The 44,597-nt window shown below is 69.3% G+C and carries 45 protein-coding genes and 1 riboswitch; of the genes, 32 read left to right on the top strand and 13 right to left on the bottom strand.

Going from position 1 to position 44,597, the window contains the following annotated elements; translation table 11 throughout:
• Positions 1 to 36 precede the first annotated feature (36 nt).
• Positions 37 to 843 (bottom strand): winged helix-turn-helix transcriptional regulator, encoded by an 807-nt coding sequence (locus ABF401_RS10510; RefSeq protein ID WP_353509508.1) that lies wholly within the window; start codon positions 841 to 843, stop codon positions 37 to 39.
• Between the two features lie 44 nt (positions 844 to 887).
• Here ABF401_RS10510 and ABF401_RS10515 point away from each other — a divergent pair, with 44 nt between their 5' ends.
• Both ABF401_RS10515 and ABF401_RS10520 read left to right on the top strand, forming a co-directional pair.
• Complete coding sequence (locus ABF401_RS10515; protein WP_353509509.1) at positions 888 to 1,190, top strand: MoaD/ThiS family protein; 303 nt, start codon at positions 888 to 890, stop codon at positions 1,188 to 1,190.
• A gap of 153 nt (positions 1,191 to 1,343) precedes the next feature.
• Positions 1,344 to 2,057 carry a hypothetical protein gene (locus tag ABF401_RS10520; protein WP_353509510.1) on the top strand — a complete coding sequence of 238 codons (714 nt, stop codon included), beginning with the start codon at positions 1,344 to 1,346 and terminating at the stop codon, positions 2,055 to 2,057.
• A 20-nt stretch (positions 2,058 to 2,077) separates the two neighbouring features.
• Here the strand turns inward: ABF401_RS10520 and ABF401_RS10525 are convergent, their stop codons facing one another.
• A complete protein-coding gene (locus ABF401_RS10525; RefSeq protein WP_353509511.1) occupies positions 2,078 to 2,449 on the bottom strand; it encodes a DsrE family protein in 372 nt (123 codons plus the stop codon).
• 23 nt (positions 2,450 to 2,472) lie between these two features.
• Between ABF401_RS10525 and ABF401_RS10530 the strand changes: the two genes are divergently transcribed.
• The 13 genes from ABF401_RS10530 (at position 2,473) to ABF401_RS10590 (ending at position 13,681) form a co-directional block, all read left to right on the top strand.
• Positions 2,473 to 2,970, top strand: a complete 498-nt coding sequence (locus ABF401_RS10530; protein ID WP_353509513.1) for a heme-binding beta-barrel domain-containing protein — start codon at positions 2,473 to 2,475, stop codon at positions 2,968 to 2,970.
• A 55-nt stretch (positions 2,971 to 3,025) separates the two neighbouring features.
• Entirely contained in the window at positions 3,026 to 4,057 is a 1,032-nt protein-coding gene (gene ygfZ, locus ABF401_RS10535) for a CAF17-like 4Fe-4S cluster assembly/insertion protein YgfZ (protein ID WP_353509514.1), read from the top strand.
• A 36-nt stretch (positions 4,058 to 4,093) separates the two neighbouring features.
• On the top strand, positions 4,094 to 4,954 hold the full coding sequence (locus tag ABF401_RS10540) for a beta-keto acid cleavage family enzyme (RefSeq protein WP_353509515.1): 861 nt from the start codon (positions 4,094 to 4,096) through the stop codon (positions 4,952 to 4,954).
• Between the two features lie 193 nt (positions 4,955 to 5,147).
• Entirely contained in the window at positions 5,148 to 6,161 is a 1,014-nt protein-coding gene (locus ABF401_RS10545; protein ID WP_353509516.1) for a BMP family protein, read from the top strand.
• A gap of 33 nt (positions 6,162 to 6,194) precedes the next feature.
• Positions 6,195 to 7,766, top strand: a complete 1,572-nt coding sequence (locus ABF401_RS10550) for an ABC transporter ATP-binding protein (protein WP_353509517.1) — start codon at positions 6,195 to 6,197, stop codon at positions 7,764 to 7,766.
• Positions 7,763 to 8,809 carry an ABC transporter permease gene (locus ABF401_RS10555; RefSeq protein ID WP_353509518.1) on the top strand — a complete coding sequence of 349 codons (1,047 nt, stop codon included), beginning with the start codon at positions 7,763 to 7,765 and terminating at the stop codon, positions 8,807 to 8,809. The genes ABF401_RS10550 and ABF401_RS10555 overlap by 4 nt, the downstream gene beginning before the upstream one ends.
• Entirely contained in the window at positions 8,809 to 9,684 is an 876-nt protein-coding gene (locus tag ABF401_RS10560; protein ID WP_353509519.1) for an ABC transporter permease, read from the top strand. Before ABF401_RS10555 ends, ABF401_RS10560 begins: the two co-directional genes overlap by 1 nt.
• Before the next feature lie 232 nt (positions 9,685 to 9,916).
• Positions 9,917 to 10,333, top strand: a complete 417-nt coding sequence (locus ABF401_RS10565; RefSeq protein ID WP_353509520.1) for a helix-turn-helix domain-containing protein — start codon at positions 9,917 to 9,919, stop codon at positions 10,331 to 10,333.
• A 1-nt stretch (position 10,334) separates the two neighbouring features.
• Entirely contained in the window at positions 10,335 to 11,261 is a 927-nt protein-coding gene (locus ABF401_RS10570; protein ID WP_353509522.1) for a hypothetical protein, read from the top strand.
• A gap of 75 nt (positions 11,262 to 11,336) precedes the next feature.
• Positions 11,337 to 12,341, top strand: a complete 1,005-nt coding sequence (locus ABF401_RS10575; RefSeq protein WP_353509523.1) for an asparaginase — start codon at positions 11,337 to 11,339, stop codon at positions 12,339 to 12,341.
• Between the two features lie 7 nt (positions 12,342 to 12,348).
• The gene (gene dtd, locus ABF401_RS10580; RefSeq protein WP_353509524.1) at positions 12,349 to 12,774 is read left to right on the top strand and encodes a D-aminoacyl-tRNA deacylase; all 426 of its coding nucleotides are present in this window, start codon (positions 12,349 to 12,351) and stop codon (positions 12,772 to 12,774) included.
• A gap of 58 nt (positions 12,775 to 12,832) precedes the next feature.
• Entirely contained in the window at positions 12,833 to 13,144 is a 312-nt protein-coding gene (locus tag ABF401_RS10585) for a DUF2516 family protein (protein WP_353509526.1), read from the top strand.
• A 72-nt stretch (positions 13,145 to 13,216) separates the two neighbouring features.
• Complete coding sequence (locus ABF401_RS10590) at positions 13,217 to 13,681, top strand: phosphomannose isomerase type II C-terminal cupin domain (protein ID WP_353509527.1); 465 nt, start codon at positions 13,217 to 13,219, stop codon at positions 13,679 to 13,681.
• Positions 13,682 to 13,696: 15 nt separating this feature from the next.
• Here ABF401_RS10590 and ABF401_RS10595 read toward each other — a convergent pair whose 3' ends face one another.
• A complete protein-coding gene (locus ABF401_RS10595) occupies positions 13,697 to 14,506 on the bottom strand; it encodes a class I SAM-dependent methyltransferase (RefSeq protein ID WP_353509551.1) in 810 nt (269 codons plus the stop codon).
• 111 nt (positions 14,507 to 14,617) lie between these two features.
• Here ABF401_RS10595 and mshA point away from each other — a divergent pair, with 111 nt between their 5' ends.
• From mshA to ABF401_RS10610, 3 genes are read left to right on the top strand one after another with little or no spacing between them, the layout of a single operon-like run.
• Entirely contained in the window at positions 14,618 to 15,919 is a 1,302-nt protein-coding gene (gene mshA / locus ABF401_RS10600; RefSeq protein WP_353509528.1) for a D-inositol-3-phosphate glycosyltransferase, read from the top strand.
• Between the two features lie 57 nt (positions 15,920 to 15,976).
• Positions 15,977 to 16,510, top strand: coding sequence for a YbjN domain-containing protein (locus tag ABF401_RS10605; protein ID WP_502908221.1), 534 nt, complete (start codon positions 15,977 to 15,979; stop codon positions 16,508 to 16,510).
• 23 nt (positions 16,511 to 16,533) lie between these two features.
• Positions 16,534 to 17,277 carry a phosphoglyceromutase gene (locus ABF401_RS10610; protein WP_353509529.1) on the top strand — a complete coding sequence of 248 codons (744 nt, stop codon included), beginning with the start codon at positions 16,534 to 16,536 and terminating at the stop codon, positions 17,275 to 17,277.
• A gap of 429 nt (positions 17,278 to 17,706) precedes the next feature.
• On the opposite strand, the gene phoU is transcribed toward ABF401_RS10610, so the two are convergent.
• A complete protein-coding gene (gene phoU / locus ABF401_RS10615; RefSeq protein ID WP_353509553.1) occupies positions 17,707 to 18,417 on the bottom strand; it encodes a phosphate signaling complex protein PhoU in 711 nt (236 codons plus the stop codon).
• 160 nt (positions 18,418 to 18,577) lie between these two features.
• Here phoU and ABF401_RS10620 point away from each other — a divergent pair, with 160 nt between their 5' ends.
• Entirely contained in the window at positions 18,578 to 19,831 is a 1,254-nt protein-coding gene (locus ABF401_RS10620) for a sensor histidine kinase (protein ID WP_353509530.1), read from the top strand.
• Positions 19,828 to 20,511, top strand: coding sequence for a winged helix-turn-helix domain-containing protein (locus tag ABF401_RS10625; RefSeq protein WP_353509531.1), 684 nt, complete (start codon positions 19,828 to 19,830; stop codon positions 20,509 to 20,511). The genes ABF401_RS10620 and ABF401_RS10625 overlap by 4 nt, the downstream gene beginning before the upstream one ends.
• Before the next feature lie 53 nt (positions 20,512 to 20,564).
• Here the strand turns inward: ABF401_RS10625 and ABF401_RS10630 are convergent, their stop codons facing one another.
• Complete coding sequence (locus ABF401_RS10630) at positions 20,565 to 21,206, bottom strand: hypothetical protein (RefSeq protein WP_353509554.1); 642 nt, start codon at positions 21,204 to 21,206, stop codon at positions 20,565 to 20,567.
• A 267-nt stretch (positions 21,207 to 21,473) separates the two neighbouring features.
• On the opposite strand from ABF401_RS10630, the gene ABF401_RS10635 reads away from it, so the two are divergent.
• From ABF401_RS10635 to ispF, 4 genes are read left to right on the top strand one after another with little or no spacing between them, the layout of a single operon-like run.
• Complete coding sequence (locus ABF401_RS10635; protein ID WP_076261794.1) at positions 21,474 to 21,956, top strand: CarD family transcriptional regulator; 483 nt, start codon at positions 21,474 to 21,476, stop codon at positions 21,954 to 21,956.
• Positions 21,956 to 22,663 carry a 2-C-methyl-D-erythritol 4-phosphate cytidylyltransferase gene (gene ispD / locus ABF401_RS10640; protein WP_353509532.1) on the top strand — a complete coding sequence of 236 codons (708 nt, stop codon included), beginning with the start codon at positions 21,956 to 21,958 and terminating at the stop codon, positions 22,661 to 22,663. The genes ABF401_RS10635 and ispD overlap by 1 nt, the downstream gene beginning before the upstream one ends.
• Positions 22,660 to 23,454 carry an SDR family NAD(P)-dependent oxidoreductase gene (locus ABF401_RS10645; RefSeq protein ID WP_353509533.1) on the top strand — a complete coding sequence of 265 codons (795 nt, stop codon included), beginning with the start codon at positions 22,660 to 22,662 and terminating at the stop codon, positions 23,452 to 23,454. Before ispD ends, ABF401_RS10645 begins: the two co-directional genes overlap by 4 nt.
• A gap of 1 nt (position 23,455) precedes the next feature.
• Entirely contained in the window at positions 23,456 to 23,944 is a 489-nt protein-coding gene (gene ispF / locus ABF401_RS10650) for a 2-C-methyl-D-erythritol 2,4-cyclodiphosphate synthase (protein ID WP_353509534.1), read from the top strand.
• Between the two features lie 172 nt (positions 23,945 to 24,116).
• Here ispF and ABF401_RS10655 read toward each other — a convergent pair whose 3' ends face one another.
• Positions 24,117 to 26,957, bottom strand: a complete 2,841-nt coding sequence (locus tag ABF401_RS10655; protein ID WP_353509535.1) for an immune inhibitor A domain-containing protein — start codon at positions 26,955 to 26,957, stop codon at positions 24,117 to 24,119.
• 253 nt (positions 26,958 to 27,210) lie between these two features.
• Here ABF401_RS10655 and cysS point away from each other — a divergent pair, with 253 nt between their 5' ends.
• The 4 genes from cysS to ABF401_RS10675 all read left to right on the top strand — a co-directional run bounded on the left by cysS (position 27,211) and on the right by ABF401_RS10675 (position 31,199).
• Positions 27,211 to 28,692 (top strand): cysteine--tRNA ligase, encoded by a 1,482-nt coding sequence (gene cysS, locus ABF401_RS10660; RefSeq protein ID WP_353509536.1) that lies wholly within the window; start codon positions 27,211 to 27,213, stop codon positions 28,690 to 28,692.
• 1 nt (position 28,693) lies between these two features.
• The gene (gene rlmB, locus ABF401_RS10665) at positions 28,694 to 29,662 is read left to right on the top strand and encodes a 23S rRNA (guanosine(2251)-2'-O)-methyltransferase RlmB (RefSeq protein ID WP_353509537.1); all 969 of its coding nucleotides are present in this window, start codon (positions 28,694 to 28,696) and stop codon (positions 29,660 to 29,662) included.
• A gap of 164 nt (positions 29,663 to 29,826) precedes the next feature.
• Positions 29,827 to 30,690, top strand: a complete 864-nt coding sequence (locus tag ABF401_RS10670; protein WP_353509538.1) for a DUF929 family protein — start codon at positions 29,827 to 29,829, stop codon at positions 30,688 to 30,690.
• A complete protein-coding gene (locus ABF401_RS10675; RefSeq protein WP_353509539.1) occupies positions 30,687 to 31,199 on the top strand; it encodes a vitamin K epoxide reductase family protein in 513 nt (170 codons plus the stop codon). Before ABF401_RS10670 ends, ABF401_RS10675 begins: the two co-directional genes overlap by 4 nt.
• On the opposite strand, the gene ABF401_RS10680 is transcribed toward ABF401_RS10675, so the two are convergent.
• From ABF401_RS10680 to ABF401_RS10700, 5 genes are all read right to left on the bottom strand, one after another.
• Positions 31,180 to 32,424, bottom strand: coding sequence for a DUF4032 domain-containing protein (locus ABF401_RS10680; protein ID WP_353509540.1), 1,245 nt, complete (start codon positions 32,422 to 32,424; stop codon positions 31,180 to 31,182). The two genes, ABF401_RS10675 and ABF401_RS10680, sit on opposite strands and share 20 nt — an antisense overlap.
• Before the next feature lie 316 nt (positions 32,425 to 32,740).
• The gene (locus tag ABF401_RS10685; RefSeq protein ID WP_353509541.1) at positions 32,741 to 33,844 is read right to left on the bottom strand and encodes an ABC transporter ATP-binding protein; all 1,104 of its coding nucleotides are present in this window, start codon (positions 33,842 to 33,844) and stop codon (positions 32,741 to 32,743) included.
• Positions 33,845 to 33,991: 147 nt separating this feature from the next.
• Positions 33,992 to 34,840 carry a sugar ABC transporter permease gene (locus ABF401_RS10690; RefSeq protein WP_353509542.1) on the bottom strand — a complete coding sequence of 283 codons (849 nt, stop codon included), beginning with the start codon at positions 34,838 to 34,840 and terminating at the stop codon, positions 33,992 to 33,994.
• Between the two features lie 2 nt (positions 34,841 to 34,842).
• Entirely contained in the window at positions 34,843 to 35,799 is a 957-nt protein-coding gene (locus ABF401_RS10695) for a carbohydrate ABC transporter permease (protein WP_353509543.1), read from the bottom strand.
• A gap of 99 nt (positions 35,800 to 35,898) precedes the next feature.
• Positions 35,899 to 37,206 (bottom strand): extracellular solute-binding protein, encoded by a 1,308-nt coding sequence (locus ABF401_RS10700; protein WP_353509544.1) that lies wholly within the window; start codon positions 37,204 to 37,206, stop codon positions 35,899 to 35,901.
• Between the two features lie 178 nt (positions 37,207 to 37,384).
• On the opposite strand from ABF401_RS10700, the gene ABF401_RS10705 reads away from it, so the two are divergent.
• Positions 37,385 to 38,395 carry a LacI family DNA-binding transcriptional regulator gene (locus ABF401_RS10705; protein WP_353509545.1) on the top strand — a complete coding sequence of 337 codons (1,011 nt, stop codon included), beginning with the start codon at positions 37,385 to 37,387 and terminating at the stop codon, positions 38,393 to 38,395.
• A gap of 97 nt (positions 38,396 to 38,492) precedes the next feature.
• Here the strand turns inward: ABF401_RS10705 and otsB are convergent, their stop codons facing one another.
• Together otsB and ABF401_RS10715 are read right to left on the bottom strand one after the other, a co-directional pair.
• The gene (gene otsB / locus ABF401_RS10710) at positions 38,493 to 39,329 is read right to left on the bottom strand and encodes a trehalose-phosphatase (protein WP_353509546.1); all 837 of its coding nucleotides are present in this window, start codon (positions 39,327 to 39,329) and stop codon (positions 38,493 to 38,495) included.
• The gene (locus tag ABF401_RS10715) at positions 39,326 to 40,870 is read right to left on the bottom strand and encodes an alpha,alpha-trehalose-phosphate synthase (UDP-forming) (RefSeq protein WP_353509547.1); all 1,545 of its coding nucleotides are present in this window, start codon (positions 40,868 to 40,870) and stop codon (positions 39,326 to 39,328) included. Before ABF401_RS10715 ends, otsB begins: the two co-directional genes overlap by 4 nt.
• Before the next feature lie 191 nt (positions 40,871 to 41,061).
• On the opposite strand from ABF401_RS10715, the gene ABF401_RS10720 reads away from it, so the two are divergent.
• The 3 genes from ABF401_RS10720 to ABF401_RS10730 all read left to right on the top strand — a co-directional run bounded on the left by ABF401_RS10720 (position 41,062) and on the right by ABF401_RS10730 (position 44,498).
• Positions 41,062 to 41,493 (top strand): CBS domain-containing protein, encoded by a 432-nt coding sequence (locus ABF401_RS10720; RefSeq protein ID WP_353509548.1) that lies wholly within the window; start codon positions 41,062 to 41,064, stop codon positions 41,491 to 41,493.
• Between the two features lie 83 nt (positions 41,494 to 41,576).
• Entirely contained in the window at positions 41,577 to 43,424 is a 1,848-nt protein-coding gene (locus ABF401_RS10725; RefSeq protein WP_353509549.1) for a protein kinase domain-containing protein, read from the top strand.
• Positions 43,425 to 43,670: 246 nt separating this feature from the next.
• Positions 43,671 to 43,818, top strand: a riboswitch (cyclic di-AMP (ydaO/yuaA leader).
• Between the two features lie 5 nt (positions 43,819 to 43,823).
• Complete coding sequence (locus ABF401_RS10730) at positions 43,824 to 44,498, top strand: transglycosylase family protein (protein ID WP_353509550.1); 675 nt, start codon at positions 43,824 to 43,826, stop codon at positions 44,496 to 44,498.
• The last annotated feature ends 99 nt before the right edge of the window (positions 44,499 to 44,597 follow it).

Below are 44,597 nucleotides of genomic sequence, written 5' to 3' on the forward strand. Positions count from 1 at the left end.
CGCGGGCGAGATCGGCGTCCTGGAGCAGTACGACGTTCAGCGCCGACGCTCCGTGGTCTCGACAGGCTCGACCGACGGAGACCGCTCGACCGACGGGGACCGCCCGTCCGACGGAGACGGGGACCGGTGGGCCGACGGAGAGGGGGGCGCTTCGGTCGGCGCGGTGGGCTCCTTGGCCGGCAGCACGAAGCGGTAGCCGACGTTGCGCACGGTGCCGATCAGCGTCTCGTGCTCGGGCCCGAGCTTGGCCCGGAGGCGGCGTACGTGGACGTCGACCGTGCGCGTGCCGCCGAAGTAGTCGTAGCCCCAGACCTCCTGGAGCAGCTGGTCGCGGGTGAAGACACGGCCGGGGTGCTGGGCGAGGTACTTGAGCAGCTCGAACTCCTTGTAGGTCAGGTCCAGCGGCTGGCCGCGGAACCGCGCCGAGTAGCTCCCCTCGTCGATGACGAGGTCACCCGAGGTGATCGGTGCGTCCAGGTCGCCCTCCGCGCCCTGCCCTCGCGTCATGGCCAGGCGAAGGCGCGCGTCGACCTCCGCCGGACCAGCCGTGTCGAGCAGGACGTCGTCCAGCCCCCACTCGCCCGTCAGAGCAGCAAGGCCGCCCTCGGTGAGGACGGCCAGCAGAGGAGTCGCGATCCCGGTGGTGCGCAGCACCCGGCACAGGGACTTGGCGCTCGCGAGCTCTCGCCGCGCATCGACGATGACGACGTCGCAGTCCGGCGAGTCGACGAGAGCGGTGGCCTCGGCCGGCAGGACGCGGACCGGATGGGTGAGCAATCCGAGCGCGGGCAGCACCTCGGCACTCGGGGCGAGTGCATTCGTCAGGAGGAGCAGCCGGGCCATCCCCTGCAGGATAGGCGACACTGGACCTGCGCCAGAGGGACTGGATGCACGACGAGACGCGAGGAGACGGGAGCGAGATGGGCGAGGTCGGCTCGGCCGAGCAGACGGTGACGGTGCGCTACTGGGCCGCGGCGCGTGAGGCTGCCGGCGTGGACAGCGAGCCGCTCGCCCTCGGCGCTGACGCCACAGTGTCCGACGCGGTGACGGCAGCGGTGTCGGCGCACCCAGACCTCGCGCGCGTCGCGAGCGTGGCGACGTTCCTCATCGACGGGCGGGCAGCGGGCCGGGACGCCGTGCTGGCGTCCGGTGCGACGCTCGAGGTCCTGCCGCCGTTCGCGGGTGGGTAATGCACAATGACGACCGTGCCCGACGCCACCGATGTCCCTGATGCGAGCGGCCCGCCCGTCGGAGGCACCGATTCCGCCAGGGATTCCGAAGCGTTCCAAGGCGGTTCGCTCCGTCTCCCGCTCTCTCCAACGGGTGCTGACCACGTGCGCCCGGTGACGATCGGCTCCGTCGTCATCTCGGCGGGGGCGTTGGCGGTGGCGACGGCAGGGGGATTCTCCCTCGTCCTCGTTGCGGCGCTGGTCCTGGCTCTCGTGCTGGCCTGGTCGTGGCCGGTCCTGGGCGGCTCACACACCGCGCAGACGACGTCGATCGTCCTGCTTGTCGCGGCACCGGCGATCGTGTTCACCGCGCTGAGCGATGACCTCCGGTGGACGGCCGCCGCGGTCGCACTCGGCATCGTCCTGTCCTTCATGGGCCAGCTCATCCGCAGGACGGGACGGGAGGGGCTCGTCCTCACGCTGCTCGCCTCCTTCGGGGGCCTGGTCCCGATGGCCTCGGCCACCCTGGCCGTCGGGTCGGCAGACGTGGCGCGCGGTCGCGCCTATCTCGTCGTCACGATGTCCGCTGCCATCGCCGCTGTGGTCGCCGACCTGCTGGTCCGGAAGCGGCGCCTCGCTCCGTTCCTCGGCCTCGTCGCCCTGGTCGCCGCAATCGTCGGCGCGGCGATCGCCGGGTTGTTCTTCGACGAGGTCGGCGGCTGGGCGGCGGTCGGGGTGGCCGCTGGTGCGGGCTCGTTGTCATGGTCCTGGCGGCGGATCTTCGCCCTCCAGCCGGCGATGCTCGGGGTGCGTGGTCAGGTCGCCGCGGGGGTCGGTTCCGTGCTGATGCTCGGCGTCCTCGTGCACGTCTTCACCATCGTCTCCTGACCAGGGACCCGCCGCGCCCGTCAGTACACGAGGGCCTGGGCGCCCGGGGCCATGACCTCCTCGACGAAGGCCGCCGCCCCGCGGATCGTCGCCCCCGCCACCAGCGCGTCCTCGGTGAGGTCCCGCCGCGCCGCGCACTGCGTGCAGACGGTGAGCCGGCCACCCGCGATCACGGCGTCGCGCAGGGAAGCGAGGTCAGCGGCATACGGCAGCTCGAACTCCTCGGCCCGCCCGGGAACGGCCATCCATGTCGCCTCCCCGGTGAGCCACAGGCTCACACTGACCCCGCTCGCCACGGCGGTGGACGCCACGGTGAAGGCCTGCGACAGGCGCTCCGGCGCCTCGACGCCCGAGGTCAGCTTGACGATGAGGGACCGTTCGGGTGCGTCCATGCGCTCAGGTTACGATCACGAGCATGTTCCACCTCGATGCGGACCTCGCCGAGCCGGTGCGACCCCTCGCCTGGCTCATCGGTCGCTGGGAGGGGGCCGGCGTGCTCGGCTACCCGACGATCGAGTCGGCCCACTTCGGTCAGGAGGTCGAGGTGACCCATGACGGACGGCCCTTCCTGAAGTGGGAGAGCCGGTCCTGGATCCTCGACTCGGAGACCGGGGCGCGGGTGCGCCCCGCCGCGATGGAGTCCGGCTTCTGGCGACCTCTGCCGGATGGGGAGGTTGAGCTGCTCCTCGTGCACCCTTCGGGGATCCTCGAGCTGTACTACGGCACGATGGAACCGGCGCGCATCCAGCTCAAGACCGATGGGGTCATGCGATCCCCCCGTGCCAAGGAGTACAACGCGGCGACGCGGATGTACGGCCTCGTCGAGTCGCAGCTGATGTGGGCGATGGACATGGCCGCGGTTGGCCAGGAGCTCCAGAGCCACCTGTCGGCGACCCTCAAGCGGGTCGGCTGACGAGAGGTGCCGGGATGACCGTGGGTGAGAAGGGCGTTGCACGAGGGTGACCGACATGACTGAGCTTCCCGTCCTCCACCGCAGCGCGCTGCTCGACCGACCCGGAGCGGTGGCGGGCGAGGGCGATGCTGCGGGCGTCGCGATCCACTACGGCGACCCGATGCGGGAGCAGCGGGTCCTCGAGGAGGGGCTGGCCGTCGTCGACCTGTCGCACCGGTCGGTCCTCACGGTCAGCGGTCCCGACCGCCTGTCGTGGCTGCACTCCCTGACGACCCAGCACCTCGTTGACCTCGGAGTGCGGAAGTCGCGCGAGGCACTGGTCCTCACCCCCAAGGGGCACGTCGAGCACTCGCTCCACCTCGTCGACGACGGCGAGACCACGTGGATCACGACGGAGCCGGGCGCGGGCCATGCGCTGCGTGAGTGGCTCGAGAGGATGCGCTTCATGCTGCGCGTCGAGGTCGCCGACGTGACGGCGGACTGGGCGGTCCTCGGTGAGCCCCACGGGGTCGAGTCCGCCGCCGGCGAGCCGCTGGCCTGGCGTGACCCGTGGCCCGAGCTGGTCGGGGACACGACCGCGTACGGTCCGGTCGAGGACCACCCCGGCACGAGGTGGTCCTGGCGCGAGGTCATCGTGCCGCGGGCATCCCTTGAAGTGGCCGTCGGTGACCGCCCACTGGCTGGTCTCTGGGCCGCCGAGGCCCTCCGGATCGCTGCCTGGCGGCCGCGGCTCGGCGCGGAGACCGACCACCGCACGATCGTGCACGAGGTCGACTGGCTGCGCACCGCGGTGCACCTGCACAAGGGCTGCTACCGCGGGCAGGAGACCGTCGCCCGAGTGCACAACCTCGGCCGCCCACCGCGGCGTCTCGTCTTCCTCCACGTCGACGGCTCCGGTCACGTCCTCCCGTCAGCGGGCGCCGAGGTCCGCGCGGGCGAGCGTGTCGTCGGCCACGTCACCTCGATTGCCCGGCACCACACCGACGGTCCGATTGCGCTTGCCGTCGTCAAGCGCAACACCGATCCCGAGCTGGTGCTGGACGTCGAGGGCGTCAGTGCAGCCCAGACGGTGATCGTCTCGCCCTGACCGCCTCCGGGTACGGGCCGCTGGCAGGATGGCGCCATGACGACCGCTCCCGCACGCAGTGCCGCGCGCACCCTGATCACCGTCGCCCCGACCGGGGCCGAGACCGCCAAGGCCGACGTCCCGGCCCTCCCCACGACCCCGGAGGAGCTCGTCGAGACAGCCGTCGCCTGCGAAGCGGCAGGGGCAGCCCTGATCCACGTCCACGTCCGCGACTCCGACCACCGTCCGACGCTCGACCCGGTCCTGCTCAAGGAGGCGGTCGTCGCCGTCCGTGAGGCCACCGACCTCGTCGTCCAGCTCTCGACGGGAGGGGCGGTCACCGACCCCCTCGAGAAGCGCCTCACCGTCCTCGATGCGGATCCGGACTCGTGCTCGCTCACCTGCGGCACGACGAACTTCGGGGACGACGTCTTCCTCAACCCGTGGGGCTTCATGGTCGACCTCTACCGCCAGGCGCAGGAACGCGAGGTCGTGCCGGAGTTCGAGCTCTTCGAGCTGGGGCACGTGCACGCGTTGCGCCGCCTCATCGACGAGTGCGGGCTGCCCTATGGCGGCAGGGTGCACGTCGACTTCGTCCTGGGCGTGCCGGGAGCGATGCCCGGCACACCGCAGACGCTGCTGGCCGGGCTGGCGTTGCTGCCTGCCGAGGTGACGTCGTGGTCGGCGACGGGGATCGGCCGCACCCATCTCCCGATCGCCGCAACCGCGCTGTCGGCCGGCGGCCACCTGCGGGTCGGCATGGAGGACAACCTCGTCTTCGCCAAGGGTCGGCCGGTCACGCACAACAAGGAGCTCGTCGCTCGCGCCGCGGAGCTCGCCACCATCCTGCAACGCCCCCCGATGTCCACGCAGGAGGCGCGTCAGCTGCTCGCGGTCAAGGACCGTCGCGCTTCCTGACACCCACAAGTCCTCGTGGCGTTCCAAGGTTCCTGCGCACGGGCGAAGATGTGACAAGCGACGCGTGGTTTCTGGGCAGGGTATGCCAGTGAGCGCGTTCGTGGACGGACGTCACACTCGTGCGAAACACCGGACCCGAAGTCGCGTACGTCACACCGGTCGTAGCGTCAGAGGGCTCCCGAGAGGACCTGCCATGACCCGTCTCCGCCACTCCTTTGCCCTTGCAGCTCTCATTGCGGGCTCCATGGGACTTGCCGCCTGCGGCAGCGGGGGCGAGCCCAGCGGCGGCGAGGCAACTGGCGGCGACCTCAAGATTGCTGCGATCTTTTCGGGGCCGACCAACGACGCGGATTACAACGCGATCGGCCTCGCTGCCCTGAACGCCGCAAAGGAGGGCGGTGCTGAGGTCAGCTTCAGCGAGAAGGTCGCCGTTCCAGACGTCGAGGCGAGACTCAACGAGGCGGTCGGTGACGGCAACACGGTGATCTGGACGCACGGTTCGCAGTTCGCCGACGCAACGGTCAAGGTCGCCAAGGACAACCCCGACGTCAACTTCATCGCCGAGTACGACGGTGAGTACAAGGACCTGCCGGCCAACGTCTGGACCATCGACCGCCAGTTCCACCTCGGCTTCTACGGCATGGGGATCTTCGCCGCGAAGCTGTCGAAGACGGGGACCGTCGGCTACGTCGGCGGCCTGTCGCTCCCGTTCTCCTTCGCTGAGGTGCACGCCATGGAGCAGGCGTTCGAGGAAAGCGGTTCCAGCGTCACTCTCAAGCCCGTGTGGACGGGTGACTTCAACGACGCTGCTAAGGCGCAGCAGTTCACCACACAGCTGCTCGACAGCGGAGCGGACGTCATCGTGGGGTCCCTGAACCAAGGTGCGACAGGTACGTTCCAGGCTTTCGAGGGCAAGCCCGCGGGTGCCGGCTGGGTCACGGCGAAGTACACGGACAAGTCGGCCGCCGCAGGAGAGCACTACGCCGGCTCGCTCGAGTACGACTTCACCAAGCCGCTTGGCGAGGTCCTCGACAAAATCCAGGCCGGCACGACTACCGGTCGCTACCCGCTGGGTTTTGAGACCGGGGTCACGATCAAGGTGAGCGACAACGTGCCGCCAGAGGTGAAGAGTGCCGTCGATGAGGCAATGGCCAAGGTCAAGGACGGCACCATCACCGTCAAGCTCGACACCAGCAAGGTCGGCTGACCCAGGTGCCGCTCAGCCTCGGAGACGCGTGACGTGACAGCAGTTCAACCGGCGGCGGAGGGCGCCGTCCCGCCATCCGTGCGCATGAGCGGCATACGCAAGACGTTCGGTTCCGTCACCGCGCTCGATGGAGTCGAGTTCGAGGTGGGACATCGGCAGGTTCACGGTCTGCTCGGCGGAAACGGCGCCGGCAAGACGACCCTGATGAACGTCCTCTACGGCCTTTACGCACCTGACAGTGGGTCCATCGAGATCGACGGGCGAGGTGTGACCATCGCCTCTCCCCGCGACGCGATCTCGGCCGGAATCGGGATGGTTCACCAGACCTTCCTGCAGGTCGACGTGTTCACCGTGACCGAGAACGTCGTCCTCGGGACCGATACCAAGAGTGTCGACGCCAAGGGCCGCATTGCGGAGCTGTCCGAGCGGTTTGGTCTCGCCGTCGACCCGACCGCCAGGGTCGCGGACCTACCTGTCGGCGTTCGTCAGCGCGTAGAGATCCTCAAGGCCCTGTACCGCGGTGCGAAGGTGCTGGTCCTCGACGAACCCACGACCAACCTCACCCCTCAGGAGGTGGATGCGCTCTTCGGCTCGATGCGAGCCATCGTTGACGAAGGCATGTCGGTGGTTCTCATCACGCACAAGATTCGCGAGACCATGGCGGTCTGCGACGAGCTGACGATCATGCGCGACGGCGCCGTTGTCGGGACGGTCGCCAAGACGGAGACGACCGCTGATGAGCTGGCCGCCCGCATGGTCGGCGACGTTGACGCAGTGTCCGAGTCCGCAGCCGTTGCGCTCGGCGAGACGAAGTTGGGCCAAGCGAGGATCGAGCTGCCCGATGTCGAGGTCACCGAGCAGCCAGTACGAGTCAGCGTCCGAGAGCTCACGGTCCTTGGGCCTGGAGATGCTCCGAGACTCGTCGATGCGGTCGCCTTCGAGCTGCGCCAGGGCGAGGTGATGGGCATTGCCGGTGTGGCAGGCAACGGCCAGGTCGAGCTCGCGGAGGCGCTCACCGGCTGTCGTCCCACGACCGGGTCGTTCATCCTGGACAGCACGGAGCTCGTCGGGCGTCCCACAGCGCACTGGCTCGAGTCCGGCGTCGTCTACGTCCCGGAGGACCGTCAGCGAGACGGAATCCTGCCGGGAGGGGACATCACCGAGAACCTGGTCCTCGGTTCGCATCGCTCGCGTGCCCGCCGCGGTCTCATCCCTTGGGGAGACGCCCGTGAGCAGACGACAGCTGCCATAAGGGAGTTTCGAGTGAAGACTCCCAGTGCCTCGACGCCATGCGGTCAGCTGTCAGGAGGCAACATCCAGCGGGTCATCCTCGCCCGGGCCTTCGCACGCGATCCGAAGGTCCTTGTCCTCCACAACCCGACTCGCGGCCTGGACATCGCGTCGACGCAGTTCGTCTACGAGCGGATCCGGCGGGCGGCCGCGACCGGCGCAGCCGTCATCGTCATCTCGGAGGACCTCGACGAGGTCATCGCCCTCGCGGACCGCGTCCGCGTCATCTACTCGGGTCGACTCGTCGGAGACATTCCGCGCGGCGAGACCGACCCGTACGAACTCGGACGGCTGATGACGGGAGTCGGCGCATGAGTGTCGCCATTGTCGTGCGCCGAGCGGTCCCCTATGTCCTCGCGGTGCTCGCTGCATTTGCCGTCACTGCCGTGATCATCGCGCTCCTGGGGCATGATCCACTCGAGGCATTCCGCGCCGTCCTGACGAACTCGTTCAGGAACACCTTCGGCATGGTGCAAACCCTGCACAAGTGGACGGCACTGACCCTCCTCGCGCTTGCCTTCGCGATCCCGCTGGCGGCCGGCCGCTTCAACATTGGCGGCGAAGGCCAGCTGATCCTCGGCGCAGTCGGCGCAGTCGCCGTTGGCATTACCTTCAGCGAGCTCCCTCTTCCGGTGTTGCTCCCGCTGCTTCTCGTGTCCGCCGTGCTGGCTGGAGCCGTGTGGGCGTGGATTGCGGCATGGCTCATGGACCGCTTTCGGGTCAACGAGATCCTGTCGACGGTGCTGCTGAACTTCGTCTCGTTCGAGATCCTCGACTACCTCGCCTCGCACACCTGGCCCGACGTGGGAGCAGGCGGGGCGGTCACCCTGCCGATCGGTACAGGGGGTGAGCTACCCACCATTGGAAGACCGCCCATGCACGCCGGCGTCGTCCTGGTGGTGATCCTCGTGGTCGCCCTCGCGTTCCTCGCCAGACGCAGCGTTCCCGGCTTCGAGCTGCGCGCAGTTGGTCTGAACGAGCGGGCTGCCGCACTCCACGGCATCCGCACGAGAGGGGTCGCGGTCGGGTCGATGGTCGTCGGCGGCGCGCTCGCCGGCCTGGCTGGTGGCATCGAGGTCGCTGGAGTCCACCACCGGATGCTCGAGGGCATCCAGTCCAACTACCTCCTGCTCGGGATCATCATCGGCCTCATCGCCCGTGGGTCGCTCGTCGCACTTCCGTTCGTTGCGTTCGGCATTGCCGTGCTCGAGGTCGGCGCCGGCTCGATGCAGCGCGTCTCCGGCGCCCCGGCCGAGCTGGTTCTGATCCTGGAGGGCCTGATCCTGCTCTTTATCCTCATGTCGGACGTCGTCGTGGGGCGGGTGTCCGCACGACGCGCGAGAGTGGCGGTGACCTGATGGAGTTCCTTGCACTCGTGATCACGGCGATGGTCCCGTTCCTATTCGTGGCCCAGGGCACGATGCTGTCTGGGCGGGCCGGCATCTTCAACGTGTCACAGGAGGGCCTCATGCTGCTGGGAGCAGCCGTGGGCTACCTGGTCTCGCTCGAGTTCGGCTCCAACGCATTGGGCCTGGTCGTCGCAGCGCTCGCCGGCGCCCTGTTCGGTGCCCTGCTCGCCTGGGCGACCACCTATCTGCGGATGGACCAGTTCGTCGTCGGCTTGGCGCTGTTCTTCTTGTCGGGGGGCCTGGCCTCGCTGCTGTACCGAGTGGTCATCGGCCAGAATCAACCACCGCGAATCAAGCCGCTCCCGGATGTCATCTTCGGCCAGGACGTCCTGGTGATCATCGCGATCGCCCTGTCCATCGCACTCTGGTGGTGGCTGTATCGGACGGACTCGGGAACCCGGCTGCGATCGGTCGGTGAGAATCCCAAGGCGGCCGATTCGTTGGGCATCGACGTCACGCGCACTCGTATGCTCGCCGGGACAATCGGTGCGGCCCTCATGGCCATCGGTGGCGCGTACCTGCCCATGGCCTTCTCGGGCGTCTACGCCGATGGGATCGTGGCAGGCCGCGGCTGGCTCGCGATCGCTCTCGCCTTCTTCGGCGGCTGGCGGCCGCAGTTCATCCTTGCCGGCTCGGCCTTCTTCGCCGCCATGGACGTTCTCGCACAGCGCGCCCAGGTCGTCGGCATCGGGATCCCGCACCAGTTCGTGTCGATGTTGCCGTACGTCGCGACGTTGCTCGTCATGGTCTTCGCCTTCCGGTGGGCGCAGGCGCCCATGTTTCTCGGCAAGAACTATGACCGGGAGTCCCGAATCGTCGGTTGACGGGTCTGATCGTCCTTCGATGCCGTATGCCGCTGGGCTCGCTCTGCACTCACGCGGCCGGAGCGTTGGGCTGGGACGCAGCCCAGCGGCATACGGCAACACGCCCGACACCGTTGAACGCACCCTGTTGCAGCGCTGGTGAATTGGGAGATACCGGGCGTGTTGCGAATGTGGTCGGGCTCACGCTGTCTGGAGTTTGCATTCTGCTTGCTCTAGTTAGCATAATGGAGTTGTGAGCAAGCTTCCCGATCTCGGCGCCTACTTGCGTGAGCAGCGCGAGAGTGCCCAGCTGTCCCTGCGGCAGCTCGCCGAGATGGCCGGAATCTCGAATCCCTACCTGTCGCAGATCGAGCGGGGCCTGAAGAAGCCCAGCGCCGAGATCCTGCAGCAGATCGCAAAGGGGCTCGAGGTGTCCGCGGAGTCGCTCTACGTCCGGGCGGGAATTCTCGACGAGCGGGTCCTCACCAACGGGAACCCGGCCACCGTCCCGGGCGTTCTCGAAGCCATCGCGGCCGACTCGGTCCTCACCGATCGGCAGCGCGCGGTGCTTGTCGAGATCTACGAGTCGTTCGTCGGCCCGAAGTCGCGCCGGAGCGGGACGGCACCCAAGACCCATGGGAAGCGCAAGGCAACCCAGAAGGAGAACTGAGATGGCTCTCAACCAGAAGAAGATCAGCAAGGCCGTCAAGGATGCCCAGAAGCAGGCGGAGGCGGCAGTCAAGGACATGCGCAGCCAGATCGACGACCGCCTCCCCGACCTGACCGTCGACCCGACACCGTTCTTCGCGGTCGTCGGTGCCGCGACCATCGCGGTCGACACGGTCCGGCACGCCCGTGACGAGCTCCAGGTCGCTGCCCGGGAGGCCCGGACGGCGGACGTTCGCAAGGGTGCCAAGAAGGAGGCGAAGCAGCTGCAGAAGGACCTCCAGAAGCGGCTCGACGAGCTCCAGGCACGCACCGCGGAGCTCCAGAAGATGGCGACGGAGTACGCCGACCGCTTCATCAAGGAGGCGCAGGAGCTCCCCGCCCAGGTGCTCAACCAGGGTCTCGTCCTCGCGAGCAACGCCAAGGACCAGTACGACGCCGCGGCAGCGCGCGGTGAGCGGGTCGTCGCCGACCTGCGCACCGAGGGCACCAAGGCAGCCGTCGGGCTGGCCGAGCGGTCCGAGTCCGTCATGGCTCGTGGGCGCAAGGTCGCCAAGACGGCGCGGACCGAGAGCGAGAAGGTCGCCAGGACGATCGCCGACACGGTGTCCCACGACGCCGGGAAGGTCGCGGCCCAGGTCGAGTCCTCGGTCCAGGCCGTCGAGGAGGCCGCAGAGCCGGTCCCGGTGAAGCGCACGCCGGCTCGCAGCTCCGCCGTTCGCTCGGCAGCGGCTCGACAGGGTGCGGCGACCCGCAAGGCCGCCCACGTGGAGGGCACGACGACCCGCAAGGTCGCCGCGCGCAGCGCCGCCGCCAAGAAGTCCACGGGGACGACCACGGGGACGACCACGGCCAAGAAGGCTCCGGCCAGGAAGACCCCCGCGAAGAAGTCCACTGCCAAGCAGACCGCGGCCAAGAAGTCCGCGGAGTGACCTTCAGGGCACACGATCGGGCCGTCACCCCACGGGGTGGCGGCCCGACTGCCGTCCTGCGGCATACTTCGGGGCGTGCCCGCCGACGCCCACTCGTCCCTGCCCGTTGACGCGAGGTTTGCCTCGTCGGCCCTGACCAACGCGCCCGTCGTGGCGCACGTGGTCAGGGCTGGCTTCGTCGAGTCGGTGCATCACGGCTTGGCCGTGGTCACGGCGCCGGACGGAAGTATCGAGCTCGAGGTGGGTGAGTCGGCAGGCCCGGTGTTCCCTCGCTCGTCGAGCAAGCCCATCCAGGCCTTGGCCATGGTGCGCCACGGACTCGACTCGGAGGGTGCGCTTCTCGCACTGGCCTGCTCGAGCCACTCGGGCGAGCAGTTCCACGTCGACGCTGCTCGGGAGATCCTCGCGCGGGCGGGCCTCTCCGAGGCGGACCTGCAGAACACTCCCGACTATCCCCTGGACGACGGCGCTCGGACCGCGTGGATCGCCGCCGGGCTGCCCAAGCAGTCCATCGTGCAGAACTGCTCCGGCAAGCACGCGTCGATGCTGGCCACCTGCGTCGCCAACGGCTGGGACACCGCGACGTACCGCGAACCCGGCCACCCGCTCCAGGTGGCCGTCTCCGAGACGGTCGCCGAGCTGGCCGGGGCGGTGCCGTCGGCAGTCGCCGTCGACGGGTGCGGGGCACCGATCCATGCCATCCCCCTCGCCGGGCTCGCGCGATCGTTCGGCCGGCTGGCCGCGGCGCAGGCGGGTCCGGAGGCGCGGGTGGCGCAGGCGATGCGGGACTTCCCCGAGTACGTCGGCGGCACGCGACGTGACGTGACCACCCTGATGCAGCGCATCCCGGGTCTCGTCGCCAAGGACGGCGCGGAGGCCGTATATGCCGTCGGGCTGGCCGACGGCCGCGGCATCGCCGTCAAGATCACCGATGGCGGGTCGCGGGCGCGCGGGGTCGTCGTCGGGGCCGTCCTCCGCAGGCTGGGTGTCGACGACGCCGAGGCACTCACCGCCCTCGAGCATCAGCCCGTGCTGGGCCACGGCCAGCCGGTCGGCGCGGTCGTCGCAGTCGAGATCTGAGACCGCCATGCGCGCGGTGCTCCAGCGGGTCACCTCGGCGAGGGTCGAGGTCGACGGCGAGGTCGTCGGAGAGGTCTCCCGGCCGGGACTCGTCGCCTTCGTCGGCATCACGCACGACGACGGGCCGGAGCAGGTCGAGCGGCTGGCGCGCAAGATCGCCGAGCTGCGCATCCTCCGAGACGAGCAGAGCCTCGTGGACGCTGCCGCACCTGTCCTCGTCGTGAGCCAGTTCACTCTCTACGCCGACACGCGCAAGGGTCGGCGGCCCTCCTGGTCGGCGGCGGCGCCCGGGCCGGTGGCGGAGCCACTCGTCGACGCCGTGGTGGCTGCCCTTCGCGGTCGAGGGCTCGAGGTGGCCACCGGCCGCTTCGGCGCGATGATGGCCGTGTCGCTGACGAATGACGGACCGGTCACCCTCGTCGTGGACGCGTGACACCCGATCGTCACGGCGGCGTGGTGGTTCCGGCCGCGCAGGCGGTTACGCTTTGCGCATGCAGCTGTTCTACGGCTTCCAGAGCGCCGTCCAACTCATCATCGGGATCGTCGCCTTCGTGGCGGAGGTCTTTGCGTTCGTGGATGCCCTGCGCCACCCCGAGCGGGCCTACCTCGCGGCCGGGAAGCGCACGCGCACCTTCTGGCTCGTGCTCCTCGGAGTGGCGGTTGCGATCGGCTTCGTGACCATGTTCAACCCGCTCTCCATCTTCGGACTGCTCGCGATCGTTGGTGCGGCCGTCTATCTCGCCGACGTGCGTCCCGCCCTGCGCCAGGTGCGCGGGATCGGCGGGTCGCGCGGCCAGTGGTGACCGTCGCGAGAAGTGCGCCCGAGCACGGCTGGGATGCGGCACACTGGGCAGTCACGAGCCAAAGGGGAGGGCATGAGCAACAACGAGGCCGCCGGGTCGACCGCGACGGAGCTGCCGGACGTGGATGACGGTGCTGGCCAGCCGCTGTCGTCCTACACCCCCGACGACTACGTGCTGGGCGACCGTGATCCGACCGACGACATCTTCGTCGCCGAGCGTCCATGGGGCGCGTTCCAGCAGTTCGTGTCGAACGAGCAGGTGACCGTCAAGATCATCACGGTCGAGCCCGGCCATCGGCTCTCGCTCCAGCGGCACAACCACCGGGGAGAGATGTGGCAGGTGCTCGACGTGCCCATCGACATCAGCGTCGACGACCGGGCGTGGACGGCCGAGGCCGGCGAGACCGTCTGGGTGCCGCGCGGCTCGACACATCGCATGGGCAACTCGGGGTCGCGGCCCGGACGCCTGCTCGAGGTGGCGTTCGGCCACTTCGACGAGGGTGACATCGAGCGACTTCAGGACGACTACGCCCGCTGAGGGCGCTCCGCCGCGTCAGTGACGCGGCGCCACGGCCTCCCACGCGACCGTGATCTCCCCCAGACGCCACCGCGCCGGGCCGTCGAGCAGGGGCCAGCGCTCACCGACGTCGGCTGCCGAGGCGAGGAACCGCTGGCGCGCACCCCACGACGAGTGCGGCGCGCTCCGTGCCCACGCCTCGTCCAGCTCGGCCAAGAAGGCATGGATCCGCTCACCGGCGACGTTGCGGTGGATCAGTGCCTTGGGCAGTCGCTCGGCGACGTCTGAGGGCCGCGCCAGTCCTCCGAGTCGTAGCGAGAGGGTGAGGGACACCGGCCCGGTCGCGTCCACGGCGACCCACGTTGCCCGCCTGCCGATCTCGTCGCACGTGCCATCGACGAGGAGTCCACCCGGTGCGAGCCGCTCCTGGACCCGCGCCCAGGCAGCCGGCACCTCGGCCTCTCCGTACTGTCTCAGCACGTTGAAGGCGCGGACGACAGTGGGACGAGCCCCGTCGCGGAGCGGTATCTCGAAGCCACCGCGTCGGAAGGCCAGACCGTCGCGCTCCAACGGCTTGGCCACCGCGACGCGATCGGGATCGATCTCGAGGCCGACCACGTGGACGTCGTGCCGCACGCGGCGCATCCGGCCGTGCAGCTCGACGGCGGTGACCGGTGATGATCCGTAGCCGAGGTCGACGACGATGGGTCGGGTCGGACTGCGCCGCAGCCGCCAGGCCTGCGGTCCGGCAAGCCAGCGGTCACATCGACGGAGCCGGTTCGGGTTCGTCGTGCCCCGGGTAATCGTCCCGACGGGGCGAGCTCGGCCGGACACGGCGCGCAGCATAACCTCCGGGGGCGACGAGTCGTCGCCGGTGACCACGGCACGAACGGCGGAATACATCAATTCGACGGTGTGGTTGTGTCAGGAGAGACAGGGGCGAGGAGAAGGACGCAGATGTCGGACGACCCCAAGCGCGTGGCGATGATCAGCGTCCACACGTCCCCGCTGGAGCAGCCGGGCACCGGCGATGCGGGCGGCCTCAATGTCTACGTGGCCGAGACGGCGAAGGAGCTGGCCCGTCGCGGGATCGAGGTCGACATCTTCACGCGGCGCACGACGGGGGAGACGCCGATCATCGGCGGACTCGTGCCCGGCGTCCGGGTGCTGCACGTGACCGCCGGTCCCTACGAGGGCCTGCCCAAGGAGGAGCTGCCGGGGCAGCTGTGCGCGTTCTCCGCCGGGATCATGCAGGCCGGCCTGTCCGTGCCCGAGGACCACTACGACCTCGTCCACTCGCATTACTGGCTCTCGGGCCAGGTGGGCTGGCTGGCCGCCGACCGGTGGGGTGTCGCCCTCGTCCACACCATGCACACCATGGCTCGCGTCAAGAACCTGCACCTCGCCGACGGCGATCGGCCCGAGCCACGGGGGCGGGAGATCGGCGAAGCACAGGTCGTCGACGCCGCCGATCGGCTCATCGCGAACACCGACGGTGAGGCACGCGACCTCATCGATCTCTATGACGCGCCCGGCGCCAAGGTGTCCGTCGTGCCTCCGGGGGTGGACCTGACGACCTTCACCCCGGGCGACAAGCACGGGGCGCGGGCTGAGCTGGGGCTGCCCGCGGATGTCGACCTGCTCCTCTTCGTCGGGCGCATCCAGCCCCTCAAGGCGCCCGACCTGCTCCTGCGCGTGGCCGCGGAGCTGCTGCGGCGTGACCCGGGTCGGCGGTCGACGCTCACTGTTGCGGTCCTCGGGGGCCCGAGCGGGACCGGCCTCGCCAGGCCCCACGAGCTCGAGGACCTCGCCGAGCAGCTCGGCATCGCGGACGTCGTCCGTTTCGTGCAGCCGGTCGAGCGTCCGGTCCTCGCCCAGTGGTACCGGGCAGCGGACCTCGTGCTCGTCCCGAGCCACAGCGAGTCCTTCGGCCTCGTCGCCATCGAGGCACAGGCCTGCGGCACGCCGGTCGTCGCAGCTGACGTCGGCGGCCTGCCCACCGCCGTCGGGGACGCGGGCGTGCTGGTGGGGGGCCATGACGTCGGCGTCTGGACCGACGCCGTCCACGGGCTGCTCGACGACGCTGAGCGCCGCGCCGAGCTTGGGCGACGGGCCATCGAGCACGCGTCGGCCTTCGGGTGGGAGGAGACGACCGATCGCCTGTTGGCCGTCTACCGGCAGGCAATCCACGACCGGACCCACTCTCCGATCGAAGAGGGTCAGGGGCTGGCAGGAGTCCCGCGCGCGGTCATCCCCTGAGCCCGCACGGCTCGGCACCGGAGGTCAGGCCCCACCGAGGGTTGGCACAATGGCGGCGTGAGCGAGCCTGAGACCCAGCCAGCGACGGACCCGGTGACGGCGGCGGGGGAGCGGCTCGCGGCCTACCTCCGATCGGTCGACCTCGAATGGGAGCTCGGTGGGCGGGAGGGGGAGTACGTCGTGACCCTCCCTGGGGAGAAGAAGCTCCGGACGGTCGTGTCGCTCCTCCTCCGGCCCCGGACCACGAGTGTGTCGGCCTTCGTCGTCCGCAACCCCGACGAGAATCACGAGGAGTTCTACCGGACGCTGCTGCGCAGGAACCTTCGCCTCACCGGCATCGCCTATGCCATCGACGCGGACGGCGACGTCTACGTCCGCGGGGAGGTTCCGACCAGTGCCCTAGGGGCCGAGTACCTCGACCAGCTCTTCGGTGTCGTCCTCGCCGCGAGCGACGAGGCCTTCAACGAGCTGCTCGCACTCGGCTTCCTCGGCTCGATGAAGAAGGAGTGGGCCTGGCGCATCTCTCGAGGAGAGTCGACCCGCAACCTGGAAGCGTTCCGTCACCTGTTGGAGGAGCGGGCCGACGGCTGAGCGGGCGTCGCTAGGCTGGCGCCATGACCTACACCCTTGTCCTCGTCCGCCACGGGGAGAGCGACTGGAACGCCAAGAACCTGTTCACCGGCTGGGTCGACGTCGACCTGACGGAGAAGGGGCGGGCCGAGGCCATCCGCTCCGGTCAGCAGCTCAAGGAGGCGGGCATCCTGCCGGACATCGTCCACACCTCCGTGCAGCGGCGCGCCATCACGACGGCGAACCTCGCGCTCGACGAGGCCGACCGCCACTGGATCCCGGTGAAGCGAAGCTGGCGGCTCAACGAGCGTCACTACGGCGCACTCCAGGGCAAGAATAAGAAGGAGATCCTCGAGCAGTTCGGCGAAGAGCAGTTCATGCAGTGGCGGCGCTCCTACGACGTGCCGCCCCCGCCCATCGACCCCGACGACGAGTTCGCCCAGACGGGGGACCCGCGGTATGCCGGCCTCGGCGCCGCCATGCCCCGCACGGAGTGCCTCAAGGACGTCGTGGCGCGGATGCTGCCGTACTGGGAGCAGGAGATCAAGCAGGACCTTGCCGACGGCCTGACCGTCATGCTCGCCGCGCACGGCAACTCCCTCCGGGCGCTGGTCAAGACGCTCGACGAGATCAGTGATGAGGACATCTCGGGTCTGAACATCCCGACGGGCATGCCGCTCATCTACGAGCTCGACGACTCCTTCGCGCCGCTCTCCCGCGGGGGTCGCTACCTCGACCCCGAGGCCGCCCGGGCTGCCGCGGACGCCGTGGCCAAGCAGGGACGCTGATCCGCTCGTCCGCATGATCGAAAGAACACTTTTAGGGGGGTCCAGACCCCGCAAGGTGTTCTTTCGATCGTCTACGCCGGTGTCGTATGCCGCTGAGCCGGCTTCCCGGGGAACCCGGGCTCCCTGAGCGGCCAGGGTCCGTGCGCCAGACCTCTTGCTCGAGTGTGCAGTTCGCGCCACACCCTCTTGGTCGAGTGTGCAGTTCGCGCCGCGGGGTCGACCAAGGCTCAGCGGGGCCGCGAACCGCACACTCGACCGAGGCTCAGCCGGGCGCGAAGTGCACACTCGACCGAGGCTCAGCCGGGCGCGAACTGCACATTCGACGAGATGCGAGCCCCGGCGGCATACGTGCGCGTCGTTCCCCAGCCCAACCGAAAGAACAGCCCTGGGGACCCTCCCCGGCCCGAAGTCGTTCTTTCGATCCGGGAATCAGCCGTTGCGCTCGATCTCCGCGATGACGTCGGCGTCCTCGGCCTCCTCGTGGTCGTAGCTGACCTCGGAGTCGTACTCGCCGGTGACCAGGTAGATGACGCGCCGGGCCACCGACACGGCATGGTCCGCGAACCGCTCGTAGTAGCGACCGATGAGGGCCAGATCGAGCACGGTCGCTCGCGGCAGGGCGCTGTCCTCGTCGAGGAGCACCGCGAAGAGATCGCGGTGCAGGTCGTCCATCGCGTCGTCGTCCTTGTCCAGCGCCGCCGCCGCCTCGATGTCCTTGCTCGCGATGATCGACCCGCACTTCGCCACGATGGCCTCGGCGACCTGCCCCATCTCGAGGACGTGCGACCGCAGCGCCGCGGGCACGGCCGAGTCGGGGTGACGCAGCCGGGCCACCTTGGCCACGTGGCGAGCCAGGTCGCCCATCCGCTCGAGGTCCGAGCTCATGTGCATCGACGTGACGACGATCCGCAGGTCGGTCGCGACGGGCTGCTGCTGGGCGAGCAGGTTGACCGACAGGTTGTCGAGGTCGATCCGGATCTCGTCGAGCTTCTTGTCGGCCTCGATCACCGACTCGGCGAGGTGCACATCGGCGTCGAGCAGGGCAGTCGTGGCACGAGAAATGGCGGATCGTGCGAGCCGGGTCAGCTCGACGAGCTGGTCAGTGATCCGGTCGAGGTCTTCGTGGAACTGGTCGCGCAATGTCATTCCTCGTCTCGTGCGGGCGTGCGGAGGTTCAGGGGCCGAGGGTGCCAGTCGCGCGTAAATGGAACGCGGCCGGCAGGTGAACTCTCGGTTCTGGCCATGCGTGGCAGGGCGGCGCCTGGTCAAGAGCCTGCCACAGGGTGCGTAACCTGAGGTTGTGGATCCGACGACCGCGGCAACCTTGGGCGGCATCGCCGGTTTGGCCCTCGGCGGCGTCGCGGTGGTCGCCGTCCACCTCTCGGATCGAGACCGGCGAAACGAGGTCGTCATCGCCCCGACGCCGGCCCTGCCCCCCGGTGTCGCGGAGGTGCTCGCGGTCCTCCGCTCGAGCGGCATCGTCGTCGACACGTCGGACCGCGTCGTCAACAACTCGCCCGCTGCCGTGGCGCGGGGCCTCGTGCGCGGCCAGGAGCTCGTCCACCCGGAGCTGCTCCAGCTCGCCCGGGCGGTCCGCCGCGACGGGGAGATCCGCGAGGTGGAGCTGGACCTGCGCAAGGGCATCGGTGAGGCGCGGGTCGTCGTCGCGGCCCGGGTCGCCCCCCTCGGCGCCGACCACGTGCTCCTGCTCGTCGAGGACATCTCACAGGCTCGCCTCGTCGAGGAGGTTCGGCGCGACTTCCTGGCCAACGTCAGCCACGAGCTCAAGACTCCAGTCGGCGGGATCTCCCTGCTCGCCGAGGCCCTGCTCGACGCCGCCGACGACCCCGAGGCCGTCCAGCGCTTCGCGACCCGCATCGGCATCGAGTCGCGGCGCCTGACCAATCTCGTCAAGGAGATCGTCGAGCTGTCGCGCCTGCAGGGCACCGATGTCGTGACCGACCCGGCCCTCGTCGACGTCGGCAAGTGTGCCGAGGACGCGGTGGAGCGAAACCACCTCGTCGCCGAGGAGAGCGGTATCGACGTGGCCATCCACACGGAGCCCGACTGCCAGGTGTGGGGTGACGGCGAGCTCGTCACGACCGCGATCGCCAACCTCATCGGCAACGCCATCTCCTACTCGGACTCGGGCACCCGGGTGGGGGTGTCGACCCGTCGGCGAGACGGAGGCCTCGTCGAGGTGGCGGTGACGGACCAGGGTCTCGGGATCTCGCCGGACGAGCAGAAGCGGATCTTCGAGCGCTTCTACCGGGTGGACGCCGCCCGGTCGCGGGCGACCGGGGGCACGGGTCTCGGACTCGCCATCGTCAAGCACGTCGTCGAGAACCACGGGGGAGCCGTCACCGTGTGGTCGCAAGTGGGGCGTGGGTCCACCTTCACCATCTCCCTGCCGGCGGCACCTCCCGACCGTGCGAAGTCCGCCTCTGCCCCCCAGCCCGGACAGGTGGACCCATTTCCGGAGGGGGCCGTCGGCCATGCTCCAATTGAGCCACATCCGGCTACTGCAGCCAGAGCCACGAGAGGTCAGTCTTGAGTCGCATCCTGATCGTCGAGGACGAGGAGTCGTTCTCCGACCCGTTGTCCTACCTGCTCCGCAAGGAGGGCTACGACGTCGCCGTGTCGGAGACTGGTCCGGACGGGCTGGCGGAGTTCGACAAGAACGGCGCCGACCTCGTCCTCCTCGACCTCATGCTGCCCGGCCTGTCTGGCATCGACGTGTGCCGGACCCTGCGCCAGCGGTCCTCCGTCCCCGTCATCATGCTGACCGCCAAGGACAGCGAGATCGACAAGGTCGTCGGGCTCGAGATCGGTGCCGACGACTACGTCACCAAGCCGTACTCGAGCCGTGAGCTGCTCGCCCGGGTCAAGGCCGTCCTGCGCCGGCTCGCCGAGCCGGAGGACCTCCTCCCGTCGACGATCGAGGCCGGCCCGGTCCGGATGGATGTCGAGCGGCACACGGTCACGGTGAACGGGAAGCCCACGGCCCTGCCGCTCAAGGAGTTCGAGCTGCTCGAGATGCTGCTGCGCAACGCCGGCAGGGTGCTGACCCGCATGCAGCTGATCGACCGGGTCTGGGGCAGCGACTACGTCGGTGACACCAAGACCCTTGATGTCCACATCAAGCGGCTTCGCGCGAAGATCGAGCCCGATCCGGCGCAGCCCGTGCACATCGTCACCGTTCGGGGCCTCGGCTACAAGTTCGAGACGCGCTGATCCGCCCCTGCCGGGGCGACGGCTCGGGTTCGCCCGAGGCCAGGCAGGTCGGCTCAGCTCGTCGTGGGCGACGAGGTCGGCGTCTCCGTCGGTGTGCCCGTGGGCGTGGCAGTGCCAGTCGCCGTGGCAGTGGCCGTCGCCGTGGCAGTGGGCTCGGGCGTGGCTGTGGAGGTGGCCGTCGCAGTCGCTGCGGCCGGAGCCGGGGTCAGCGTCGCGTACGGGCCCTGAGCGGCGAGAACGGGGACGTCGACGATCGTGGTCCCACCCGGCTGCGCCATCACGGCGACGGGGACGAGCGTGCCCGGCTTCGCCGTGACTCCCCCGAGCTGCAGGCCCTTGTCGGCCAGGTTGACCTGCTGGCGGGGGCCCACCTCGACCTCCGACCCGCCGCCGCCGGAGCCCGCCTGCTCCTGCGGCACGAACTGGACCCTGATCGGCTCGTCACCGAGGTTGACCACCCCGCCGGAGACGACGGCCGCCTGGCCGCCACCACCGACGAGGAGCAGGTCCCGGACCGCGAGGTTGCCGACCTCGGCCGAGATGCCGTCCGCCGGCTGGTAGGGCACGTCCGTCTGGACCGGGTTGAAGACCATGCAGCCACTGGCGAGGGCGGCGACGGCGACACCGCCGATGACGGCGGCGGTGCGCCGGGAACGCGAGGCGGGCGCGGCGGTCTGAGCGAGGAATCGGCGCATCACGGGCGACAGCCTACCGGCGAACGCACGCCCTTCGTGGGCGACCCGGTTGGCGACGTGCGGATCGTCGGCGGATCGCCTCAGATCGCCTGTCGGCGAAGGTCCTCGGGCGCGCGCGGAAGCACGCGCGGCGGCCTGTTGTCAAGACGTGAGGGATCGGCAATGCGAGGGTGACAATGGCTCTGACCTGCGCAGATGCGGCCGCGCCAGATCGCCGCACCCGCTGTTTCGTGATAATCTGGAGGTCGCGAAAGGGGAAAACAGCACATGGTTTTCAAGGTCGGCGAGACGGTCGTGTACCCCCACCACGGGGCGGCACTGATCGAAGAGATCAACACACGCACGATCAAGGGAGAGGACAAGCTCTACCTGAAGCTCAAGGTCGCGCAAGGCGATCTGACCATCGAAGTTCCTGCAGAGAACTGTGACCTCGTCGGCGTCCGCGACGTCGTGGGTCAAGAGGGTCTGGACCGGGTGTTCGAGGTCCTGCGGACCCCGCACACCGAGGAGCCGACCAACTGGTCCCGCCGCTACAAGGCGAACCTCGAGAAGCTCGCCTCCGGCGACGTCATCAAGGTGGCCGAGGTCGTCCGTGACCTGTGGCGTCGCGACCAGGACCGTGGCCTCTCCGCCGGTGAGAAGCGCATGCTCGCCAAGGCCCGCCAGATCCTCGTGTCCGAGCTCGCGCTCGCCGAGAAGACGGACGAGGACAAGGCGGAGTCGATCCTCGACGAGGTTCTCGCCTCCTGATGCAGCCCGCGTCGGCGGTGGTCGGCCTCATCGTCGTCGCCGCCGGCTCTGGTAGCCGTCTGGGTGCCGACGTGCCCAAGGCCTTCGTGCCCCTCGCGGGCGTGCCCCTTCTGGGGCATGCCCTGCGGGGGGCGCTGGCTTGTCCGGACGTGGCTGAGGTGGTCGTCGTGTCGCCCACCGGGTGGCTGGGTGAAGCCGATGCCGTATGCCGCTGGGCCCGCTCCCGATCGTGCGAACCGTCTTCGGGGGCACCAGTGAGAGTGGTGCCCGGTGGGGCGGAGCGCGGTGACTCGGTCGCTGCCGGCCTGGCTGCGCTCTCCGACCGGGTCGGCGTCGTGCTCGTCCACGACGCCGCGCGGTGCCTCACCCCGGCCAGCGTCTTCGGCCGCGTCGTCGCGGCGATCCGCGGTGGTGCGGCGGCCGTGGTGCCAGGCGTTCCGGTCGTCGACACCATCAAGCAGGTCGACTCGGCGGGGCGGGTGGTGGCCACGCCGGAGCGGTCGTCGCTCCGCGCGGTCCAGACTCCTCAGGGCTTCCGGAGGGACGTGCTCGAGCGTGCGCACGCGGAGTCGAGCGAGGCGACGGACGACGCCGGGCTCGTCGAGCGTCTCGGTGAGTCCGTGCTGGTCGTCGAGGGCGACCCGCGGGCGCTCAAGGTGACCACGCCGGCCGACCTCGAGGCGGCGGCCCGTATCCTCGCAGGGTGAGTGCTGACGAGTCATCCCAGCCGGCGGCCCTGATCACCGGTGGTGGGACCGGAATCGGCGCGGCGACCGCTCGACGCCTGGCCGCCGACGGTTTCCACGTCGTCATCGCCGGCCGTCGCCGCGAGCGGCTCGACGAGACGGCCACGGCGATCAACGTGGACCTGCCCGGCGCGGCGTCCGTCCTCGTCATGGACGTGACGTCGGACGTGTCGGTGCGTGATGCGGTGGCCGGCCTCGGCCGCTGCGACGTCCTCGTCAACAACGCCGGAGGGGCGCTCGGCGTGAGCCGCGTCGAGGACGGTGACCTCGTCGAGTGGCAGCGCATGTATGACACGAATGTCCTCGGCACGGTTCGCGTCACCCAGGCCGTCCTGCCGCTCCTCCGCCGGTCGCCGAGGGCGACGATCGTCAACATCAGCTCGGTTGCCGGCGAGAGCGTCTACGAGGGTGGCGGTGGCTACACCGCCGCCAAGCACGGCACGTCGGTCATCTCGGAGACGCTCCGCCTCGAGCTCAACGGGGAGAACGTCCGGGTCGTCGACGTGCGGCCGGGACTCGTCCACACGGAGGAGTTCTCGCTGACCCGCCTGCACGGTGACCAGGCGGCCGCGGACCGGGTCTACGAGGGCGTCGACCGACCGCTCGTGGCTTCCGACGTCGCGGAGTGCGTCGGCTTCGTCGTCGGCCTGCCGCAGCACGTCAACATCGACACGCTCGTCGTCAAGCCGGTCGCCCAGGCCGCGGTCCACAAGCTCCATCGGGCGCCCATCGACTGGAAGACGGCCGACTGACGTGAGTGGCCTCCCCAGGGTCGGAATCGGCGTCGACGTCCATGCCTTCGCACCCGAGGGCGCTGACCGCGAACTGTGGATCGCTGGACTGATCTGGCCGGGGGAGCCGGGACTCGAGGGCCACTCGGATGCGGACGTGGCCGCGCACGCGGCGTGCGACGCGCTCTTCTCCGCAGCCGGGATCGGTGACCTGGGGGCGCACTTCGGGACCGACCGTCCAGAGCTGGCCGGGGCCGCGGGCGCCACGCTGCTGGGCGAGGCGGCCCGGCTCGTGCGGCGAGCCGGGTTCCAGATCGGCAACGTCTCCGTCCAGGTGATCGGCAACCGGCCGAAGATCGGGACCCGGCGCGAGGAGGCCCAAAGGCTGCTGACCGAGGTCGTCGGAGCGCCTGTCTCGGTGAGCGGCACGACGACGGACGGTCTGGGCCTCACGGGTCGCGGAGACGGGATCGCGGCCATCGCGACCGCCCTGGTGGTCTTCCGTCCCTGACAGAGCCGGCGCGTTCTGCACACTCGACGAAGGGCGCGGCAGGGCTGGGAGCAGGCGTTCGGGCGGAGGCGAGCTCAGCGGCATACGGCCACCGGGTTGAGACGACGGAGAAGGGCCCGCCCCCCGGAACGGGGGACGGGCCCTCTGGTCAGCCGGTGACCGAGTCAGCCACTCACGGGGTGGGTGGGGTGATCTTGATCTGTGCGGCCTGGTTGTTGAACAGCGACTTCGCGACGGTCACGGTGGTGCCGTAGCCGACGCCGTCATCGGCCGGGTTGCCCGAGCCCATGGGCGTCATGGCGCCGATGTCGGCTCCGTAGTACTGCGTCAGCGCCTTGCCGTTGCTGTCGACGAAGCGCGTGCTGTACGGAGCGTTGCCCTTCGAGGGAACGACCACCGAGGCGTCGGCGTCGCGGTAGAAGATGCGGCCATCGGATCGCAGCTCGAAGCCCGGGTACCAGCCCTTGTTGTCCGTGAAGGTCTTCACGGGCGCCTGCGCCGGGAAGCTGTTGCACACCTCGGCGCCGGCCCCGTTCAGCTGGCACTCGTTGAACGGGTACGTCGCCTGGAGGCCGAACGCGGCGTTCGAGGACTGCGGACGAGACGGCAGGTTCTTCAGGGTCGACGGGTCCGCGGCGGCGTTCGCACCGGAGCGACGCAGCGGCTCGTAGTTGCTGTCGACGATGAGCAGACCACCCTTCGAACCCTCACTCGGAAGCGAGGTCAGGTTGTTGAGGACGTGGTTCGCGTTGCCGAAGGCCGTGTCGCGGTAGGAGACCAGCGCGCCCGGGGCGTTGTACTTGATCTTCTCGACCTTCCACTGGCCTTCGCCGTCCTGGTAGGTCGTGTCGTAGGCGTACTTCAGCCCCTCGTCGAAGCCGTCGAAGTTGCGCCATTCGACCATGTAGTACTGCGCCCGCGAGCTCGTGCCGGAGTCGGTGACCCAGCCGGCACCGACCGGCGAACCGGCCACGTACGTGTCCGTCGCCGCGGTCCAGCCGTTCGCGCCGCCCTCGACGTCGTCGGACCAGGTCGTCGCCCCGCCGCCGGTGACCGAGAAGTCATCGCCGAACCAGCCACGCGCGACGAACGCGGCGTCCGTCGCCTGGAGGAGCCGGACCTGCACCGTCTTCCCGGCGTAGGCCGACAGGTCGACGTACTGGTGCTTCCAGCCATCGCTGGTCCCGGTCAGGCCGTACTTCTTGGGACCGGCGTCGCCGCCGTAGTCCTTCATCCGGCCGTTGGGGTCGGCGTAACCGTCACGCGTGGTGACCTCCTGCCCGGCCTCGTTGTAGACCTTCTGCTCGGTCCACGTGGCACCGCCGTCGGTCGAGAGCTCGACGAAGCCGAAGTCCCAGTCCGCCTCGATGTCGTAGTTGTTCCACATCCAGAACTTGGCGTCGGCTGCGTTCGGGACGTCGACCGAGCGGGTCAGGGTGTTCTTGGCCCAGTTCTGGTCGTTGTTGCCCCACCACATGTTCCCGCCGCTGTGCGGGGTGGCCAGCGTCACGACCTTGTTCGGCAGGTTGATCTTGACGCCGTCAGCCGTGCCCTTGAGCGGGCGCGAGTTCTGTCCCACGATGACGGCCCGCGGGTCGTCGCCGGGGTTCAGCACGACCGGATCGGCCCAGCCGAGGACCCACTTGTCCCACAGGCCCATGTGCGTCGGCATCGACTGGAAGACCGGGCCGGAGTGCGAGCCGGACGACATGAGGTCCCAGAAGTCGATGTCGGAGTCACCGCCGCTGCCGGTGTCGTAGAGGTCCGGCAGGCCCAGGTCGTGGCCGTACTCGTGGGCGAAGACGCCGACGCCGGAGTCCTCCGGCTGCACGATGTAGTTGGACAGCCGCAGGTTGGTGCCGGGGATCGGCGCGCCGCCTGCGACGGCCGACGAGTGCGCCCAGATCGCGTTGGTGCCCTCGGCACCGCCGCCACCGGACTTGTCCGCACCGGCGTGGACGAGCACGACGTGGTCGATGATGCCATCGGGCTCGTAGAGGTTGCCGTCACCGTCGACGTCGCCCTGGTCCTCGATGTCGTAGTCGGCCCACGGGAAGTCGGGCTGAGCCTTGGCGAGCGCAGCGACAGCGTCGATCGGGAGCTGGCCGGGGCCGAGCGGGTTGTCCGGGTGGCCCTGCATGTCCTGGATGGCGCCGTACTGGTAGACACCCTCGTCGTTCTTGTGGCAGACGGTCGCGCCGTACCAGGCCTCGGAGTGGTCCACCGTGACCCACGGCGTCGCCTCACCGGTGACGGTGTAGGCGCCGTGGGACATCTCCTCGTACATCGACTTCATCGTGTAGCCGGAGATGTCGATGCCCGGCTTGCCGTCGGGGCCGGTCAGGTCGGGGCGAACCCGCTCGGTGATGCCCTCGTCGGTGAAGAGCATCTTGTTGAAGTGCTCCGACGAGAAGTCGTCCAGCCAGAACGAGTTGTTGTCCTTGCTCTTGCCCTCGGCCGGGTTCGGGATCTTGTTGTGCATCGGCCCGTTCTGGACCGAGCCCGGCATGCAGGACTCCGCTCCGAAGGCGGTGGGGACCTGCACGCCGGTGAAGTCATCGTTGGCGTTCTCGTTGAACTCCACGAGGATCGTCAGGAGCTTGGCCTCCTGCGTCGACTTCGCACCCTTGTAGCGGTTCTTGATCGACTTCGGGCTCTCGCCCGACTTGATCGCCTGCGCCTCGAGCTTGGCCAGCCCGCGGGCGGTAACCGGGTTGCCCTGGGCGTACTTCGCGTCGAACGCCTCCGCGCGGGCGACGACATCCTTGACGTCGACCTTGCCCTTGGCGATCGAGCCGACGGCCTGGTCGTTCGCGTAGGCCCGCTCGACCTGTGGCGCGGCGTAGTTGATGTAGTAGCCGCCCGAGGCCGACACGCCGGTGGGCGCCTCGGCAGGTGCCGCTGTCGCAGCCCCGGACACCGACATCGCAGCCAGACCAGCGGCTGCGAGGGCGATGGTGGGGACGACAGCGACGGCGCGCCGGTGATGGCGCGCGACCGTGCTGATCCTCATGGATTCTCCCTTGATTCCTACATAAAGGGACGGCGCCCCCCGAGCGCCGCCGAAGTGACTGCGAGGTCTCCACAGTCGCGCGGTGATTCTGCCAACTCGGCAGGACATTTGGGGAGATAGCGCGAAGTTTTTTTCTCAGCCCGTATGCCGCCGGGCTGGCTCGCGTGTCCAGGAGCAGTCGGGCGCCACCTCCCGGCGCGTACTGCACGCTCGACGTCCGGAGCACTGGGGACCCGCCGATAGACTTGCGCGGGTGAGTCTGCATCTGTTCGACACCGCCACCCGTGAGCTGCGCGAGTTCGTCCCGCGCGAGAGCGGCCAGGTCGGGATGTACATCTGTGGGCTCACCACGCAGGGTGCTCCGCACATCGGGCACATCCGCTTCGCCGTGGCCTTCGACGTCCTCCGGCGCTGGCTGGAGACGGGCCACGACTACCGGGTCACGCTGATCCGCAATGTCACCGACATCGACGACAAGGTGCTGCGCAAGGCGGCCGAGGCCGGCGAGGACTGGTTCGCCCTCACCTACCGCAACGAGCGCCTGACGACCGAGGCCCTCGACGCGCTGGGGGTCAAGCCCGCGACCTACGAGCCGCGGGCGACGGGTCACGTGCCCGACATGATCACCCTCATGGAGACGCTCGTCGACAAGGGCCACGCCTACCCGGCGCCGGACGGCTCCGGGGACGTCTACTTCGACGTGCGGTCCTGGCCGGAGTACGGCTCGCTGTCCAACCAGTCCCTCGACGACATGGTGGCCGCCGAGGACGCCGACCCGCGAGGCAAGCGGGACCCGCGCGACTTCGCCCTCTGGAAGGGACGCAAGTCCGACGAGCCGCTCAACGCATCGTGGCCGACTCCGTTCGGGGTCGGTCGCCCCGGGTGGCACCTCGAGTGCTCCGCCATGGCCCGGCGCTGGCTCGGCGACGAGTTCGACATCCACGGTGGCGGCATCGACCTGCGCTTCCCGCATCACGAGAACGAGCAGGCGCAGTCGCGGGCCGCGGGGCTGGGTTTCGCTCGCTACTGGCTGCACAACGCGTGGGTCACCGTCAAGGGCGAGAAGATGGGCAAGTCGCTCGGCAACGCCCTCGAGGTGCGACGACTCCTCGAGGCGACGCGGCCGATCGTGTTGCGCTACTACCTCACCGCGGCCCACTACCGGTCGACGATCGAGTACCACCCCGGATCCCTCGACGAGGCGGCCGCCGCAGTGGATCGGATCGAGGGCTTCCTCGAGCGGGCGGCGCGACGCGGCGAGATCGCCGTACCCGCTGACGGGCAGGCGGCGAGAGCCCTCATGCCGACGGAGTTCGTCGAGTCGATGGACGATGATCTCGGCGTGCCCGGGGCGCTCGCCGTCATCCACGAGACCGTCCGGGCCGGCAACGTCGCGCTCGACGAGGGGGATGACGAGGCGGCGCTCGCGGCAGCCGCCCGGGTCGTCGCCATGAGCGAGGTGCTCGGCGTGAACCCCCTCGCGCCGCAGTGGTCTGCGAGGGGCGACACGTCATCGCCGGCCGCCGAGACGGCGCTCGACTCGCTGGTGCAGGCACGGCTCGAGGAGCGGCAGTCGGCGCGTCAGGAACGAGACTTCGAGCGGGCCGACGCGATCCGGGACGAGCTCGCGGCTGTCGGCATCGCGATCACCGACACCCAGTCGGGCGCCGAGTGGTCGCTCGTCCGGACGGGCGGCTCGGTCTCACCGACCGGCGCAACAGGCGAGGAGGCCTGACATGGCAGGCAACTCACAGCGCCGAGGCGCGGTGCGCAAGGGCGGCAAGAAGGCCACCGTCGGGTCGGGTGGGCAGCGACGTCGTGGACTCGAGGGCAAGGGGCCGACCCCCAAGGCGGTCGACCGCGAGTACCATCCGGCCCACAAGCGAGCGAAGTCCACGGCCAAACGAGCGAGCGCGACCGGCACGCACCGGGCGGCTGGAGCGGGTCGTTCCCAGCGGCGCGCCAAGGGCTCGAGCGAGATCGTCGCCGGCCGCAACTCGGTCGTGGAGGCGCTTCGCGCCGGGGTCCCCGTCTCGACAATGTACGTCGCGACCCGGATCGACTCCGATGACCGCGTCCGGGAGGCCCTCAAACTGGCGAGCGAGCGCGGTCTCGCCGTCCTCGAGGCGCCTCGCGGTGAGCTCGACCGGCTCACCGACGGTGCCGTCCACCAGGGCCTGGCCCTGCAGGTGCCGCCGTACGAGTACGCCGACCCGAAGGACCTCATCGATCCCGAGTCGCCCGGCATCCCGCTCGTCGTCGCTCTCGACGGGATCACCGACCCGCGCAACCTCGGGGCGATCGTCCGGTCCATCGCCGCGTTCGGCGGGCACGGGGTCGTCGTCCCCGAGCGTCGGTCAGTGGGAATGACCGCATCGGCGTGGAAGACCTCGGCCGGTGCCGCAGCCCGGATTCCCGTTGCGAAGGCGAGCAACCTGACCCGGACCCTCGAGGACTTCAAGAAGGCGGGCTTCTTCGTCCTCGGCCTCGACATGGACGGCGACGTGGAGCTGCCCGATCTCACTCTTGCGTCCGAGCCGCTCGTCGTGGTGACCGGCTCCGAGGGCAAGGGGCTGTCGCGGCTCGTCCGGGAGACCTGCGACCAGATCGTCGCCATCCCGATGAGCTCGGCGGTGGAGTCGCTCAACGCGGGTCTGGCCACCGGCGTCGCCCTCTACGAGATCGCCCGGCAGCGCCGCGCATGAGCGCGGCGAAGGCCGGCCGGGCGCTGACGGCGGAGACGCTGGGAGCGAGCTCAGCGGCATACCGCATGATGGAAACCGGGGAACCCCGAGAACGGCACGGCAGTTGATCTGTGGGGATGTTACTGTCTCCTACGACGTGTAGTAACAACAGGACGAGGTGACTCGTGGCGAAGAGCAGTCGCGCCGACGTGGCGGCGCGTGCAGCGGAGATGCGGGCCACGCAGGCCCGCAAGGAGCGCCAGCAGAAGCAGATGATCGCGGCCGCCGTGGCGGTGGTGGTGGTCATCATCGCCGTGGCCGTGGGCATCGTGGTGGCCAACAACAACTCTGGTGGTGGTGGACAGCCGGCCGCATCCGACACCGCGTTCGTCCCCAAGCTCACGTCGGTCCCGGCGTCGGCGTTCGACGCGGCCGGTGCGCCCACCGAGGCCAACGCGGTCCCGCAGAAGGTCCAGGGCGGCGAGGTCCTCAAGGTGGACGGCAAGCCGCGGCTGATCTACGTCGGTGCCGAGTTCTGTCCGTACTGCGCCTCGGAGCGCTGGGCCATGGTGGCGGCGCTGTCGCGGTTCGGGACGTTCGAGGGCCTCAAGCCGACCCGATCCGCGGTGAACGACGGCAACATCCCGACCGTCACCTTCACCGACATGAAGTACACCAGCGACTACGTGAAGTTCGACGCCTGGGAGACGAGCGACCGCGAGCACAAGCCGCTCCAGACCCTGCCGGCCGACGTCGAGGCACTCTTCAAGAAGTACAACCCCCAGGGCGGCATCCCGTGGACGTTCTATGGCACGCACGAGATGTCCGGCTCTGGGATCCCCCTCGAGCCGCTGCTCGCCCACACCGGTGACAACGGGTGGAACGAGATCGTCGGCCAGATGCAGACCGGGACCGGCGACGTCGGCAAGTCGATCAACGCGAACGCCAACATGATCTCGGCGCAGGTGTGCGAGCTGACTGGCGGCCAGCCGGCCAACGTCTGCACCAGCCCCGGAGTGACGGCAGCGGCGGCGCTGGTCCAGAAGTGATCTCCCGACCCCGGTGGCTCGCGCCCACCTCACTGGTCCTGTCGATCGTGGGGTTGCTCGTCTCGGCGTACCTGACGTTCGAGCACTACACGGGCAACGAGACGCTCGCCTGCACCGTCACCGAGGTCATCGACTGCAGCAAGGTCACCTCGAGCGCCTGGTCGACGTTCATGGGGGTGCCCGTGGCGCTGCTCGGGTTGCTCTTCTTTGTCGTGCTCACGGTGCTCGTCCTTCCGTCGGTCTGGCGCCGGCCGGAACCGTGGCTGGACTGGGTCCGCATCGGGTGGCTGACCATCGGGCTCGGGATGGCGCTCTACCTCGTCTGGGCCGAGCTGTTCCGGATCCACGCCATCTGCTCGTGGTGCACCGTCGTGCACGTCGTGACCTTCGCGCTGTGGATCATCGTCCTCTTCGGGCAGATCCTGTCGACGCGCGGCGACGAGGTCACCGCCGAGCCGTCCGCTGCCGGCGACGAGGCGGGGAGCCCGGTCACTCGTCCCAGGCGATGACGGGCATCTCGACGGTGTCGACCCCGACGACGGACTTCTCGACCGGCTTGCTCGGCAGCACCGTCGCGACGTAGTCGGCGAGGGCCTCGTCGATGGGGATGTCATGTCCCGCGAGCTCGCTCATGTACCAACGGTGCTCGAGGACCTCGTGGAAGATCTCGGCGGGCTCGAGGCGACCGGTGAGCTCGCGGGGCACCGAGCGGGTGATCGGCTCGTAGATCCTCGTCAGCCAGTCGTGCGCCACGATCTCCTCGTCGTCGCCCTGCCGGTCGGTGGCCGCGGCATAGGCGTCGAGGTCGTTGAGCAGGCGGCGGGCCTGGTTCTCGCCGACGTCGAGACCGGTGAGGCGGAGCAGGCGTCGCGAGTGGTGGCCGGCGTCGACGACCTTCGGGGTGATCTGGATCTGGGTGCCGCCGAGATCCGTCGTCATGGTCAGCTCGTCGACGTCGAAGCCGAGGTCGTTGAGCCGGCGGATACGCTCGTCGACGCGCCAGCGGTCCCCGACCTCGAACCGCTCCGTGCCCGTCAACGCCTCCCACAACGAGTGGTAGCGCTCGATGATCGATGCCGCCACCTCGAAGGGGTCCGCCTGGTCCTCGAGGAACCCGCCGGCGTCGAGGTCCATGAGCTCGCCCGCGATGTTCACCTGCGCGATGTCGAGGTCGTGCTGCCGCTGCCCGTCGCTGAGCTGCGGGTGCAGCTCGCCCGTCTCGGCATCGACGAGGTAGGCGGCGAAGGCACCGGCGTCGCGGCGGAAGAGGGCGTTGGACAGCGACACGTCGCCCCACCAGAAGCCGTCGAGGTGGAGTCGGACCAGGAGCAGGGCCAGGGCGTCCATGAGCCGCACCGCCGTGTCCGGGCGCAGCGACTGGCTGAAGAGCACGCGGTAGGGGAGGGAGAACTGGAGGTGCCGGGTGACGAGGCACGAGTCGAGCGGGCGGCCGTCGGCGCCGGTGCGGCCGTGCACCACCCCGAACGGCTCCACACAGGGCACGCCGAGCCGCCGCAGGTTGCGCAGCATTCCGTACTCCCGGTCGGCCAGCTCCGACTTGATCTCCTTGATGGCCAGGACCTTGGTGCCGAGCCGGACGAACCGCACGACGTGGCGTGAGATGCCCCGTGGGAGCGCCGCCAGCACCGACGCGGGCCAGTCCTCGAGCGGCGTGGACCACGGCAGGTCGAGCAGGGCCGCCTCAGGGCGTGCCGTGGTGATCGCGGGACTCACCGCCCCATCGTGGCATGACCATCCCGTATGCCGCTGGGTCAGCCCTTTCGTCGAGTGTGCAGTACGTGCCCCGACCCAACGTCGAGTGTGCAGTACGTGCCGCCCACCTACGTCGAGTGTGCACTTTGCGTCGGGCTCCGGGCGGCGCCAACTGCACACTCGACGGGAGGGGTGGCGGCGCGAACTGCACATTCGACGGGGAGGGGGTGGCGGCGCCAACTGCACACTCGACGGGAAGCCGGCTCAGCGGCATACGGCACAGGGGAGGGCCCGCGCCACGTCCTGGCGCGGGCCCTCACGCTGCGGTGGGCGACGGTCAGTCGCCGATGCGCTCACCCGAGTCGGCGTTGAAGATGTGGACATGGCCGGTCTTCGGGCGGAGGTGGACGAGCTCGCCCTTCTCCGGAGGACGGCGGCCGTCGACGCGCGCGATGAAGGGCGCCTCAGTCGTCTCCTCGCCCTCGATGTTGACCTGGTGCGCCTTGGCCGAGCCGTAGATGTAGGCGTCGGCGCCGAGCTCCTCGACGACGTCGACCGTGACCGGGATGCCGGCGCTGCCGTCGGCTGCCTCGAGGTCCTCGGGGCGAACGCCGATGGTGACGTGCGATCCGGCATCCTTGAGCAGGTCGCGCTCGACGGGGACGACATGGCCGCCGACGTCCACGCCGCCGTCGACGACGGGGGCGTCCAGCAGGTTCATCGCGGGGGAGCCGATGAAGCCTGCGACGAACACGTTGGCCGGGTGGTCGTACATGCGCCGTGGGCTCTCGACCTGCTGGAGGACGCCGGCGCTCAAGACGGCGACGCGGTCGCCCATGGTCATGGCCTCGACCTGGTCGTGCGTGACGTAGACGGTCGTGACGCCGAGACGGCGCTGCAGCGACGCGATCTGAGTGCGGGTCTGCACGCGCAGCTTGGCGTCGAGGTTCGACAGCGGCTCGTCCATGAGGAAGACCTGCGGGGATCGCACGATGGCGCGGCCCATGGCGACGCGCTGGCGCTGGCCGCCAGAGAGCGCCTTCGGCTTGCGCTCGAGGTACTCGGAGAGGTCGAGGATCTTGGCAGCCTCCTCGACCCGCTTGCGGATCTCGGCCTTGTCGACGCCGGCGATCTTGAGCGCGAAGCCCATGTTGTCGGCGACGGACATGTGCGGGTAGAGGGCGTAGTTCTGGAACACCATCGCGACGTCGCGGTCCTTGGGGGACAGGTTCGTCACGTCGCGGTCGCCGATGAGGATGCGGCCGGCGTTGACCTCCTCGAGTCCGGCGAGCATGCGGAGCGCCGTGGACTTTCCGCAGCCGGAGGGGCCGACGAGGACGAGGAACTCACCGTCCGCGATCTCGATGTTGAGCTTGTCGACCGAGGGCCTCGGGTTGCCCGGATAGGTCTTGGTCGCGTTGTCGAACGTCACTGTTGCCATTGGCGTCTTTGCCTTTCCTTCACCGGCAGGAACGTGCCGGACGATCCGTTGTAAAGGTGCCCTCGGGGTGGGGCTCCTTGATCATGTCGTATGCCGCTGGGCTTGGTCCACAGGACACCCCTTCAGCGCGTGGCCTGGTGCCGTCGATCACCCCTTGGTGCCTCCGGCCGTGAGGCCGGCGACGAGATGCTTCTGCGCGAAGAAGAAGACGATGCCCGCCGGGATGACGATGAGGATGGCGGCCGGGGTCATCAGGTCCCAGAGCGGGAGCGAAGGCGGCCTGGGGACGAACGTCTGCAGGCCGTACGCCAGGGTGAACTTGTCGTTGGTGTTGATGAAGGCGCTGGCATAGGCGACCTCCCCCCAGGCGGTGAGGAACGTGTAGAACATCGTCACGGCCAGGCCGGGGCGGGCGAGCGGCAGCACGACCCGCCAGAAGGTGCCGTAGGGACCCAGCCCGTCGACCGAGGCCGCCTCGTCCAGGTCTCGCGGGATCGTGTCGAAGTAGCCTCGCAGCATCCACGTGCAGAACGGCACGGCGACCGTGCAGTACGCGATGACGAGGGACGCGTGGGTGTTGATCAGGCCGAGCCTCGACATGATCGCGTAGATCGGCACGATGAGGATCGCCACCGGGAACATCTGGGTGATGAGGAAGGTCCACATGAGCGACCGCTTCCCCGGGAAGTTGTAGCGGGAGATCGCGTAGCCGGCAGTTGCGGCCATCGCCACGCCGAAGATCATCGTGAACGTCGCGACGACCACGGAGTTGCGGAACCAGAGGAGGAAGTCGGTGTTGGTGAGCAGGTTGCGGTAGTTGTCCAAGGTGGGCTCGTCGATCAGGGCCAACGAGCCGATCTTGTCCTTCGGCTTGATCGAGGTTAGGGCGATCCACACGACCGGGAAGATGGCGATGAAGGTCGTCAGGAGCAGGGTGGCATGGACGCCGACGCTGGCAAGTGGGGATCGATGTCCACGGGGGCGAGGCTTGCTCATGATCACCAGACCTCTCCCTGCTTGCGCAGGAAATAGCGATAGCCCATGGAGTAGACGATGAGGATGGAGAGGATGAGCACGCCGTAGGTGGCGGCGAGGGAGTAGTCCCTGATGCCCTCGAAGGCGGCCTTGTAGGAGCCCGTCACGAGGATGTCGGTCGTCCCGCCGGGCCCACCTCGACTCACGAGGAAGATGATCGGGAACATGTTGAACGTCCAGATCGTGCCGAGCAGGATGACCGACGCCGAGACCGGTCGCAGGCTCGGCAGCGTGACGTTGCGGAATCGCTGCCACGGCGTCGCCCCGTCCATCTCCGCAGCCTCGTAGAGCTCGCCGGGCACCGACTGCAGGCCGCCGAGGAGTGCGACCATCATGAACGGCACGCCGAGCCAGATGTTGACGATGATGACCGCGGTGAGCGACTTGGCGGTCGTGTCGAAGAAGTCGACGCGCTCCTGGCCGAGGGCGACCAAGATGCCGTTGATGATGCCGTAGTCGCGGTCGTAGATGAACTTCCACGCGAAGGCCGCGACGAAGGCCGGGATCGCCCACGGGATGATGAGCAGCACGCGGTAGAGGCCGCGGCCCTTGATCTCACGGTTGAGCAGCACGGCGAGGCCGAGCCCGATCGTGTAGTGAAAGAAGACGCAGGCCACGGTCCAGATGAGCGTGGTCCGGAAGAGCTGCCAGAAGTTGCCAACCTTGCCGGTCAGCAGGTTCGTGTAGTTCTCCAGTCCGATGAAGCTCCACTTGCTGGGGTTCGGCTGGCAGACCTCGGCACCACCGAGCGTCTTGGTGCACACCTCGGCAGCCTGGTTCGCCTCGTTGAGGTTGGTGAAGGACATGAAGATGCCCTGGACGAGGGGGTAGAACACGAGGACGGCAAGCACGATGACGACGGGCGTCACCATCGCCCACGCGTACCAGTACTTGTCGAAGTTGGCGCGCAGCCGTTGCATTCCTGCTCCTTGGAGGCGGCGAAGCGGTGGGGCGAACGTCGTGCGGTGGCGGCGGAACGGATCGTCCCACCGCCACCACACGGTTCTAGTGAGCGCGGCTCACTGGGTCGCGTAGTCCTTGACGACCTCGGTCTTGTACTTGTTGGCGACCTCGTCGAGCGTGGCCTGGGCGTCTGCACCCTGGACGAGCGCCTTGGTCGCGGCTTCGTCGAGCGGGCCGAACAGCTTGCCGCCCTCAGGGATCCACGCACGCGCGACGGCGACGTCCATCACCGGCTTGAACTCGCTGATGATCGGGTTGGACACCTTGTCGTACGCGGACGCACGGGTCGGCAGGAGGCCCAGCTTGTCGGCCAGCTTCGCCTGGCTCTCAGCGCTCGACATGAACTTGATGAAGGCGATGGCGCCGGCCGCCTTCTCCTGCGGCATGCCGGACCAGACGACGTAGTTGTGACCGCCGACGGGGGCGCCCGCCTTCTTCGAACCGGACGGGACCGGTGCGATGCCGAGGTTCTCGAGGCCGCCGAAGGTCGTGGCGCTCTTGATGTTGTTGACCTCCCACGGGCCGTTGATGATCATCGCGACGTTGCCGGCCTTGAACTCGTTCATCATGCCGGTGTAGGCGTCCGTGGCCGGAGGCTTCGCGAAGCCGGGGGACTTGAGCAGCTCCTGCTCCTTCTCGACGCCAGCGACTGACTCGGGGGCGTTCACGGTGATCTTCTTCGCCTCGGGGTCGATGAGGTCGCCGCCCTCGCCGTAGATGAACGGCAGCATGAAGTAGCCCTGCGGGTTGAGGTAGACGGCGTTCTTGCCGGTCTTCTCCTTGATGGTGGCGGCGGCCGCCTTCAGCTCGTCCCAGGTCTTGGGGGCGGCGCTGATCCCGGCGTCCGTGAGCAGCTTCTTGTTGTACATGAGGGCGAGCGAGTCGGTGACCTGCGGAACGCCATAGGTCTTGCCGTTGTACTTCGTCGAGCTGGACGGGGTCTCCAGGAAGTCCGCGGCGTCCGCGGTCAGCTCCGTGCCGTCGAGCTCGTAGAGGTAGCCGAGCGACGCGAACTCCGGCACCCAGGCGACCTCGGCGCGAAGGATGTCGGGAGCACCCGACTTCGCTGCGGCGGCGGTCTTGAACTTGTTCTGGGCCTCACCGAACGGGACCGACTGGTAGTTGATCTTGACGTTCGGGTAGGTCTTGTTGAACTCAGCGATGAGCTCCTTGAAGGCGGGGCCCTCGTTCGTGGCGTCGGACGTGTCCCACCACGTCAGGTCGGCCTTGATGTCAGCGGGGTTCGCGGTGGGCGCGCTGGTCTGGGCTGCGGGCTCGTTCGTCGTGCCCGAGTCGCTGCCACATGCGGCGAGGGCGAGGCTGATGCCCGCAACGGCCGCGGCGGCCTTGGCGGTGCGACGCATTCTTACTCCTTGGTTGGGTGGAACACCGTGCGAACGGAGTCAAGCACTCCTCTGCAAGACTTTGCAAGAAGTTGGCCGAACTTGCTGAAATCTATGCAAGACTGTTGCCGAAGCGGCAGCGGTCGGCCATTGACTGTGCAGGCTGCGCGTGCAGTGCAGCGACGGAGAAAGGTGGCTGGTGAAGGCAAGACTGAGGGATATCGCCGTCCAGGCCGGTGTTTCCGAGGCGACCGTCTCTCGCGTCCTCAATGGCAAGCCGGGCGTGGCGGAGGGAACCCGCCAGTCCGTGCTCACGGCCCTCGATGTCCTCGGCTATGACCGACCCAGCCGGCTGCGCCGCAAGAGCGCTGGGCTCGTCGGCCTCATCGTGCCCGAGCTGACCAATCCCATCTTCCCGGCCTTCGCGCAGGAGATCGAGAACGCCCTGGCGCAGAACGGCTACACCCCCGTTCTCTGCACCCAGACCGCTGGGGGGGTGCACGAGGACGACTACGTGCAGATGCTCCTCGACCGCGGTGTCGCCGGCATCATCTTCATCTCGGGCCTGCACGCCGACACGAACGCCGACCCCCAGCGCTACACCGCCCTGCGCGAGCGCGGCCTGCCACTCGTCCTCGTCAACGGCTACATCGAGGGCGTCGACGCGCCGTTCATCTCGAACGACGAGGTCGCCTCGATGGGTCTCGCGCTCGACCACCTCGTGAGCCTCGGGCATCGTGAGATCGGCCTGGCGGTCGGCCCGGACCGGTTCGTCCCGGTCATCCGCAAGATCGCCGGCTTCCGCAACTCGATGCAGGCGCTGCTCGGCCGTTCGGACGTCGGCGACCTCATCGAGCGCTCGCTGTTCTCGGTCGAGGGCGGAGCGACCGCTGCTGGCCGGCTCATCGACAAGGGCTGCACAGCCATCGTCTGCGGCTCGGACATGATGGCCCTCGGCGCGATCCGGGAGGCGCGCAAGCGAGGGCTCAACGTGCCGCGGGACATCTCGGTGGTCGGCTACGACGACTCGACGCTCATTGCCTTCACCGACCCGCCGTTGACGACGGTCCGTCAGAGCGTGCCTGCGATGAGTGCGGCCACGGTGCGGGCGCTGCTCGACGAGATCGCCGGCCAGCCGTCACCCCGGGCGGAGTACGTCTTCCGGCCCGAGCTCGTCGTGCGGGGCTCGACGGGCGCCCTCCGCCGCTGACCCAGAGCCACCCCGCCAAGCCCCCAACCCCGCCCAGCCCTCAACCCCGCAACACGCCCGGAAATCTGGAGCTCGAGCCTGAAATTTCCGTGCCGAGTTATGAGGAGCCGGGCGTGTTGCGGGGTCGTCGGTCGGGGGCGGGGCGGGTGGTGCGGCGGATGGCCAGCAGCTGCTCGAGGGCAGCGACGACCGCGGGGATGTCATCGACGCGGTGCCGCGCCGCGGTCGAGCCGGGTCCGACCTTGACCGTCACGTCCTCCGGGCGGGTCATTCGCGCGAACACGTCTTCGTCCGTCACGTCGTCCCCGACGTACACCCGGGCGGTCACGCCGCGGTCTCGCCCGAGGGCCGTGACGGCGGAGCCCTTGTCGGCCGGGGAGACCGACAGCTCGAGGACCGACTTGCCCTTGAGGATCCTGACGCCGGGATGGGCCAGGGCCACCTCGCGCGCGTCCGCGAGGGCCGCAGCGGCGACGTCGCGTGGCAGACCCCGCGTGTGAACGACCACGGCGGCGGTCTTGTGCTCGACCGCGGCCAGCGGATGCCGCTCGGCCACGAGGCGACTGATGTCCGCATCCAGCGCTGCGAGTCGCCTCTCGTCCTCCATGGTCACCGCCGCGGCCTCCATGGCGGACCGCACGGCCGGGCTCGTCGACTCGGCGCCGTGGCTGCCGACGAGCACGATCGGCTCGCCCTCCGTGACGGAGGTCAGGACGGCGAGTGCCTCGAGGTCACGTCCGGACACGATTGCGACGGTCGTTGCAGGCAGGGCGGCGAGCGCCCGCAGCGACTCCATGCCGCCGGGAGCAGGCCGCACGGCCATCGGATCGACGTCAAACGGCGCGAGGACGCCGTCGAAGTCGGTGGCCACGAGCAGCGACTCCGCTGCGGCGGCCCGCCTCAGTGCTGCATCGAGGGTGCTCTCAGAGGTCACTCAGACACGCTCGTGCTGGCGGTGACCGGCTCGCCGTCCGCGGGCCCCGTCGCATTGGGTGCCAGGGGCGCCGATTCCGGTGGCGCGACTGGCGCCGCGGCGGACGGGCCACGGGGGTCGGGCGCTGGGAGGTCAGGTGCCGCGTCCAGCGCGGCGAGGTAGCGGCGCGCCCAGCGCTGGACGTCGTGATCGGCGACCCGGCGACGCAGCGCCCGCATGATCCGCTGCTTGTCGCGGGTCGGCGTGCTGATGGCACGCAGCATCGTCTGCTTCAGACCCTCGATGTCGTGCGGGTTGCACGTGAACGCCTGGTGCAGCTCGTGCCAGGCCCCGGTGAACTCGCTGAGGACGAGCGCACCGCCGAGATCGTGACGACAGGTGACGTACTCCTTGGCGACGAGGTTCATCCCGTCGCGCAGCGGCGTCACGAGCATGACGTCCGCCGCCTGGAAGAGCGCGGCCATCTCCTCGCGCGGATAGGAGTGGTGCAGGTAGTGGACGGCGGGAGCACCGATCTGGCCGAGCTCGCCGTTGATGCGGCCGACCGTCTGCTCCACCTCCTCACGAAGGTAGCGGTAGGCCTCGACGCGCTCGCGGCTCGGGGTCGCGACCTGGACCAGGGTGACGTCGGGCGGGCCGATGTGGCGCTCGTGGAGCAGCTCCTCATAGGCCTTGAGCCGGTGCCGGATGCCCTTGGTGTAGTCGAGCCGGTCGACGCCGAGCATGAGCACCTTCGGATCGCCCAGGCTCTCGCGGATCTCCTTGGCGCGTTCCATGACGTCGGGCCGCTTGGCGAGCGCCTCCAACCCCATGTAGTCGATGGAGATGGGAATGGCGGCGGCGCGGATGCGCCGGCCGGAGCCGTCCGCGAGCGCGACCCGGTCGCCCTTCGTCTTGAGGCCGAGCAGCTGCCGACAGGCGCGCACGAAGTTCCGGGCATCGGACTGTCGTTGGAAGCCGAGGAAGTCGGCGCCCAGGAGCCCCTCGAGGATCCGGGCTCGCCACGGCAGCTGGGCGAACAGCTCCACCGGCGGCCAGGGGATGTGGTTGAACCAGCCGATGCGCACATCGGGGCGCAGCTCCCGGACGAGCGCCGGCACCAGCTGGAGCTGGTAGTCCTGGACCCAGACGCGGGCACCCGGTGCGGCCTCGACCGCGACCGCCTCGGCGAACCGGCGGTTGACCCGCTCATAGGCGGCCCACCACTCGCGATGAAAGGAGGCCGGGACGATGACATCGTGGTAGATGGGCCACAGCGTGTCGTTGCTGAAGCCCTCGTAGAAGTCCCGAATCTCCTCCGCGTTCAGGCCGACCGGGCGCAGGTGCATGCCGTCCTCGTAGAACGGGGCAGGCGCCTCGCCGGCATCTCCGGACCAGCCCACCCAGGCGCCCGGATTGGCGCGCATCACCGACTCCATCGCCGTCACGAGGCCCCCGGGGCTGCGCTGCCAGTCGACGTTCCCGTCCTCGTCGAGCTGCTTGTCGACCGGGAGGCGGTTCGCTACGACGACGAGGTCGAAGGTCTTCCTGGCGCTCGTCATCGAATCATCTCCTCGGGGTGCACGGTCATCGGACAGCCACGAGCAGTGACCTTCACCGAGCGTGCGTTGACGTGTCTCACTCTAGCCAGCGAGGTCTGGCGCCCCGCGGGGTCCCGTTCTAGGGTCAACCCAAGGGAGACCCGGTCAGGCCGCCCGAGCCTCCACCTACCCGGCCGACGAGGAGGGCAAGCGTGAAGATTTCAGACGTTGTGCGGAGAAAAGGGGATGAGGTCGTCACCGTCCGGTCCGACGACACCGTGTCCACCCTCCTCGCAAAGCTTGCCGAGCACGGCATCGGTGCCTGTGTCGTCAGCGCCGACGGGACCCACGTGGACGGGATCGTCAGTGAGCGGGACGTCGTCCGTCACCTCCACTCGTCCGGGCCCGGCATCCTCGAGGGCACGGTGGCGGCGATCATGACGAGTGACGTCACGACCGGCAACGCCCATGACGACATCGCCGACCTGGCCGCCACGATGACCGAGCTGCGCGTGCGCCACGTGCCCATCCTCGACGCGGATGGCAAGCTGGCCGCGATTGTCAGCATCGGCGACATCGTCAAACAGCGCCTGTCCGAGCTCCAGTCGGAGCGCGACCAGCTGAGGGACTACATCGCCCACTGACCTCATCCACTGACATCACAGACTGACGACGGGTCCGCGCGAGGCGGAGCCGCGGAGCCTCGCGGTCAATTACCGTAGGGGGCATGGCTGCGCACGACCGGACCCGCTGGGTGCCTGCACCCTCGCCGGGTGCGCGCCGCGCCGGCGCCGACGGTGCAGGCGCAACGGGCGGTGCGGGGGAGACCGACCAGCCGGGACACGAGCGCATCGGGAGGTACCGCCTCCTCGAGGAGATCGGCGAGGGCGGGATGGGTGTCGTCCACCTGGCCCTCGACCCGCGCGGGCGCGCCGTCGCCATCAAGGTGCTGCGCCCGCACGTCGCTGACGATGAGGAGGCCAGGCTTCGGTTGCGCCGCGAGGTCGACACGCTCTCGCGGGTGCGCGACCATCGGGTGGCGAGCGTCGTCGACGCCGATGTCATGGGCCCCCGTCCCTACATCGTGACGCGGTACGTGGCCGGTCCCGCCCTGGACGACTGGGTCGAGGAGCATGGGCCGCTCGACCCCGACGCCTTGCTGCGCCTCGCGTGCGGCACGGCGGAGGCGATCCGCTCGATCCACGCGAGCGGCGTCGTCCACCGCGACATCAAGCCCGGCAACGTCCTCCTCGAGGACGGCGAGCCGGTCCTCATCGACTTCGGCATCGCCCACATCCAGGACGACGTGCGGCACACGATGGGCGGCCTCGTCATGGGCACGCCGGGCTACCTGTCGCCGGAGCTCGTCGAGGGCGCCCCGATCACGGACGCCACCGACTGGTGGGGCTGGGCGGCGACGATCACCTTCGCGGCGTCGGGCCGGCCGCCCTTCGGCCGGGGCCGGATGGATGTCGTCCTCGCCAAGGTCCGCGCGGGTGAGGTCGACCTCGACGGCGTCGACCCTCGACTCGTCCCCCTGCTCCGGGCTTCCTTGTCTCCCAATCCTGCCCAGCGTCCTCACGCGGACGAGGTGATCGACGCGCTCGCCCGCTTCGCCGCGGGAAGGGCGGCCACCGTGCCCAACCCCCGCGGCGGCCACTGGGATGACCCGCCCCATGCTGTCCAGACACCGGCTGGGTCGACCGAGGTCTTCCAGCCGCGGGGCACGGCGGTCTTCCCGCCGGTGGACGCGGCTCCTCGCCGGGCCGGAGCGGCGCGTCTGGCAGGCGCTGCCGCGACCCCCGGGGCGGCCGCTGCTCCCATGCCTCCTCCGATCGGAGCGCCCGCGGCGGCTCCCGCCCCGGTCGCGCGCGGCCCGCAGACCCCGCCACGCGCCTGGCCGGCGGCTGGTGGGGGAGCGAGCTCAGCGGCATACGGCGACTTCGAAGACGACGATGAACTCAACGTCCCTGTGCGCGAAGGCGATCCACGGATCGGTCTGGCGAAGCGGACCGGCACCCTGTGGGCGGCGGCAACGGCGTGGCTGGGACTGCTCGCGCTGTGGCCCGGCGTCGCCGTCGTCGTCCTGGTCGCCTGGTCGGTCATCGCGCGCGCTGTGGACCGATCCATGACGGGCCTCGTGGTGCGGCGGTACAACTATGGCAGGCGGCCGAGCGATGTCCCGTGGTCGGTGGTCACGAGCCCCTGGCACCTCGGCCTCGGTGCCGTCGCCACGGTCCTCGCCATGATCCTGCCGGTGTCCGTGGCGGTCGCGGGCGTCTTCTCGGGCGCGCTGATGCTCGGCGGGGCCACCGGTGGCGAGCTCGAACCGGGCACGCCAGTCACGCTCGTCCTCGCCGGTACCCTGGCGCTCGCCATGGCGTGGTGGGGGCCGGGTGGCGCGTCCCTGCGTCGCGGGACGCGTTCGATCGTGCGCACCGTGGCGCCCGACGGGCTGCCGGCGCAGATCGTGGCTGCCACGCTCGCGAGCGGCGGCGTGGTGCTCGTCGTCGTGGCTCTGAGCCGCGGCGTGAGCACGTGGGCACCGTTCGGGGGCAGCCCCTTCGGATCATGAAGGGCTGATCTGGGTATAGATCACGTCAAGGAATGGTCAAGACGCGATCACGAAAACGTCTCGGATTTCCTTGTCACTGGCTGCTTCGTCCCGTAGCGTCAACCGACATGGCCTCGGCCATGGCCCCGGCGCCTCCGCGCGCAGCGGTCCGTCGGCACCACATTGGCTCCACACGTTGTGGCGCAAAAGTGAACAAAGCCACCCAATAGCGGTCCCTGATGCGCCGAGCCTCGCGAGCCAGGGAGATCACCCGAATCACCGGGTCCGCGCGAGGACGGGGGACCCACCTTGCCGGCTGACACGCCGGCTTGGGGTGAAGTCGCCGAGAGCGACGGGGCCAACCTGACGGTCCCAACCCGACAGCTAACTCCGCAGGCGCCCGTCAGGAAGGAAACACCCATGCATTACCAGCCGAAGCATGCTGTCGCGAAACGGCCGCATGTCAAACAGCGGATGGCGGGGATCGGCCTTGCCGGCGCCGCCACCGTCCTCGGCGGCATCGCCACCGCCGGCTCGGCCAAGGCCGACGGCTCAGTCTGGGACCGCGTCGCCCAGTGCGAGTCCGGAGGCCGATGGCACATCAACACCGGCAACGGCTTCTACGGCGGCCTGCAGTTCGCCCAAGGCACCTGGGCGGGCTACGGGGGCCGTGCGTATGCGGCGCGGGCTGACCTCGCGAGCCGGTCCCAGCAGATCGCAATCGCACAGCGGGTCCTCGCCGGGCAGGGCCCTGGCGCCTGGCCGGTGTGCTCCGTTCGAGCCGGACTCACGAGGGGCAACGGTGGCGCGTCGAGCGCCCCCGTCCGCGCGAGCCGCAACGGGACCAACTCGACCCCGCAGAAGACGTCGACCAAGAAGTCCTACGCACCGCAGCGGCAGAAGACGGCCCGGCCGGCCCCTGCCCGATCGACCGGAACGGGACCCCGGATCACCGTGCGGGGCGGCGACACCCTGTCCGAGCTCGCGGCCAAGCACGGCGTGCGCGGCGGCTGGCAGGCTCTCTACCGGGCCAACCGCGGAAGGATCGTCAACCCCGACCTCATCTACATCGGCCAGGTCATTCGCCTCCCCTGAGCGTTTGACCGGCCTCCACGGGCCGGACGGTCCCGTGACCACTTCCCCCTGGGTGGTTGCGGGGCCGTCCCTTCTTTTCCCGTATGCCGCTGGGCTCGG

Source organism: Intrasporangium sp., from assembly GCF_040414665.1.
Classification (GTDB): Bacteria; Actinomycetota; Actinomycetes; order Actinomycetales; family Dermatophilaceae; genus Intrasporangium.

Bases quoted from the DNA above. Each gene is read 5' to 3' on its own strand.
- ABF401_RS10525 (WP_353509511.1), bottom strand. From the start codon at position 2,449: ATGGACGCACCCGAACGGTCCCTCATCGTCAAGCTGACCTCGGGCGTC.
- ygfZ (WP_353509514.1), top strand. From the start codon at position 3,026: ATGACTGAGCTTCCCGTCCTCCACCGCAGCGCGCTGCTCGACCGACCC.
- ispD (WP_353509532.1), top strand. From the start codon at position 21,956: ATGCAGCCCGCGTCGGCGGTGGTCGGCCTCATCGTCGTCGCCGCCGGC.
- ABF401_RS10585 (WP_353509526.1), top strand. From the start codon at position 12,833: ATGCAGCTGTTCTACGGCTTCCAGAGCGCCGTCCAACTCATCATCGGG.
- ABF401_RS10700 (WP_353509544.1), bottom strand. From the start codon at position 37,206: ATGCGTCGCACCGCCAAGGCCGCCGCGGCCGTTGCGGGCATCAGCCTC.
- ABF401_RS10530 (WP_353509513.1), top strand. From the start codon at position 2,473: ATGTTCCACCTCGATGCGGACCTCGCCGAGCCGGTGCGACCCCTCGCC.
- ABF401_RS10570 (WP_353509522.1), top strand. From the start codon at position 10,335: ATGGCTCTCAACCAGAAGAAGATCAGCAAGGCCGTCAAGGATGCCCAG.
- ABF401_RS10590 (WP_353509527.1), top strand. From the start codon at position 13,217: ATGAGCAACAACGAGGCCGCCGGGTCGACCGCGACGGAGCTGCCGGAC.
- ABF401_RS10690 (WP_353509542.1), bottom strand. From the start codon at position 34,840: ATGAGCAAGCCTCGCCCCCGTGGACATCGATCCCCACTTGCCAGCGTC.
- ABF401_RS10555 (WP_353509518.1), top strand. From the start codon at position 7,763: ATGAGTGTCGCCATTGTCGTGCGCCGAGCGGTCCCCTATGTCCTCGCG.
- ABF401_RS10695 (WP_353509543.1), bottom strand. From the start codon at position 35,799: ATGCAACGGCTGCGCGCCAACTTCGACAAGTACTGGTACGCGTGGGCG.
- ABF401_RS10545 (WP_353509516.1), top strand. From the start codon at position 5,148: ATGACCCGTCTCCGCCACTCCTTTGCCCTTGCAGCTCTCATTGCGGGC.
- ABF401_RS10540 (WP_353509515.1), top strand. From the start codon at position 4,094: ATGACGACCGCTCCCGCACGCAGTGCCGCGCGCACCCTGATCACCGTC.
- ABF401_RS10730 (WP_353509550.1), top strand. From the start codon at position 43,824: ATGCATTACCAGCCGAAGCATGCTGTCGCGAAACGGCCGCATGTCAAA.
- ABF401_RS10610 (WP_353509529.1), top strand. From the start codon at position 16,534: ATGACCTACACCCTTGTCCTCGTCCGCCACGGGGAGAGCGACTGGAAC.
- ABF401_RS10715 (WP_353509547.1), bottom strand. From the start codon at position 40,870: ATGACGAGCGCCAGGAAGACCTTCGACCTCGTCGTCGTAGCGAACCGC.
- mshA (WP_353509528.1), top strand. From the start codon at position 14,618: ATGTCGGACGACCCCAAGCGCGTGGCGATGATCAGCGTCCACACGTCC.
- ABF401_RS10725 (WP_353509549.1), top strand. From the start codon at position 41,577: ATGGCTGCGCACGACCGGACCCGCTGGGTGCCTGCACCCTCGCCGGGT.
- ABF401_RS10685 (WP_353509541.1), bottom strand. From the start codon at position 33,844: ATGGCAACAGTGACGTTCGACAACGCGACCAAGACCTATCCGGGCAAC.
- ABF401_RS10560 (WP_353509519.1), top strand. From the start codon at position 8,809: ATGGAGTTCCTTGCACTCGTGATCACGGCGATGGTCCCGTTCCTATTC.
- ABF401_RS10595 (WP_353509551.1), bottom strand. From the start codon at position 14,506: ATGCTGCGCGCCGTGTCCGGCCGAGCTCGCCCCGTCGGGACGATTACC.
- ABF401_RS10655 (WP_353509535.1), bottom strand. From the start codon at position 26,957: ATGAGGATCAGCACGGTCGCGCGCCATCACCGGCGCGCCGTCGCTGTC.
- ABF401_RS10510 (WP_353509508.1), bottom strand. From the start codon at position 843: ATGGCCCGGCTGCTCCTCCTGACGAATGCACTCGCCCCGAGTGCCGAG.
- ABF401_RS10515 (WP_353509509.1), top strand. From the start codon at position 888: ATGCACGACGAGACGCGAGGAGACGGGAGCGAGATGGGCGAGGTCGGC.
- rlmB (WP_353509537.1), top strand. From the start codon at position 28,694: ATGGCAGGCAACTCACAGCGCCGAGGCGCGGTGCGCAAGGGCGGCAAG.
- ABF401_RS10635 (WP_076261794.1), top strand. From the start codon at position 21,474: ATGGTTTTCAAGGTCGGCGAGACGGTCGTGTACCCCCACCACGGGGCG.
- ABF401_RS10630 (WP_353509554.1), bottom strand. From the start codon at position 21,206: ATGCGCCGATTCCTCGCTCAGACCGCCGCGCCCGCCTCGCGTTCCCGG.
- dtd (WP_353509524.1), top strand. From the start codon at position 12,349: ATGCGCGCGGTGCTCCAGCGGGTCACCTCGGCGAGGGTCGAGGTCGAC.